The organism is Streptomyces sp. NPDC046887 (genome assembly GCF_040644755.1).
Taxonomy (GTDB): domain Bacteria; phylum Actinomycetota; class Actinomycetes; order Streptomycetales; family Streptomycetaceae; genus Streptomyces; species Streptomyces lichenis.
This window is the reverse complement of sequence record NZ_JBEYXH010000002.1, coordinates 226,108-283,492: the sequence shown is the minus strand read 5'-3', so window position 1 is coordinate 283,492 and position 57,385 is coordinate 226,108. Positions and strand designations below refer to the sequence as shown.

Below are 57,385 nucleotides of genomic sequence, written 5' to 3'. Positions count from 1 at the left end.
GTATGGGCCCGCTCGGCTCGCCGCTCTCCGCGATCGGGGTCGAGATCACCGACTCCGCCTACGTCGCCGTCGCCATGCGCACCATGACCCGGATGGGACAGCCGGTCCTGGACGAGCTCGGCGAGGACGGCTTCTTCGTCAAGGCCGTGCACACCCTCGGCGCCCCGCTGGAGGCCGGCGAGCAGGACGTGCCCTGGCCGTGCAACTCCACCAAGTACATCTCGCACTTCCCGGAGAGCCGGGAGATCTGGTCCTACGGCTCCGGCTACGGCGGCAACGCCCTGCTCGGCAAGAAGTGCTACGCCCTGCGCATCGCCTCCGTCATGGCCCGCGACGAGGGCTGGCTGGCCGAGCACATGCTCATCCTCAAGCTGACCCCGCCCCGCGGTGAGTCGAAGTACGTGGCCGCCGCCTTCCCCTCCGCCTGCGGCAAGACCAACCTCGCCATGCTGGAGCCCACCATCTCCGGCTGGACGGTGGAGACCATCGGCGACGACATCGCCTGGATGCGGTTCGGCGAGGACGGCCGGCTGTACGCGATCAACCCGGAGGCGGGCTTCTTCGGCGTCGCGCCCGGCACCGGCGAGCACACCAACGCCAACGCCATGAAGACCCTCTGGGGCAACGCGGTCTTCACCAATGTCGCGCTCACCGACGACGGTGACGTGTGGTGGGAGGGCATGACCGAGCAGGAGCCCGCGCACCTGACGGACTGGAAGGGCAACGACTGGACCCCGGAGTCCGGGACCCCGGCCGCCCACCCCAACGCCCGCTTCACCGTCCCGGCCTCCCAGTGCCCGATCATCGCGCCGGAGTGGGAGGACCCCAAGGGGGTGCCGATCTCGGCCATCCTCTTCGGCGGCCGCCGCGCCACCGCCGTCCCGCTGGTCACCGAGTCCTTCGACTGGCAGCACGGTGTCTTCCTGGGTGCCAACGTGGCCTCCGAGAAGACCGCCGCCGCCGAGGGCAAGGTCGGCGAGCTGCGCCGCGACCCGTTCGCCATGCTGCCGTTCTGCGGCTACAACATGGGCGACTACATGAAGCACTGGGTCGATGTGGCCAAGGACAAGGACCAGTCCAAGCTGCCGAAGATCTACTACGTCAACTGGTTCCGCAAGAACGAGGCCGGGAAGTTCGTCTGGCCGGGCTTCGGCGAGAACAGCCGGGTGCTCAAGTGGATCGTGGAGCGGCTGGACGGCAGCGCCGAGGGCGTGGAGACCGCGATCGGGATCCTGCCGGCCAAGGGCTCGCTGGACACCGAGGGCCTGGACCTGCCCGAGGAGGACCTCGACTACCTGCTGAAGGTGGACGCGGAGGTCTGGCGCGAGGAGGCGGCGCTGGTGCCCGAGCACCTCAACACCTTCGGTGACCACACCCCCAAGGAGATGTGGGACGAGTACCGCGCGCTGGTGGCCCGACTGGGCTGACCCGCCGCCGGGCGGTCCCGTACCGCCCCCTCACACCCCGCGTGCCGAGACGGCCACAACCGCCCTGACCTGTGGATCACGGACGGCTCGGCACGCGGAACGGCCCCCGAAGCCCCCTCAGGCTCCGGGGGCCGCAAACATCTCCGCCCTCGGTGGGTGGCACCCGGTCCGCGGCCTCCCCGGTCGCGAACCGGGGCCGTCAGTGGGCGCCGACCGTGCGGCGCTCGTCCAGGGGTGCCGCCTCCAGCGCGGCGGTGTGCGCGTCCATCCGCTCGGCGGCCAGGATCGCGGCGGCGGTGTCGGCCCGGGAGGCGGCGACCACCAGGGCGCGGCCGGCCAGCGCGTGCGCCCGGCGGTGCAGCTCGGTCCGGTCGGCGCCGGAGAGCCCGGCGTGCCGGGCCGGCGGGGCGCCGCGCAGCCGCGCCACCTGCTCGGCGATGCGCTCGGCGGCGGTCTCGTCGCCCAGCTCGTCGGTCACCGCGAGCAGCGCGGAGAGATGGCCGGCGAGCTGGATGCGCAGCTCCTCGTCGCGGGTGCGGTGCGGGAACTGGTCATCATCGTCGGCCATCCGATGGACCGACTTGGTGCGGATCGGCTCGTACATGGGGATGGCCTCCTGCCCTTCAACAGGAGTCCATCCTACATTGGAATCAGTCTAAAGTTGAGCCCGTTCGCTGTATGTGTACCGGTGGGATACGGGCGGTTCGCGGTCTTATGGGGTGGTTACGGCTGCCCGTACCCGTCCAGGAAGTTCCCGATCCTGGTCACCGCGTCGGTGAGGTCGGCGGCGGCCGGCAGGGTGACGATCCGGAAGTGGTCCGGCTCGTGCCAGTTGAACCCGGTGCCGTGCACCACCATGATCTTCTCGGCCCGCAGCAGGTCCAGCACCATCTGCCGGTCGTCCTTGATCTTGTAGACGGCCGGGTCCAGGCGCGGGAACAGATACAGCGCGCCCTTCGGCTTCACACAGCTGACGCCCGGGATCTGCACCAGCAAGTCGTACGCCGCATCCCGCTGCTCCAGCAGCCGCCCGCCGGGCTTCACCAGCGCCTCTATGGACTGCCGCCCCTGCAGGGCGGCGGCGATGGCGTGCTGGGCCGGCATATTGGCGCACAGCCGCATATTGGCGAGGATCGTCAGCCCCTCGATATACGAGGAGGCGTGCGCCTTCGGCCCGCACACCGCCAGCCAGCCGCTGCGGTAGCCGGCCACCCGGTAGTTCTTCGACATCCCGTTGAACGTCAGCACCATCAGATCCGGCGCGATGGCGGCCGTAGGCGTATGGGTGGCCCCGTCGTACAGAATCTTGTCGTAGATCTCATCCGAGCAGACCACCAGATTGTGCCGGCGGGCGATCTCGGTCAGCTCGCGCAGCATCGCGTCGTCGTACACCGCACCCGTCGGGTTGTTCGGGTTGATGATGACGATCGCCTTGGTGCGGTCGGTGACCTTCCGCTCGATGTCGGCGAGGTCCGGCATCCAGTCCGCCTGCTCGTCGCACCGGTAGTGCACCGCCGTACCGCCGGACAGCGACACCGCCGCCGTCCACAGCGGGTAGTCCGGCGCCGGTACGAGGACCTCGTCGCCGTCGTCCAGCAGTGCCTGCATGGCCATCTGGATCAGCTCGGAGACGCCGTTGCCCAGGTACACGTCCTCGACCGAGAGGGGGATGCCCTTGGTCTCGTAGTGGCTCATCACCGCCCGGCGTGCCGCCAGCAGCCCCTTGGCGTCCCCGTAGCCATGCGAGCCGCTGAGGTTGCGGAGCATGTCCTCCAGGATCGCCGGCGGGCACTCGAAGCCGAAGGCGGCCGGGTTGCCGGTGTTGAGCTTGAGGATGCGATGTCCGGCTGCTTCCAGCCGCATCGCCTCGTCGAGAACCGGTCCCCGGATCTCGTAACAGACGTTCGCGAGCTTCGTCGACTGGGTCACCTGCATGCACGCGAGCTTACGGCCGCCCCACCCGAGCCGCCCGACCTTTGTGACCCAGGTCACTCCGCCCCGCCCCGGCTCTGTCAGGTCACCCCACCGAACAGTGACGAACCGGTCCATACCCCCGTACGAGTGAACCCGGGCTCTGGCCCCGTACATGCCCCTCGGGTGATCATCGCCGGATGGACGCAGACGCGAAGGCAGGGCGGCAGGGGCAGGCGGACGGGTACGGGCTGGGGCGGTTTCGGGGGTACGGGGCGCTGGTGACCGGGGGCGGGCGGGGGATCGGGGCGGCCACCGTGCGGCGGCTGGCCGCCGAGGGGGCGCGGGTGCTGGTGGCGGACGTGGACGAGGACGCCGCCCGGGAGACGGCGGACGCGGTGGAGGGGGCCGTGGCGCTGCGGTGCGATGCGGCCGACACGGCCAGTGTGGAGGCCGCCGTGGCGTATGCCGTCGAGACCTTCGGCACGCTGGATGTGCTGGTCGGCAACGCCCTCGGCCCCACCGGGGACGTCCCCTCCGTCACCGGCCTCACCGACGAGCTCTGGCACCGCGCCCTGGACGTCACCCTCACCGGGGCGCTGCGCTGCGCCCGGGCCGCGCTGCCGCAGCTGGCCGCCTCCGGGCGCGGCGCCATCGTGCACATCGGCTCGATCAACGCGGACCAGTCCTTCGGCGGCCACGCCTACAGCGCCGCCAAGGGGGCGCTCGCCTCGCTGACCCGCACCCTCGCCGACGAGGCCGCCGCCCATGGTGTACGCGTCAACCAGATCAACCCCGGCACCATCCGCACCCGGGCCTGGGCGGGCCGCGAGGACGCCCTGAAGGAGCTGGCCGAGCACGCCTATCCGCTGGGCCGGGTCGGCGAGCCGGAGGACGTCGCGGCCGCCGTCGCCTTCCTGGCCTCCGCGGACGCCGCCTGGATCACCGGCACCACGCTCCGGGTCGACGGCGGGATCACCGCCGTCAACACCTCCTTCACCCGGGCCGGCGGCCGCACCGCCTCCCCGGGCGTCTCCGGGTAGCCCCTGCTCCCGGGCGGCCCCGGCACCCGGGATAGGTTGGCCGGTCATGTGGGCACGGGCACGGAGCGCCACCGGATCGCGGTGGCTGGGATTCGCGGGGGCGGTCGCGATGGCGGCCGGCGGCTGGACCGCCGGCACCCTGCCGGCGCGCGACCCCTGGGGCCTGTGGACATCGCACGGCACCGGGGCCGAGCTCGCCGGCGCCCTCCTCGCCTACGCCGGGCTCACCGTGCTGCTCGCCGCCTGGTGGGCGTACGGCCGCTCCGGCGCCACCGTCCGGCACACCCTGGCCACCCTCGGCTGCTGGACCGCCCCGCTCGCCCTCACCCCGCCGCTGTACAGCGCGGACGTCTACAGCTACATCGCTCAAGGCGCCATGGTGCTGGAGGGCCACGATGTGTACGAGGCCGGGCCCTCGGTGCTCGACCCGGCCGGGCCCGGCGGGGACGCCGCCGCGAGCGTCGGCGGTAATTGGCGGGACACACCGGCCCCGTACGGCCCCTTCTTCCTGCTGCTCGCCAAGGCGGTGGCCGCGGCGACCGGCGGCACCCTCGTCCCGGCGGTGCTCGCCCTGCGGCTGCTCGCGCTGGCCGCGCTGCTGCTGACGGTGTGGGCGGTGCGGCGGCTGGCGAATCCCGAGGTGGGTGCTTCGGGAGACGAACGCCGGGAGGCCGGGGGCCGGGGGGCCGAGGGCCGGGAGGCCGGGGGCCGGGGGGCCGAGGGCCGGGAGGCCGGGGCGCTCTGGCTCGGGGTGCTGAACCCGCTGCTGCTGATGCATGTCGTCGGCGGTATCCACAACGACGGTCTGATGATCGCACTGATGCTCACCGGGGTGGTGCTGGCCCGGCGCGGCCGCTGGGTGCTGGGCAGCGCGGCCGTGGGGCTGGCGATGATGGTCAAGTCGCCGGCCGCGCTGGCGCTGCTGTTCATCGGCGTCCTGGTCGGCCGCGCCGCCATCGGCCGCCCGACCGCCGTCCGGGTCGCCAAGGGTCTCCTCGCGCCCGGGCTGGTCGCCGCCGCCGTGGTGGCGGGCGCCTCGCTGGCGGCCGGCACCGGCTTCGGCTGGCTGCGCACCCAGAGCGTCGCCGGCTCCATCCACACCGCCCTGTCGGTCACCAGCGACCTCGGGCTGGCCCTGGGGGAGGGGCTGCGCCTCCTGGCCGGCCTGGACGCGGGCGCGGCCGACTCGGTGAAGTCCGCCGTGCAGACCGCCGGACTGCTGGCCGCGCTCGTCCTGGTCGCCCTGTTCGCGCTGCGCTCGGCGCGCGGCCGACTGGACCCGGTGTACGGCCTCGGGCTGGCGCTCACCGCGCTGGTGGTGCTCTCCCCGATGGTGCAGCCCTGGTATCTGCTCTGGGGGCTGGGCGCGGTCGCCGCCGCCGCATGGGACGGCCGCGCAGGCCGGGCGCTCGCCGTGCTCACGGCGGCCCTCACCTATGAGACCCACCCCTCGGGCGCCACCCCCTGGTACGGCTTCGTCCTCGCGGCGCTCGCCGCCCTCGCCGGATGGTGGCTGCTACGCGCCGAGGCGGGTCGGACGGGCGGCTCCCGGTCGTTCCCCGAGCAGCGGTGCGAGGCGGAGGACGCACCTATCTGACCCCCTCTCACCTGCGGTTCCTGGTACGGAGGAGGGCGTTGTCAGTGGCGGCGGTTACGGTCTGTGATGACGACAGCCGGGTCGTCCCCGCCCCTCAGGAGTGGTGCCATGCAGCCCCCTTCTTCCTCATCCGCCGCTACGTGGGCGGGGGGCCCGCCGTGGCCGGTGGAGATCGACGCCGCCGCCCCCTTCGGTCGGCGGTTCGCGCTGGTCGACGCGGCCGGGCGGCTGGTCCGGGAGCCTGATCTGACGGCGGTCGGCGCCTTCGCCAGGGACGGGCCGCACGGCCCGATAGCCCCGGCCGCCGACACCGAGGGCCGGTGGGGGTACGTGGACCAGGCCGGAAGCTGGGTGGCCCCGCCGATATGGCGGTACGCGCACCCGCTGGACGCCCATGGGCTCGGGCGGTTCCAGGGCGGCGAGGGCGACGGGGACGGGCGCTGGGGCTATGTGGACGGGTCCGGTACGCCGGTGGTGGCGCCCCGGTTCCTGGAGGCGGCCGAGTTCCGGCACGGGTCGGCGGTGGTCCGCACCGAGGACGGCCCCGGCTGGATCGACCCCACCGGTGCGCGGGTGCTCTCCGGGCCGTACAAGGCGGTGGGCCCATTCAGCGCCTGCGGGCTCGCCGGGGCCCGGCTGGCCGAGGGCGGCCGGTGCGGCTATGTCGACCGGTCCGGCGAGCTGGTGATCCCCGACCGCTTCGACGGCGCCCGGCCGTTCGGCCCGGACGGGCTGGCCGGGGTGCGGGTCGGCGAGAAGTGGGGGCTGATCGACCGGACCGGGAAGTGGGCGGTGGAGCCCCGCTACCAGCGGCTGGAGCCCTACAACACCCACGGGTTGGCCTACTTCATCGAGTTCGACGAGGGGCGGCGGTACCGGGAGGGCTATCTGGACGGCCGGGGCCGCCCGGTGCTGGAGGCCGAGGGCCGGGACGTGGCCGAGGTGACGGCCCAGGGGCTGGTCCGGATGCGCAACGACCTGCTCTACGGCTTCGCCGACACCACCGGCGCCATGGTGATCGCCCCTCAGTACACCTACGCCGACCACTTCGACGCCTGCGGTGCGGCCGTGGTGCGCAGGGAGTGGCAGGGGCAGTGGGGAGTGCTCCGCCCGGACGGCGCCTTTCTGCCGATGCCCTACCGGGAGCCGGTCACCGACGGCGACGGCTGGCCGGTGGGCTTCGACCACGGCCTGGGTACCGCCCCCTTCCTGGACCACGACGGCTCCGTGGTGCGGGTCGACCCGGACGGCCGGGAAGTGTGCCGACTGGAGGTCGCGGCGCCGGACGGCGGCTCGGTGCTCCGGATACGGGCCGCCTCGGGTGCCGTCGTCTGGGAGGGCACGGCCCCGCCCGGCACCTTCGAGTCACCGACGCCGTTCCTGGCGCCCGGGCGGGAGGAGTTGGTCGACCACCCGGAGGCCTTCGACGGCGATGTCGGCGAGGTGGCTGCCCGGCTGCTCGCCCAGGAGCCCCGGCTCTTCCTGGCCCGCTCGCTGGTCTTCGACAGCGAGGACGACCCTTATGAGCTGTCCGAGGAGGACGACGACGACCTGCGGGAGCACAGCTGGTACGGCGGAATGCTGACGCTCGCCAGTCGGTATGTGTCCGAAGAGCACTGGGGCGCCTACGACTTCCTCTCGGAGGTGGTCTCGGACGGGATCCACGAGCTGGCCGGTGAGCTGAGGCAACGGCTCACCGCCCGGTTCGGCACCCCGGAGGAGGACTGGCGGTATCTGCGGTACGGGGACGGCAGCCGCTCCTGGGAGTGGCGGGTGGACGGCCGGATACTGCTGCTCCAGTGCCACTGGCAGTGCGGCGACGGCGACTTCGCGTACCAGATATGGCTGGCGGCGCTGGACCTGCCGGAGGAGGTGTGAGCGCTTCACCCGTCGGTTAGCGTTGCCTAACTTGTATGGGGTCGGGCTTGCGATCCGCCTCGCCGCCTCGCCGGAAGGGGAGTTGCCGTGTCTCAGGAGCACAGCCAGGGGGCCGGCCGGACGGCCCGGACCCGGGACGGCCGGGAGCTGTTCTACCGGGAGCTGCCCGGGCCGGGGAACGTCTCCTCCACCGATCCGGCCGCCTCCTCCGGTGATCCGGCCGCCGGCCCCTCCACCGATCCCTCCGCCGCCCCGGTGACCGTGGTCTTCGAGGGGGGACTCGCGGCCGGTCTGTCCTACTGGGCGCCGGTGCAGCGGGCGGTGGCCAAGGCCGCCCGGGCGGTGGTTTATGACCGCAGCGGTCTCGGCCGCAGCCCCGCCGATCCGGCGCCCCGGCCGCTGAGCAGGCTCGCCGAGGACCTGGGCGAGCTGCTGGACCACCTCGGCCCCGGGCCGTATCTGCTGGTCGGCCACAGTTGGGGCGGGCCGGTGGTGCGGCTGGCGGCGGGGGCGCGGCCGGAGCGGATCGCCGGTCTGGTGCTGGTGGACCCCACCGACGAGGACTGCGAGCTGGTGTACGCCCCGGCCACCCGGCGGGCGGAGAGGGTGGGGCAGCTGGCCAGCAGTTGGCTGGCCCGGCTCGGGCTGCTGGCCTTCGCCTACCGGGGGGTGCTCGCGGCGCTGCCGCCCGACGCGGCCGCCGATATGCGGGCCGAGGGGTTCACGGTCGCCGCGATGCGCACCCGGGCCGCCGAGCTGGGGTCGGTGGTGCCGGATCTGCGGGCGATGCAGGCCGCGCCGCCGGAGCTGGGCAATCTGCCGGTGACGGTGATCTCGGCGGGCCGCACCTCGCCCGGGATGGGGCCGCGGGTGCGGGTGGCGGTCACCGCCGCCAACGCCGAGCGAGCCGCCCGCTCCCCGCGCGGCCGGCATGTGGTCGCGGAGGAGGCCGACCATATGGTGCCGATCGGCGCCCCGGAGCTGGTCGCCGCCGAGGTGCTGCGGCTGCTGGAGACGGCAGCGGGCGCCGGGAAGGCAGTGGGCGCCGGGGAGGCAGTGGGCGCCGAGGAGGGAGACATAGGGGCGTGACGGGCGGCCCTCACACCGGCGTACGCCGTACCGCGCGGCCCGCCAGCACGTCGGTGCGGCGGCCGTCCTCGATGGTGAACCGGCCGTCGATCAGTACATACGGGATGCCGGTCGGCAGGGTGCGGGGCCGCTCGAAGGTGGAGCCGGCGGCGACCGTCTCCGGGTCGAAGAGGACCAGGTCGGCCCGGTAGCCCTCGCGGACCAGGCCCCGGTCGGGCAGCCGGAGCCGGGCGGCGGGCCGGGAGGTGAGGTGGGCGACCGCCTCCGGCAGGGACAGCACGCCCAGCTCGCGGGCGTAGTGGCCCAGATAGTGCGGGAAGGTGCCATAGGCGCGCGGATGCGGCTTGGCGCCCTGGAGGATGCCGTCCGAGCCGCCGGTGTGCACCCGGTGGCGCATGATCGCCTGGACGTTCTCCTCATGGCCCACATGCTGGAGGATCGTCGTGCCCAGCCGGTCGCCGATCAGCAGCCGGCGGGCCGTGGTCCACGGCGCCTCGCCGCGCGCCTCGGCGGCCGCCCGCACGGTGGTGCCCACGTACGCGGCGAACGCCGGATCGGACACCCCGGAGATCTCGATCGTCTCCCAGTCGATCGGCACCCCGTGGCAGCCGTCCGAGCCCAGCTCCTCCAGATGGCGGCGGATCTCCCCGGCCACGGCCTCGTCCGCCAGCCGGGCCAGCACCGCGTCCGGGCCGCCCTCGCCCGCCCAACTGGGCAGCATCGCCACCAGGGTGGTGCAGCCCGGGGTGTACGGGTAGCTGTCCAGGGTGATGTCGGCGCCCTCGGCGAGCGCCCCGTCCAGGAGGGCCAGCAGCTCCCCGGCCCGCCCCTGGTTGACGCCGAAGTTCATGGTGGCGTGGGCCAGATGCAGGGCGCAGCCCGCACGCCGGGTCAGGGCCACCATCTCCGCGTACGCCTCCAGCGCCCCGGCGCCGTAGCTGCGGTGGTGCGGGCAGTAGTAGCCGCCGTAGGTGGCCACCACCCGGCACAGCTCGGTCAGTTCGGCGTCGTCCGCGTACATCCCGGGGGTGTAGGTCAGCCCGGAGGACAGCCCGACCGCGCCCTGCTCCAGCCCCTCGGCGACCAGCCGCCGCATGGTCTCCAGCTCGCCCGGGGAGGGCGGGCGGTCCTCCCACCCCATGGCGAGCATCCGCACCGTGCCCTGGGGGACCAGGTACGCGGCGTTGACCGCGATGCCCTGGCCGTCGAAGCCCCGGTCCAGCCGGTCCAGATAGCCGCCGACCGTGCGCCAGTCGAAGTCGACGTCGGAGCCGTCGCCGTTCCAGCCGGTGATGGCGGAGCGCACCTGGGCCAGGGTGCGGTCGTCCACCGGGGCGTAGGACAGCCCGTCCTGGCCGAGGACTTCCAGGGTGACGCCCTGGGCGGCCTTGGCGCTGTGGTCGGGGTCGCGCAGCAGCGCCAGATCGCTGTGGGCGTGCATGTCGATGAAGCCGGGGGCGAGCGCCAGCCCGTGCGCGTCCAGCACCCGCCGCCCGCTCAGCGAGGGCTCGCCCTCCCGGCGCAGGGCGGCGATCCTGCCGCCGCTGATCCCGGCGTCGGCGCGGTAGGGGGCCCCGCCGCCGCCGTCGACCACCGTCACATCCCGTATCACCAGGTCCATGGCCTGCCCTGACTCCTAGAAAAAGGTGCGGATGTAGTCGGTGACGGTGCCGTCGGCCTCGACCAGCGGGATGAGCTGCCACTTGTCGAAGGCCGTGCAGGGGTGGGACAGCCCCAGGCCCACCCAGTCGCCGACCTCCAGCTCCACGCCCTCCGCCGTGGTCAGCCAGCCGTGCTGGTCGGACAGCCCGGTGACGGTGATCCCCTCGGCCGGGCGGATGGAGCCGTCCCGCGCCGAGCGGACCACCTGGGCCTCGGGCAGATGCAGATCGTGGGCGGCGTCCCGCTTGCCCGCGTTGACGAAGGCCTGCCCGGGCGTGGGCCGGGAGATTACCTGGGCCCAGAGCCGGAAGGCCGGCTGGAGCGCGCCCTCCTGGGGCACCCGGTTGAACGGGGTGAGTTGGCGGTAGTGGCCGTCGTCGTGGGAGACATACGCCCCGGAGCGCAGCAGCTTCAGCACCGGTCGGGAAAGGTCGGGCAGCTCGGCGAAGACCTCGGCCACCGTGTCGAACCAGGCGCTGCCGCCCGCGCTCACCACGATCCGCTCCACCTCCGGGCCGAACCGCCCGGCCCGGTCGAAGTCGGCGGCCAGTCCGGTGAGCCGGTGCAGCCAGGCGCGTACCCGCTCCTCGGTGGCGTCCGGCACCTCGCCCTCGTACCCGGCGACCCCCACCAGCCGCAGCGTGGGCGCGGCGGCGACCGCGTCGGCCACGGCGGCGCAGTCGGCCTCGGTACGTGCCCCGGTCCGGGCGCCCGTACCGGCACCGAGCTCCACCACCACCTCCACCGGCCGCACCGCCCCGGCCGCCGCGAGGGCCTGGTCCATCAGCTCCACCCCGCGTACCGAGTCCACATACGCGATGAAGCCGAACTCCGGGTCGGCGTCCAGCTCACCGGCCAGCCAGCGCAGCGCGGCGGCGTCCACCAGCTCGTTGGCGAGGAAGATCCGCCGCACCCCGAACGCCCGGTACACCCGGGCCTGGTGCGGTACGGCGGCGGTGATCCCCCAGGCCCCGTAGCTCAGTTGGCGGTCGAAGAGCTGTGGGGCCATCGAGGTCTTGCCATGCGGGGCGAAGGCGAGCCCATGCCGCTCGGCGTAGGTCTCAAGGAGTCGCAGATTGTGCTCCACCGACTCGGCGGAGAGGGCGAGCACCGGGGTGGTGAACCCGCCGCTGAACAGGTTGCGGCGCTCGGCGGCCAGCTCGCCGACGGTCAGCCCCTCGGCGTCCGGCGGAAGCGCCTTGAAACGGTGGTCGACGCGCTCGGTGTGCGGATGATCGGCGGCCACGGTGCCCTCCGGTGCGGTACGAGGTGGTGTTGCATTTACTGCAACGGTCATTGCGTAGAACGCTCACCGCTGTCTAGCATCCGGCTCATCGCCCGGTCAACGGACCCGGCCACCCCGCACACCCTCCCCCCATCCCCGCCATCCCACTCCCCATCCCGCCCCCGACCAGCATCCGCCGTGAGGAGCCCCTCGACGTGACCGCACCCGGCACCGGAGCAGCCACCGCCGAGCCGACGACCGGCACCGGAGCGCCGGCGTCCGCCGCTGCCCCGACGACCGGCCCCGGAGCGCCGGCGTCCGCCGCTGCCCCGACGACCGGCCCCGGAGCGCCGGCGTCCGCCGCTGCCCCGACGACCGGCCCCGGAGCGTCGGCGTCCGCCGCTGCCCCGACGGCCGCCGCCTCGGAGGTCGGCACCGTACCCGGCACCGGAGCAGCCGCCGCGGGCTCCCCGCCTCCGTACGGCACCGACGTCGTCTGCCTCGGCGAGTCCATGGTCACCTTCCTGCCCTCCCGCCCCGGCCGCCTCGCCGAGGTGCCCTCCTTCACCCGCACCATCGGCGGCGCCGAGTCCAATGTCGCCTGCGCCCTGGCCGCCGCCGGGCACCGCACCCGCTGGGTCAGCCGGGTCGGCGCGGACGGCTTCGGCGACCATCTGGTGGCCGCGATCGCCGCGTACGGGGTGGACACCTCCGCCGTACGCCGCGACCCGGTCCGCCCCACCGGCATCTACTTCCGCACCGCCACCGACCGGGCCAGCGGCACCCACGAGGTGCTGTACTACCGCACCGGGTCCGCCGCCTCCGCGATGTCCCCGGACACCCTGCGCCCCGCCGACCTCGCCGACACGCGCGTGCTGCACCTCTCCGGGATCACCGCCGCCCTCTCGTCCGGCTGCCTCGCCCTCACCCGGGCGCTCACCGCCCGCCGCCCCGGCCGCCCCCTGGTCTCCTTCGACGTCAACCACCGCCCCGGACTGTGGCCCGAGCCCACCCGCGCCGGAGTCCTGCTCGACCTGGCGCGCGGCGCCGACCTGGTGTTCGTCGGCGAGGACGAGGCCGCCGACGCCTTCGCACTGCACGGCCCCGGCGCCATCCGCGCCGCCCTCCCCGAACCGGAGGTGCTGGTGGTCAAGCGGGGCGCGGACGGGGCCGTGGTGTACGCGGTCGGCGCCGACCCGGTGGAGGTGCCCGCGCCCCGGGTGGACGTGGTCGCGCCGGTCGGCGCCGGGGACGCCTTCGCCGCCGGGTTCCTCTCCGCCACCCTGCGCGGACTGCCGCTGCGGGCCCGGGTCCGGCACGGCCATCTGGCCGCCGCCGCCGCCCTCACCGTCCCCGGCGACCTCGCCCCGCCGCCGCCCCGCGACCGCGCCGACCGGCTGGCCGACCTGGACGATGCCGCCTGGGGGAGACTGCACCTCGGCCCCGGCTGGACGGGGGAGGACCAGGAGGTAGCCACACCATGAGCCAGACCGTCGACCGGGCGCTGAGCATCCTGCCGCTGCTCGCCCGCGGCCCCGCCGACCTCGGGCAGGTCGCCGCCGCCCTCGGCGTGCACAAGTCCACCGCCCTGCGACTGCTGCGCACCCTGCACGAGCACGGCCTGGTCTACCGCCAGGACGACCAGCGCTACCGCCTCGGCGCCCGCCTCTTCGCCCTCGCCCAGGAGGCCGTGGAGAACCTCGACGTCCGCGAGGTCGCCCACCCCCACCTCGTACGCCTCGGCGAGCAGACCGGGCACACCGTGCACCTCGCGGTGTACGAGGAGGGCGAGGTGCTGTACATCGACAAGGTCGACAGCCGCTACCCGGTACGGATGTACTCCCGCATCGGCAAGCCGGTCGCCATCACTGTCGCCGCCGTCGCCAAGCTGCTCCTCGCCGACCTCCCCGAGCCCGAGCGCCGCGCCCTCGCCGCCAAGCTCGACTACCCCATGTACACGGCCCGTTCGATCCCGCACGCCGCCGCCTTCCTCAAGGAGCTGGCGACCGTACGCGAACAGGGCTGGGCCACCGACCTCGGCGGCCACGAGGAGTCCATCAACTGCGTCGCGGCCCCTGTGCGCGGCGCCGACGGCCGAGTCGCCGCCGCCATGTCGGTGTCCGCGCCCAATGTGGTCGTCACCGCCGAGGAACTCCTCACCCTGCTCCCGCTGGTGCGCCGCACCGCCGACGCCATCAGCCGGGACTACTCCGGCAGCACCCCCACCACAGCCGGCCAGGAGCCCGGCAAGGAAGAGGCACCATGACCACCCCCCAGCAGTCCCACGCCCAGACCGCCCTCACCCCGCCCACCCACACCACCCCGCCGGCGAAGTTCTCGCACGGCGTGCGCAAGGGCAACATCCTCCAGGTCGCCGGCCAGGTCGGCTTCCTGCCCGCCACCCCGGGCCAGGCCCCGACCCCCGCCGGGCCCGGCCTGCGCGAGCAGACCCTGCAGACCTTCGCCAACGTCGAGGCGATCCTGAAGGAGGGCGGCGCGAGCTGGGAGGACGCGGTGATGATCCGCGTCTACCTCACCGACACCGCGCACTTCGCCGAGATGAACGAGATCTACAACGAGTACTTCAAGGATCTCGCCGGCCCGCCCGCCGCCCGCACCACCGTCTATGTGGGCCTCCCGGCCGGTCTCCTGATCGAGATCGACGCCCTCGCCGTCCTCGGCTGACCCCCACTCCGCACTCCCGCACTCCTCAGAAGGACCCCGCCCCGGCACGGCGCCGCATTCCCCGGCGCCGTGCCGCGCCCCACCCATGCCGAAAACGCCCCGCCGCCCCACCGCAAGGACCGGTAACCGTGGACCTCCTCGCCGCTGACGCACCCCCACCGCCCACCCCGCACACCGGCGGGCTGCTCACCCTGATCGACGGCACCGCCGGGCTGCTCACCGTGGCCGCCCTGGGCATAGCCCTGCTCCTCTTCCTGATTATCAGAGCCCGGCTCCAGCCGTTCGTCGCGCTGCTCGCCGTCTCCATAGCCGTCGGCCTCGCCGCCGGGCTCTCGGTCACCGAACTCTTCGGCACCGTCCAGAAGTCGGCCGCCACCTCGGTCATCGAGACCGGCATGGGCGGCATCCTCGGCCATGTGGCCATCATCATCGGCCTGGGCACCATGCTCGGCGCGATCCTGGAGGTCTCCGGCGGCGCCGAGGTGCTCTCCCACCGGCTGCTGCACCTCTTCGGCGAGCGGCGCGCCCCGCTCGCCATGGGGCTGACCGGCCTGATCTTCGGCATACCCGTCTTCTTCGACGTGGGCATCTTCGTCCTCGCGCCGATCGTCTACGCCGCCGCCCGCCGATCCGGCAAGTCCATCCTCCTCTACGCGATGCCGCTGCTCGCCGGGCTGTCGATGACCCACGCCTTCCTGCCCCCGCACCCCGGCCCGGTGGCCGCCGCCGGACTGCTGAAGGTCTCGCTCGGCTGGGTGATCGTGATGGGCGTGGCCGTCGGCATCCCCGCCGTGCTGGCCGCCTGGGTCTACGCCGCGTGGATCGGCAAGCGGGTCTTCGTCCCCGTACCGCAGGACATGGTGGAGGCCGCCGAGGACGCCAAGGCCGCGGTCGCCGCCGACCGCGAGGGCACCGACGAGGCCCCCGTCTCCCTCATCACCGTCCTCACCATCATCGGCACCCCGCTGGTCCTCATCCTGGCCGCCACCTTCTCCTCCATCACCCTCGCTCCCTCCCCCCTCCGCTCGGTGATCGAGTTCTTCGGCAACCCCTTCACCGCCCTCACCATCGCCCTGCTCCTCGCCTACTACCTCCTCGGCATCCGCCGCGGCTGGACCCGCAAGTCCCTGGAGTCGGTCTCCACCGCCTCCCTCAAGCCGGTCGGCAACATCCTGCTGGTGGTCGGCGCGGGCGGGATCTTCGGCGCGGTCCTCAAGGCCAGCGGCGTGGCCCAGGCCCTCTCCGACACCTTCCACGGCATCGGCCTGCCGGTCATCGTCCTGGCCTACCTCATCTCCCTCGTCCTGCGCGTCGCCCAGGGCTCGGCCACCGTCGCCATCGTCACCACCGCCGGCATCGTCCTCCCCCTCCTGGACGGCTCCGACCACTCCCAGCCCTTCCTGGCCCTGGTCATCATGGCCATCTCGGCCGGCTCGATCTTCGCCTCACATGTCAACGACGGCGGCTTCTGGATGGTCGCCAAGTACTTCGGCATCTCCGAACGCGACACCCTCAAGTCCTGGACCGTCCTGGAATCCGTCCTCTCCCTCGCCGGCTTCGCCGTCGCGGCGGCGCTCAGCCTGGTGGTGTGAGCCCCGGGCACACGAAAGCGGCCCCGCCGGAGTTTGATCTCCGGCGGGGCCGCTCGTCGTGCTGAGAGGGCCGTCAGCGGGTGGGGGAGCAGTACTGCTGCTCCTTGCCGATGGAGCGGTACATGCAGTCGGCGTTCTCGACCAGTTGCAGGACGGCGTCGCGGTTGCGGGAGGTCTCGCGCTCGATGACCTCGTCGGGCGGGTAGAAGCCGCCGCCGGAGGCGGAGCGGGGGTACATCTCGAAGGTGTAGCCGAAGATCTTGTGCGCGCCCCAGAGGTAGTCGTCGATCGACCCGTCGGTGACGTAGAGGTCGCTGGACTGCTGGGGGGTGTAGCCGTTGCTGGCGGCCATCTTGCGGCCGACGGTGGCGAAGGCGTCGCGGTCGTCCTGGGTCAGGCCCGGGGCGGTGTCGTTGTAGGTGTAGCCGTAGGGCCAGAGCACCAGTTCGCTGTAGGTGTGGAAGTCGATGGCGGCCTTGATCTGCTGCTTGCCGCCCACGGTGCGGGAGCGGACGAAGTCGGCGACGACCTTCACCTCGGGGGCCGACTCGGCGGCGCGGCCGCGGTAGGTCTCGGAGGAGGTGGAGCCGGAGGAGCCGTTGCAGCAGCCCCACTTGAAGTTCCAGTTGCGGTTCATGTCGGTGCCGACGTAGGAGGAACCGGAGTTGGGCTGCCGGTTCTTGCGCCAGCTGCGGTAGGAGCCGGTGGCGATGTCGTACTCGCCGCCGTCCGGGTTGAGGTCGGGGACGATCCAGATCTCACGGTTGTTGACCGCGTTGGTGATCCGGGAGTCGCTGCCGTAGCCCGCGCCGAACTCGCGGAGCAGATAGAGGGCCATCTCCACGGTCAGGTGCTCGCGGGCGTGCTGGTGGTGGGTGAAGAGGATTTCCGGCTCGTTCTCGTCGGTGGCCACGTTGTCGCTGATCTTGATGGCGACGATGTCCCGGCCCTCGTAGGACTTGCCGATCACCCGGCGGCTCATGATGTTCGGGTACTGCTGGAGCCGCTGGTTGATCTCGGCGTTCATCTCCGCGTAGTTGTGGTAGCGGGAGTCGGCCGAGGGGAAGTCGAAGGGCTGGGCGGCGGCGGTGGCACCACGGCGCGCGGGCGGCGCGGGCAGAGCCTCCAGCCGGTGGCCCCGGGCGCGTAGCCGGGCGGCCTGCTCGGCGTTGGCGCTGACCACGACGGCATGGCCGCTCGCCTCGTCGATCGAGACACCGGTGGCGGCGATGGCGGTGCGCTCGGCGGGGGTGGACGGGCCGTGGATCTCGTACTGCCGGATCACCTCCTCGCCGGCGGAGGCGGGGGCCACCGGTATCGAGGACGATCCGGTGTCGCCGGTGGTGGCGGTCGCGGTGAGGGGGGCGGCGAGGGCGAGGGTGAGCAGCGCGGTGAGGGCGAGGGGCCGTCTGCCGCGCCGGCCGCCCGGGACGGCCGAGGTGCCGGCCGCGCGCCTGCCGCGGATGCGAAGTCGCATGGATGTCTCCTGCGGTGGGGGGTACGGGGCGGGTGACCCCGTGGCAGGCATGGTCCGCTGATGGCATGGACCCGTCAAGGTGGCATCTCGGCCGGGAGTCGCCGCGGACATGAGTGCGAGAGCCCTGGCCGCTGGGTACGGACCGGATACCGAGCAGAGCGATCACCCGGGGCATCGGTCCGGAGGGAAGGCGGCGCGAGATGGACGGCGGCAGTGGCGGCGGGGGTGCGGTGGGGCGGGCGGACGCGGAGGCTTCCGGCGCGCGGGACACCCGTATGCGCAAGGCGAGTTGGCGGTCGATCGGGCCCGGGATCGTGGTCGCGGCGACCGGGGTCGGCGCGGGTGACCTGGTCGCCACCCTGATCGCGGGCAGCAAGTTCGGCTACACCCTGCTGTGGGCTGCCGTGATCGGCTGCCTGGTGAAGATCTCGCTCGCCGAGGCGGCCGGCCGCTGGCATCTGGCCACCGGGCGTACCCTGTTCGACGGCTGGCGCAGCCTCGGCGCCTGGACCACCGGCTACTTCGCGGTCTACGTGGCGGTGTGGGGCTTCGTCTACGGGGCGGCCGCGATGTCCTCCAGCGCGCTACCGCTCCAGGCGCTGTTCCCGGAGGTGATGGACCTGAAGTGGTGGGCCGTGCTCTGCGGGGTCGGCGGACTGGTCTTCGTCTGGTTCAACCGGTACGCGGTCTTCGAGAAGGTCATGACGGTGCTGGTGGGCGTGATGTTCGTGGTCACCGTCTATCTGGCGGTCCGGGTCACCCCGCACCTCGGCGAGGCGTTCGCCGGGCTGGCCCCGGTCCTCCCGGACGGCTCGCTGATCTACACCCTGGGCCTGATCGGCGGCGTCGGCGGCACCATCACGCTCGCCGCCTACGGCTACTGGGTCAACGCCAAGGGCTGGACCGACACCTCCTGGATGAAGGTGATGCGGCTGGACAACCGGGTCGCCTATGTCACCACCGGCATTTTTGTGATCGCCATGCTGTTCGTGGGCGCGGAGCTGCTGCACTCCTCGGGTGTGGCGCTGGCGACCGGCGACAAGGGGCTGCTGGACCTCGGGGACGTGCTCGCCGACCGGTACGGCACCGCCACCGCCAAGCTGTTCCTGATCGGCTTCTTCGCCACCTCCATCACCTCGCTGATCGGGGTGTGGCACGGCGTCTCGCTGATGTTCGCCGACTTCACCGCGCAGATGAAGGCCCGGAAGGCGGCGGCCGGGCCGGACGGCGCCACCAAGGAGGTGGCGAGTGGGGCGCGGGAGAAGTCGGTGGCCTTCCGGGGGTATCTGCTGTGGCTGACCTTCCCGCCGATGGCGCTGCTCTTCCTGGACCAGCCGTTCGGACTGGTGATCGTCTACGGGGTGATCGGCGCCTTCTTCATGCCGTTCCTGGCGCTCACCCTGGTCTGGCTGCTCAACTCCTCCCGTACGCCCGCCGAATGGCGCAACGGCTGGCTGAGCAACGGCATGCTGACGGCCGCGGGCCTGCTGTTCGTGGTGCTCTGCGTCCAGCAGGTCCGCGACCTTCCCTGGTGACTCCCGAGGGATCTTTACGGCAGGTTGTGCACGTGCGGGCCCACCGCGTTCGACCAGGCGTTGCCCGCGGTGGCGTCCCAGTTGGTGGACCAGGTCATCGCGCCGCGCAGCCCCGGGTAGGTCTTCGACGGCTTGAACTGGCCGCAGCCCGTGCCCCGGGTCAGGCAGTCCAGGGCGTTGTTGACGATGGCGGGGGAGACATAGCCGCTGCCCGCGCCGCGGGTGGAGGCGGGCACACCGAGCCCCACCTGCGAGGGGGCCAGGCCGCCCTCCAGCTGGATGCAGGCCAGCGCGGTGAGGAAGTCCACCGAGCCCTGCGAGTACACCTTGCCGTCGCAGCCCAGCATGGAACCGCTGTTGTAGTACTGCATGTTGACCACGGTCAGGATGTCCTTCACGGCCAGCGCGGTCTTGAAGTACTCGGTGCCGGTGCTCTGCATGTCGATGGTCTGCGGGGCCATCGTCAGCACCATCCCCGGGCCCGCCTTCGCCGAGAGCTGGCGCAGCGCCTTGGTGAGGAAGGTGGAGTTGATGCCGTGCTCCAGGTCGATGTCCACCCCGCTGAAGCCGTACTCCTGCATGAGGGCATAAGCGCTGTTGGCGAACGCCGTGGCCGAGGCGTCGCTGTTGATGGTGACGTTGCCCTTCTCGCCGCCCACCGAGATGATCACCGATTTGCCGGCCTGCTTCTTGGCCGCGATGTCCGCCTTGAACTCGGCCACCGAGGAGTAGCGCAGCGCCGGGTCCAGGTTGAACACGATCTGACCGGGCGTGGTGGTGGAGTCGGCGAAGGAGACCGCGATGATGTCGTACTGCGCCTGCACGTCCCGCAGCTTCTGCACGGTGGCGCCGTTGTCGAAGTTCTGCCAGTAGCCGGTCAGCGCGTGCTTGGGCACCGAGGGGTTGGGGTCCGGGTCCTGGCCGCCCGGCTTGGCGGTACGCGCGGTCACGGTGGCCGAACGCGCCGACTCGCCCGCCGTGTTGGCGGCGGTCACCTGGAAGCCGTACGAGGTGTCGGCGGCCAGCCCGGTCACGGTGGCCGAGGTCCCGCTCACCGACTGGACCTTCGTACCGTCCCGGTAGACGTGGTAGCCGGTGGCGCCGGAGACGGCGTTCCAGCTCAGGGCGACGGAGCTGGTGGTGGTGGCCCCGGTGGTCAGCCCGGCCGGGGTGGCCGGGACGCCGGGCTCCGGGTCGGTGCCCCCGCCGCCGTCCGGGCCGAGCACGGAGACATCGTCCACCAGATAGGCGGACTGGCCGTACCAGCCGTGGGTGTAGACCGTAACGGTGGTGGTGTTGGCGCCGGTGGTGAAGCGGGTGGACAGCTGCTTCCAGCCGGTGGAGTCGGGCGTCCAGGTGGAGACGTCGGTGGTGCCGGTGCCGGTCGCGCCCAGATAGGCGTAGCCGCCCTGCACCCAGGCACTCAGCGTGTAGGTGGAGCCCGGCTTGACCTTCACCTGCTGTGAACAGCGGGCGTTGTCCTGCCCGCCGGGGGCCGCACGCAGGGCGGCGGTACCGGAGCGCACCGGCGAGGAGACGGCGGACCCGCTCCCGGCCGAGCAGCTCCAGTTGGCGAGCCCGGACTCGAAGCCGGGGTTCTTGGCGACGTTGATGTCGGCGGCCTGGGCGGTGCCGGCGATCGGGCCGACGAGGGCGAACCCGGCGCCGACGGCGAGGGCCAGCCCGCTGCCGAGCAGCCGTCGGCGGCGTGGGGGTATGGGGGTGTGATCGGTGCGGTCGGTGCGGTCGTCCACGGGGGAGCCTTTCGTGGGGGAGGGGCCCCTGGGGGCGGGGAGGAGCCCGTCGGGACCTACGGAGAAGGGTGGGGATGGCGGAGGAAGAGAAGGTGGGGATGGCCGGGGGAGAGAAGGTGGGGATGGCGTTAAGTTGGTCCAGACCAATGTGATTGTCAAGGCCTCTGACAGGGACGGAAGTTGGTACGGGAGTCAACTCCTGACGGCTTCGTCCGCATTGGTCACCACCGGGGATCACCGCTCCTCCTCAGCCGGCGATCGAAAGCTGTTCTCCGGCCACGGAGACGTGGTTAGAGTGCATGACGTGTATGACCCGCAGTGAGCAGGAAGAAGCAGGGAGAGACAGGCCGCCATGGCCCGCCACAGGCCGCAACAGGCCCAGAGCCCGGGTGCAGTTGTCTGCGGGGCCACCGGCATGCCGGTGGACCGGAGCTGAACGGGGAACCACCGTGCCGACCGCCATCGCCGTCACCAGCGCCGATCTGGTGCTGCCGCCGACCGACCACCAGACGCCGACCGCCGCCCTGTTCCCGCCGCCGGACGCCCAGCCGCTGGACGCCGCGGTGGCCGACGCACAGGTGCTGGTCGAGCAGCACGGCCATCTCCTGGTGCTCTACCCGTCCTCCCTGCTGGCCGCCCACGAGCGCCGGCTGCACACCGTCCGCTCGCTGCTGGAGAGCGACCGCATCGCCCTGCTGAAGAGCGATCTGCCACCGCTAGGGCTGGCCGTACTGGTGCGCCAGCTGCGCCAGTTGTCGGTCTGCGACGTCAGCCCCGGGGTGCTGGCCTCCGCCGCCCGCTTACTCTCGCACTATGTGTACGCGGGCGCCCTGCTGCACTCGGTGGCCCGGCTGGACCGGCTGCCGGTGGACCTCGGCTCGCACGCCCGCTCCTGGATGCCCGGCGCCCAGTTCGCCGTGCTGGCCAACCCCACGCCGAGGCTGGTGCGGATCGGCGGCGCGGACGCGGAGCTGCCGGGACCGCAGTTCGCCACCTCGCTGCTGGTGGCCCGCGGGCAGTCGACGGCCACCTGGGTCACCGACGCCCTCGCCCCGGCCTGGCGGGTCGGCGAGGTGGCCGAAGCCGGGCCGCCGGAGAGCTCGCCCGGATGGTGGGGGACGCCGAAGCTGGTCGAGTTCGCCGCGTATCTGCCCGATCTGTCGATGCTCTACCGGCTGGTCGCCTCGGTACGCCGGGAGGTCTGCTCCTGGTGCGGGGCGGACCTGATAGGGGACCGCTGCGGCTTCTGCGCGGCCCCGGTACCGGGCGCCGCCGAGGAGGACCCCCGGCGCACCCCGGCCCCCGCCGCCTCCGGGGCCCGGCTGGTGCCCGCGCCCGGGCGGCGGGCGCTCACCCGCGGCGTACGGCAGGGCCCCGGATGACCCCGACGAGCCCGCCCGCCGCCACCCGCCGTGCCGCCGACCCACTCCCTCCGAGGTTGCCCCGCCCATGAACTCACGTCAGCGCCGTGGCGTCGTCCTGCTGGTCCTCTCGGTGGTCTGCGCGCTGGCCGCGTTCGCCGGGGTGGTCTGGGTCGTCAGCGACGTCAACTCCAAGGTGGGGCCGGAGGTCCGCGCGTACCGGGTGAAGGCCGACATCCCGGCGTACACCCCGCTCACCGCCGACCGGTTCGAGCGGATCAGCATGCCCGAGCGCTGGCTCTCCGACAGCGCGGTGACCGATCTGCGCGCGCTGAACGGCAAGATCGCCGTCTCTGACCTCAAGGAGGGCTCGCTGCTCCAGCGGGACATGGCCGCCGACCGCCCCGCCCTGGCATCCGGCCAGCAGGAGATCGCCATCATGATCGACGCCGCCACCGGAGTCGCCGGGAAGATCACCGCCGGCGCCTCGGTGAACATCTTCGCCACCTTCGACGACGAGGGGCGCGGCGACAAGGCGGTGGCCGAGTCCCGGCTGATCGTGGCCGGCGCCCGGGTCATCGACGTCGGCAAGCTCACCCCGATCGACGCCCGCCGGGACGGCAACCGCACCGTCGGGCAGAGCGAGGCCGTCCCCATCACCTTCGCCCTCAGCACCGCCGACGCCCAGCGCGTCGCCTACGCCGAGTCCTTCGCCGAACACGTCCGCCTCGCCCTGCTGCCCAAGGACGGCCCGCCCGCCGTGGCCGCCGGCGAACGCACCTACACCCTCGACGAAGACAAGAACAAGTGAGGGCCGGATGACCACACGCATCCTCCCGGCCGTCGGGGACGCCGACGCCGCCCGCTCCGTCACCACCCTGCTCAGCCAGCTCCCGGACGCCGAACCCGTCGGCCCGGTCGGCGACTCGACCTCCCTCATCGACACCCTCGCCCGGCTCGCCGCCGAGTCCCTGGACGAGCTGCCCGAGGTGGTCCTGGTCCACGAGCGGATCGGCCCCGTCCCGGCCCTGGAGCTGATCCGCGAGGTTGCCCTGCGCTTCCCGGCGGTCGGGGTCGTCCTGGTCACCGGCGACACCAGCCCCGGGCTGTACTCGGCCGCCATGGACTCCGGCGCCCGCGGCCTGGTCGGGCTCCCGCTCTCGTACGAGGAACTGGCCCAGCGCGTCCAGTCGGCGGCCGGCTGGTCCAGCGGGGTACGCCGCCACCTCGGGCACGGCGGGGAGTCACCCACCGGGCCCGGCGGCACCGTCGTCGCCGTCACCGGGGCCAAGGGCGGCGTCGGCACCACCGTCACCGCCGTCCAACTCGCCCTGGCCGCCCGCGCCTCCGGGCACAGCACCGCCCTGGCCGACCTCGACCTCCAGTCCGGCGACGTGGCCTCCTACCTCGACGTGCGGTTCCGCCGCTCGGTGGTGGACCTCGCCACCATCCAGGACATCTCGCCCCGGGTCCTCCAGGACGCCATGTTCGCCCACCCCTCCGGGCTCGCCCTGCTGCTCGCCCCCGCCGACGGCGAGCGCGGCGAGGAGGTCACCGACCGCTCCGTACGGCAGATACTCAGCGCCCTGCGCACCCGCTACGAGGTGGTCGTCGTGGACTGCGGCACCCATATGGACACCGCCAACGCCGCCGCCGTCGAGATGGCCGACACCGCGCTGCTGGTGGTCACCCCCGACGTGGTCGCGGTGCGCGCCGCCAAGCGGATGGTCCGGCTCTGGGACCGGCTCCAGATCCGCAAGGCGGAGGAGACGCTCACCGTGGTCAACCGGCAGGTGCGGTCCACGGAGATCCAGCCGCCGCTGGTGCAGAAGGTCACCGGCACCCGGGTGGCCCGCACCACCGTCCCGGCCCACTTCAAGGAACTCCAGTCGGTGGTGGACGCGGGCCGGATGCACGACCTGGACGCCAAGTCCACGGTGAAGCAGGCACTCTGGGCCCTCGCCGCCGAACTCGGCCTGGTGCGGGCCCCGGACGCCGAGCCCCGCGCCGCCACCCGCTTCCGCGGCGACCGCGGCTCGGTGGGGCTGCGACGGGGGCGGCACCGGTGAGGGCGATGGGGGCGGTACGGGGAGGGGGGCGCCCTTCCCGTGTGGCGCGGGTGCTCCGGGGGGCCGGCGGCCACGCGGCTGGTGTGGCCGAACCCGGCGGCCCGGACGTCCGCCTTCCGCGCCGCGTGCTCCGGGGCGGCCGAGGGCCCGGCCTCCCGCCCGCCCGCCGTCTCCGCCGCGTCCTCCGGGGCGACCGGGGCCAGGTCGCCGTGGAGTTCACCGGAATGGTGCCGATCGTCCTCGGCACCATCGCCCTGCTCTGGCAGACCGCCCTGGTCGGCTACACCTTCGCACTGGCCGGCAACGCCGCCGACGAGGCGGCCCGGGCCGGGGCGGTGTCCGGCGCGGGTGCCTGCCAGGCGGCGGCCGCCCGTACCGTCAACGGCTCCTGGAGCGCCAGCGCCGCCTGCGGCGAGAGCGGCGACCTCTACACCGCCACCGTCACCATGAACATGCCGGTCCTGTTCCCCGGCTTCGACGTCCCGGTGCCGGTCAACGGCACGGCGGCGGTGGCCTCCGAGGAGGTGGACATCCCGTGAGCCGCGAGACCGCGAAACAGTGCCCGGGCCGGGACTCCGGGCAGGCCGCGCTGGAGTTCGCCGGCTGGATCGCCGTACTGCTGATCGCCGCGCTGGCCGCCCTCCAGCTCGGCATCGCCGCGTACGCCATGCAGCAGGCCGGCACCGCGGCCCGGGCGGCTGCCAGGGTGGCCTCCCAGGGCGGCGACGGCCAAGCCGCCGGACAGGCCGCCGTCAGCGGCTGGCTGGACCCCCAGGTGAGCGCCCCCGCCGGCGCCGGCGCCGACCAGGTGACGGCCACCGCCACCGTACCCATCCCGGCCGTCCTGCCGCTGTTCACGCTGCCCAGCGCCGTACGCACCACCACCATGCCCGTCACCGCCCCCGACCCGGACGAGTGACGATGCCCCCCACCGTCCACCGAGCCGCACCGGCCACCATCCACCGGCCGGGACCGCCCCCCGTCCACCGGGCCGCACCGCCCACCACCCACCGACCGGGACCGCCGACCACCCACAGGGAGCGGACATGAGCCTGCGCGCACGTCTTGCCGCGCCGCCCGAGCCCGCCGGCGGGAGCCGGGGCGAGGAGAACCACCTGGTCGGCGTCTACCGGGTCAAGTTGCTGGAGGAGATCGACCTCGCCGAGATGTCCGCGCTCGCCGCGGCCGAACGGCGGGCCCGGCTCGAACGCGTCCTCGGGCACATCATCAGCCGCGAGGGCCCCGTCCTGTCCTCCGCCGAGCGCTCCCAGCTGATCCGCCGGGTGGTGGACGAGGCCCTGGGCCTCGGCATCCTCGAACCGCTCCTCGAAGACGCCTCCATCAGCGAGATCATGGTCAACGGGCCGGAGCAGGTGTATGTGGAGCGGCGCGGGCGGCTGGAGCAGCTGCCGATGCGGTTCTCCTCCACCGAGCAGCTGATGCAGACCATCGAGCGGATCGTCTCCACCGTCAACCGCCGGGTGGACGAGTCCAATCCGATGGTGGACGCCCGGCTGCCGTCCGGGGAGCGGGTCAACGTCATCATCCCGCCGCTCTCCCTCAGCGGGCCGATCCTCACCATCCGCCGCTTCCCGCGCGCCTTCTCGCTCCAGGAGCTGGTCGGTCTCGGCACCCTGGACGAGCACATGGTGATGCTGCTCGCCGGACTGGTCCGGGCCAAGTTCAACGTGATCGTCTCCGGGGCCACCGGCACCGGCAAGACGACCCTGCTCAACTCCCTCTCCGGGCTCATCCCGGAGGGCGAGCGGATCGTCACCATCGAGGACTCCGCCGAACTCCAGCTCCAGCAGTCCCATGTGATCACCCTGGAGGCCCGCCCGCCCAATGTGGAGGGCAAGGGCCGGGTCACCATCCGCGACCTGGTCCGCAACTCGCTGCGTATGCGGCCGGACCGGATCATCGTCGGCGAGGTCCGCGGCGGGGAGACCCTGGACATGCTCCAGGCCATGTCCACCGGCCATGACGGCTCGCTCGCCACCGTGCACGCCAACAGCGCCGAGGACGCGCTGATGCGGTTGCAGACCCTCGGCTCGATGTCGGAGGTGGAGGTGCCGTTCGCCGCGATCAAGGACCAGATCAACAGCGCGGTCGATGTCATCGTCCAGCTCACCCGGCACGCCGACGGCGCCCGCAAGATCACCGAGGTGGCGATCGTGGACTCGCACGGCCGCGAGGACTACCGCATCGCCACCGTCTGCCACTTCGCCGCCGAGCCGATGACCGCCGACGGCCGGGTGCACGGCCGGTTCACCTACCACCCGCTGCCCCGCCGGATCGCCGAACGCCTCTATCTCAAGGGCGAGGTCATCCCCGCGGCCTTCGGCGTCGCCCACACCGACGCCCAACTCGCCCTGCGCCGCCCGCCGCCCCCGTCCCTCCTCTGACCCCATCGCTCGGGAATCTCCGCCTCTGACCGCACCGCTCCGGGAACCCTCCGCCATGAACCTTCCGCTGCTGACCCTCGGCGTCACTGTCCTCGCCTGCCTGCTGGGCGTGGTCGGTGTGCACGTCTACGCGTCCGGCGCCGCCCAGCGCCAGGCCCTGGTCGACCGGATGTCCCAGACCGCCCTGCCCGGACCCGCGGGCCGCCGCCGGCGCTTCACCCGCCTGGACCGCCGGCTGCGCACCACCCGCTACGGGCGCCGCCTCGAACGCCGGATCGCCGCCACCGGACTCGACCTCACCCCCGGCGAGTACACCGCCTACGCGCTCATCGCGCTGCTCGGCGTCTACCTAGCGATGAGCGCCGTGTTCGCCCCGTTCTTCGGTGTGCTGGCCGCCCTCGCGGGCATCTGGGGCGCCACCGCCTTCCTCGCCTGGCAGCGCCGCAAGCGCACCGAGGCGTTCATCAACCAACTCCCCGAGCTGACCCGTGTCCTGGCCAACGCCACCCAGGCCGGACTGGCGCTGCGCACCGCCATCGCCATGGCCGCCGACGAGCTGGACGACCCGGCCGGCGAGGAACTGCGCAAGGTCGCCGACCAACTCGCCCTCGGGCACAGCCTGGACGACGCCCTCGGCGACCTCGCCGACCGGCTGCCCTCCCGCGAACTCATGGTCCTGGTCTCCACCCTGGTGCTCTCCAACCGGGCCGGCGGCCAGGTCGTCTCCTCACTGCGCAACCTCACCACCACCCTGGAGGAGCGCAAGGAGACCCGGCGAGAGGTCACCACCCTGCTCTCCCAGGTCCGGGTCTCCGCCGTGGCGCTGCCGCTGCTGGGCCTGGGCTTTCTGCTGCTGATCAACCGGATGCAGCCCGGCGCCCTGGAGAAGATGACCGGCTCGGCCGCCGGGCAGATCGGCTGCGTCCTCGCCTTCGCCCTCTACGCCCTCGGCTACGCCGTCATCGCCCGCCTCTCCCGCGTCCGCGTCTGACCCGCCTTTTGAGGGAAAGGAGTCCGTCGTGGGACTGCTGCTCGCCGCCGTCGCCGCCCTGTCTGTGTACGGGGCGTTCGCGGGCGTCCGGATGTACCGGGCCGACGCCAAACTCCCCGGAGACCTGGTCCTCGCCCTGGAGGTCGGCGCCACCCGCACCACCGCCGTCGGCTCCGGCGTGGACCGGCTCGGTATGCGCTGGGCGCCGGCCGTGCTCGGGCTGATGGGGCCCAAGCGGGTCGACGCGCTGCGCCGCCGGATCGACATGGCGGGCAACCCCGGCGGGATGACCGTGGACCGCTACGCCGCCCGCCGCGCCGTCTACGGCACCCTCGGCGTCCTGGCCTGCCTGGCGCTCCTCCTCCGCGGCCAGTGGGCCACCGCCGTCATCGTCCTCCTCTACGGCCTCACCTGGACCGACGTGCTGCTCCGGATCGCCATCCGGCGCCGCCGGGACGACATCGAACGCACCCTGCCCGACTTCCTGGACGTCCTCGCCGTCGTGGTCTCCGCCGGACTCGGCTTCCGCCAGGCGCTGGACCGGGTCGCCGACAAGTACGCCGGGCCGTGGGCCGACGAGATCCGCGTCACCCTGCGCCAGATGGACATGGGCGTCAGCCGCCGGGAGGCCTTCGACCAACTGCGCCGGCGCAACTCCTCCGACCAGGTCTCGATGTTCGTCACCGCGCTCCAGCAGGGGGAGGAGCTGGGCGCGCCGATCGTGGACACCCTCATCCAGATCGCCAACGACATGCGCCGCACCGACGCCCAGAACGCCCGCCGCACCGCGGCCAAGGCGGTGCCGAAGACCACACTCGTGGTGACGCTGGTGATGCTCCCCGCCACAATGATCCTGATCGCGCTCAGCTTCTACTACGGCTCCGGTGTCGACTTCACCGAGCTGCTCGGCGGCTGAGCACCGTGTACGGCGGCCCGCCGGCCAAGGACGGAGGTGACCCCCCGATGCTCCCCCTGGGATCCGGGTCGCGCCCCGCCCCTCAGCCCTCTGTGGAGGTTTCCCTCCAGCTGAACGCCCTCCAGGCGCTCTGCCGCCAGGTGTTCGGCTTCCGGCTGGCGATGATCGTGCTGGCCGTCCCGTTCGCCCTGGACGGCGCCGCGCCCGGGCTGGGCCAGTGGCTGGTGGGCGCCGCGGTGCTGGTCACCTTCATGGTGTCCTATGTGGTGCTACGGGACTGGGAGCGGTTCGGCCGGATACTGCTGCGCCACCCGGCGGTGCTCGCCGCCGACGCCCTGTTCGGGGCGCTGCTGCTGGCCACCGCCTCCCCGGAGTCCGTACTCGCCTATGTCACCCTCTGCACCCCGTTCCTGGCCGGGCTCCTCTACGGCTGGCGGGGCGCCGCCTTCTTCGCCGTCCTCCAGTCGCTGCTGCTCCTGCTCGCCTACGGGGTCAACCGCGAGGTCGCCCTCGAACCCTCCTCCCTCCTGTTCCCCGGGCTGTGCGTGATCGCGGGCGCGGGCGGCTCCACCCTGCGCGGTCTCATCCTGGACTTCGGCGCGGCGAGCCAGGCGCTCACCGAGGCCCGGGCCCGGCTGGCCGCCCATGGCGCGGTCGAGGCCGAACGGGCCCGGCTGGCCCGGGAGATGCACGACTCGGTCGCCAAGACCCTGCACGGTCTGGCGCTGGCGGCGGACGGTCTCGCGGCCACCGCCGACCGGGGGGAGCCGCCCGCGCTGCGCCGGCAGGCCGAACTGGTCGCCCGCTCGGCCCGCCGCGCCGCCGCCGAGTCCCGCGAACTCCTGGACGACCTGCGGCGTGAGGCCGGGCTGGACGGGCGGGTCGATCTGGCCGCGGAACTCTCCGCCCGGGCGGCCGACTTCGGCACCCGGCACACCGTCACCGCCGCCTACCGCCCACCGGCCCCACCACTCACCGGCCCGCCCCGGGTGCCCCCGTCCGTCGCCCGCCAGCTGGTCGCCGTCGCCGCCGAGGCCATGGAGAACGCCCACCGCCACGCCCGCCCCAGCTATATCGCCGTCACGGCCGGCGTCGACGGCGGCATCCTCCGGATGAGCGTCTACGACGACGGCACCGGGCTGCCCGCCGGCACCACCCTGGACGGCCTGCGCCGCTCGGGGCACTTCGGGGTGGTCGGCATGGTGGAACGCGCCGCGTCCATCGGCGCCCGTATCCGTATCGGCCGCGGCCAGGCGGCCAAGGGCACCGAGGTGCGCCTCGAACTCCCCGTCCACTCCCTCACCGCCGCTTCTCCCCCCAGGAGGCCGCACCATGTCTGACGACCCCCTCCGGGTGGTGATCGCCGACGACAACCCGGTGGTCCGGGCCGGGCTGACCGCGCTGCTCTCGGCCCATCCCGACTTCGTGGTGGCCGGGCAGGCGGCCGACGGCCGCGAGGCACACGAGGAGGCCCGGCGCCACCGCCCCGACGTCATCCTGCTGGACGTCCGGATGCCCCGCGTCGACGGCCTGACCGCGCTGCCCCACCTCGTCCCGCTGGCCCCGGTCCTGATGACCACCTACAGCGGGGAGATCGACATCGTCCATGAGGCCCTGCGGCTCGGCGCCAGCGGCTACCTCGTACACGGCGAGTTCACCGCGGAGCAACTCCTCGCCGCCGTACGGGACGCCAGCGTGGGCCGCGCCCATCTCACCCCCACCGCCTCCACCGCCCTGCTGACCGCCGTCCGCGCCACCCCCGCCCCCGCCGGCACCCCTTCCTGTGCTTCTGCAACGAATCCCACCTCCACTCCCGGCGAACTCCCCTCCACCGCCCACCACTTCCCCCAAACCCCTTCGCAAGCGCAAGCAGTTGTGGCACATTCATTACTGAGCCAACGGGAGGTGGAGGTGATGGAGTTGATCGCGTCGGGCATGACCAACCAGCAGATCGCCACCACCTGCTTCATCAGCCAGAAGACGGTCAAGAACCACATCAACCGCATCTTCGCCAAGCTGAACGCCGACAACCGCGGCCAGGCCATCGCCCTCTGGCACGCCTTCGGGAAGGCCGCAGCCCATGGCTGACCTCCGCGCCTTCCTCGCTCTCCGCGCCCTCCGTGCTTGGGCCCACCCTTGGGCCCCCGGACCCATGCCCACCCCCCGTCCCCGGCCATACGGTGCTCCCGCCGCCGGCCCGCCCGGCGCCGACGACCGGCACCGACCCGGAGGCGACCACCATGCCGAACCCCATCCTGAGGGCCACCACCCGAGCCCGACTCCACCTGTCCACCTGGGCCGACACCACGACCACCGCCCTGCGCCGCAGGGGGGACCGGGGGCAGGGGGCGGTGGAGTACGTGGGGATCATCATCCTGGTGGGGATCATCATCGCGGCGTTGGTGGGGTCGGGGGTGGGGAACACCATCGCCACGGGTCTGGTCACCAAGGTCAACAAGATCATCAACGGTTGATCGCCCACACCAGGTCGCCGTCCGAGAACGGGCAGGCTTCGCCCCTCTACATCTTCGTGGTGGCGAGCCTGCTCTTTCTCGCGCTCGGCTTCTTCGTGGTGGGCCATGCCGGTGCCGTACGCAACGGAGCCCAGTCGGCCGCTGACGCCGCGGCGCTGGCGGCGGCCCGTCAGTCCCGCGACGACGTCGAGCTCACGGCCGCCAATCTGCGCGATGTCCTCCTCGGCGTCCCGGTCGGAAGCAGGGGTGACGGTTGCGGCGCCGCGCCGGGTTTCGCCGCCCAGAACCAGGCGACCGTCACCGGATGCGCGGCGTTGGCCGATGGCAGATGGGGGAGTTCCGTCGAGGTGCAATCCTCGGAGTCGGTGCGAGGCCTGGTCGTTCCCGCGGCGGAGGGCAAGAAGGCCGTGGCCGGCGCAACGGCCGTGGTCGAGCCCCGCTGCAATTTTGACGGGGACGACGGTGAGGGCCCGCTACCCGAGAAGCTGGAATGCGACGACGGGACTCTCGACCTGGACCCCGCCGACCTTCCGACGATGTCAGACCTATTCGACGTCCGGCTTTCCGAGGGATGACCGGGACAGACTGTGAAGGATGCCCATCTGATGGCTGGTCGGTACCGACTGGTGGCGCGCAAGGTGACCATGAGGACGGCGGTTGCCGTGCTGGCCCTCCTGATGTCCGCGTGCGGGGAGAGCGGTGGCTCCGACGGCGCCCCGGAAGCGCCTCGGCAGACCAACACCGGAAACTCCGTGCCGAGCGGACAGCCGACGCCGGAGAAGCCGGACGACGCCGCACCGCCTGACACCAGCCGGACCCTCGCCTCCATCGAAGGCGCAAACGGGTTCTCCGTGACCCTTCACACGGCGCAAAGGGACGCGGGAGGATTTCTCACCGTCACCGGGACCCTGAAGAACACCACCTCCGAAGACCTGATCGCTCCCATCAACTGGAGTGGCGAGGAGGTGGACGTCAAGAAGACCGGTCCGTCTCTCGCCGGCGCCACCCTCGTCGACAAGACGGAGAAGAAGCGCTACTACGTACTGCGCGACACCGAGGGGTATCCGCTGACCACCACCGGTATCAGCGCCGTCAGACCTGGCGAGAGCGTCAGCATCTTCGCCCAGTTCCCCGCGCCCCCCGCGTCCACCACCCAGGTCGACTTCCAGATGCCCCTCATGCCCCCCGCCACCATCGAGCTCTCATGACCCCCAGACCCGCCCCCCTCCTCGCGGCCCTGCTCCTCGTCACCGCCGTCCAACTCACCGCCGCCCCCACCGCCTCCGCCGACGACCCCGTCACCCCGCCCATCGGGGCCCAGGCCACCGTCACGCCACCACCCGGCGCGGATCCCATGGGACCACCGCCCGGGACGGAGTCGAACGTGGCGCCGCCCGAGGTGGACGGCAACTCGCCCGGGCTCAAGATGCGCGACGGCGCCACCCTCGCCACGGCCAAGGTGCTGCCGCTCATCTCCATCGTGGAGTCCGAGGGCGGCGAGGAGCGCCGCGAGGAGACCAGCACCAACCTCAAGTTCGCCCTCCAGGCCGAGGTGCTCTTCGGCAAGAACAGCGCCAATCTCAACCGCGAGGCCAACGCCCGTATCTCCGCCATCGCGCAGGAGATCAGAACGCAGGGCGCCACCAAGGTCCGCGTCTTCGGCTTCACCGACAACCTGGGCTCGTCCACCTCCGGCGACGTGCTCTCCAAGAAGCGGGCCGACGCCGTGCACGGGGTGCTCGCCCCGCAGCTCGCCTCCGAGCAGGTCTCCTACGAGATCCGGGGCTACGGCGAGCAGTATCCGATCGCCGACAACAGCACCGAGGAAGGCCGCAAGAAGAACCGCCGGGTCGAGGTCTCCTTCCCCCGCGATTGAGCCGCGCCTCGCGACTGAGTCGCCCCCCGGCGACAGCCACGCGGCCGGGGCGAGCAGCCGCCGCGAAGGCGCGAGCAGCCGGCCCCGGCCCCCGGCCCCAAGCCCCCGCCGCCATCGGCGCGATTTCGAACGCCCGCCCGCCCGTGCCCATAATCGACCGCATGCCCCCGCCCACCACCACCGCCCCCTCCGCCCCTGCCACCCCCGTCAGCAGCACCGCCCCCGGCGCCCTCCGCGCCGCCGCCCCCGCGCTGCTCGGTTACGCCGCGGCCCGGGTGGTCGGGCTCGTGGTGCTGGCGGTGGCCTCGGCGGGGACCGGGAAGGACGGGCTGCACCGGCTCAGCGGCCGCTGGGACTCGATCTGGTACGCCAGGATCGCCGAGCACGGGTACGGCTACCAGGCGGTGCTGCCGGACGGCACCGTCCACCCGGACCTGGCCTTCTTCCCCCTGCTGCCGGCCCTGGAGCGCGCCCTCACCACCGTGCTGCCGCTCGACGCAGGCACCGCCGGGCTCGCCGTCGCCTGGACGGCCTCGCTCCTCGCCGCCTGGGGGATCTACGCGGTCGGCGCCGAGGTGGCCGGGCGGCGGGCCGGGGTGCTGCTGGCCGTGCTGTGGGGGGTGTACCCCACCGCGTTCGTCCAGTCCATGGCGTACACCGAGACCCTGTTCACCGCGGCCGCCGCCTGGTCGCTGTACGCGGTGCTGCGCGGCCACTGGATCCGGGCCGGCCTGCTCTGTGCCCTGGCCGGACTGACCCGCCCCTCCGCCGCCGCCCTCATCGCCGCCATCGGCATCACCGCCCTCGTCACCGTCATCCGGGAACGCCGGCTGCCGCCGCGCCTGGCCGTCGGCCTGGCCATCGCACCACTGGGCTGGCTCGGCTATGTCCTCTACGTCGCCGTCCGCGAGGGGAGACCGACCGCCTACTTCGACATCCAGGCGGCCTGGGGCAACAGCATCGACGGCGGCAGGGCACTGGCCCGCTTCGTCTGGGCCAACCTCACCGGCCCCACCCCCCTCGCCGGCATCGGACTGCTCGCCGCGCTCGCCCTGCTCGGCTGGGTGGTCTGGCTCTGCCTCCGCGTGCGCCCGAGGCTCCCGCTCCCGGTCCTGGCGTACACGCTCGGCATCGTCGCCGTCTCACTCGTCGGCGCCGCCTACTTCGGCTCCCGCCCCCGTCTGATCATGCCCGCGTTCCCGCTGCTCCTGCCCGCCGCTCTCGCGCTCGCCCGGCTCCGGGACCGCACCACCGTCCTCGTCATGTCCGGGCTGGCCTTGGCCTCCGCGGCGTACGGGGCCTTCACCCTGCTGGGCCCAGGCCCTCCGTAACAGAGAGCCGCACCCCTGGACCGACCCCCCACCCCGCCAGCGCCCCCGCCTCCGCCTCCAGCACATGCCGGGCCCGCAGCCGGGGCCTCCCCAGCCGCCCGGGCGCCATGGTGACCACGTCCAGCACCCGCAGCCCCCGGTCCAGATAGGCGACGTCGATCGCGAACCCCATCCCGAAGGTGTGCACACTCCCGCACGGGGTGAGCAGCATCGCCGCCCCCTCGATCCCGTCCCGGCCGAGCAGTCCGCGCCGTCTGCTCCGGTACGAGGCGGCGATCACCGTCCGCACCGGGTCCTCCCGCCCCGGGACCGCGAGCAGCCCGGTACCGTCCCGCCACTTCCGCCGCCCACCACCGGTGCCACCGCCGCCAGCCATGAGCGTGACCGTAGCGCGGGTCCGGGCGGCGGGGGAGTGGGCCCCCGGGCCCAAGACCGCCCGCCCGCATCGGAACTAGGGTCGGCCGGGTGTACGCCACGCTGATCGCCGCCGCCCTCCTCTGGGGCGCCGCCACCGGCCTGCTGGTCCCCCGCGCCGCGTACCGCCTCTCCGTCGCGCCGGGCGCACCCTGGCGCACCGCCTGCCCCACCGGGCACCCCCTCACCGGCCCGGCCCGCGGCTGGCTCTCACCCACCCCCTGCCCCACCTGCCGGACCCAGGGCACCCACCGCACCCGCCGGACGGCACAGCCCGTCCCCGCCGGACCGGCGAGCACATCGGAGCCCGTCCCCACACCGACCCCGCCCCTCATCCCCATCCCTATCCCCATCCCCCTCCCCGCCCTCGCCTCCGCCCTCCTCTCCGGGCTGCTCGCCGCCGCCACCGGCCCACGGCCCGAGCTGGTGGCCTGGCTGGCGGCGGTCCCGGTCGCGGTGCTGCTGGCCTCGGTCGACCTGGCCGTCCACCGGTTGCCGGACCGCCTCACCCTCCCCCTGGCGGCCGGGCTCGCCGCCCTGCTCGGCGGCGCGGCCCTGCTCCCCGGGCACGGGGGCTCCTGGCCCGGGGCGCTGCTCGGCGGGCTGGTGCTGGGCGCCGGGTACGCCGTGCTCTTCCTCCTCAACCCATCCGGTCTCGGCTTCGGTGACGTCAAGCTGGCGCTCGCCCTCGGCACCGCGCTCGGCTGGTACGGCTGGCCGGTGCTGTTCGCCGGCGCCTTCGCGGGCTTCCTGCTCGGCGCGGTGTACGGCCTCACGCTCATCGCCCTGCGCCGGGCGAACCGGAAGAGCGCCATCCCGTTCGGCCCCTTCATGCTGGGCGGCGCACTGCTGGGCCTGCTCCTCGGAGCGCTCGCCGCCCACCCCTGACACGGCACCGGCCCGGCACCGGCTCGGCTCCCGGAACGGCGGGGAACCCCCACCTAGCATGCGGGCCTATGCGGACATCCACGGACGAGATCCCCCCGGCAGCCGTCACCGCACCCAGCACACCCAGCACACCCGCCGCCCCCACCACACCCGCGAAGGCGACCGCCCCCTGGGTGCCCTGGGCCTGGGCCGCCGCCCTCGGGGCGCTCTACGCCACCGTCGCCGTCCGCCGGCACCTGCTCCTCCGCACCACCGGCTACGACCTGGGCATCTTCGAGCAGGCCGTCCGGGCCTACGCGGAGCTGCGCGCCCCCGTGGTCCCCCTGCGCGGCGAGGGCTTCAACCTGCTCGGCGACCACTTCCACCCGCTGGTCGCCGCCCTCGCCCCACTCTACCGCCTCTGGCCCTCCCCGCTCTGCCTGCTGGTCGCCCAGTCCGCGCTGCTCGCCCTCGCCGTCGTCCCGCTCACCCGCTGGGCCGGCCGCGCGCTCGGCCCCGGCGCCGCCCACACCGTCGCCGCCGGGTACGGGCTGAGCTGGGGCATCTCCTCGGCGGCCGCGTTCGACTTCCACGAGGTGGCCCTCGCCGTACCGCTGCTCGCCTTCGCCCTGGAGGCACTGGGGCGGCGGCGCTGGCGGGCGGCCGTGGCCTGGGCGGCGCCGCTGCTCCTGGTCAAGGAGGACCTCGGGCTCACCCTCGCCGCGATCGGCGGGTACATCGCCTGGAAGGGCCCCCGCGGACTCGGCCTGCTCACCGCGGCCGCCGGGGTGCTCGGCTCGGCCGTGGAGATCGCCGTACTCCTCCCGGCGTTCCACCCGGCCGGCGGCTACGCGCACGGGGGCAACCTGGACGAGAGCGCCTACGGCTCGCTGCTCTCCACCCTCGCCCACGCCCCGCTCGACCTGCTCCGCCCCGACACCAAGGCCACCACCCTGGTCATGGTGTTCGCACCGTCCGCGCTGCTGGCACTCCGCTCCCCGCTGGCCCTGATCGCGGTGCCCACCCTCGCCTGGCGGCTGCTGTCGGACAACGGCTTCCACTGGGGGACGGCCTTCCACTACAGCGCCGTACTGATGCCGGTGGTCTTCGCCGGGCTGATCGACGCCCTCACCCCGACGCGGCGGGAGAAGCACCCCGGGGCCGCCGGGCCCGACGGGCTCCCGTCCCCCGACCGGCCCGACGGGCTCCCGTCCACCCGCCACCTCCGGGCCCCGCTCGCCACGGTGCTCGCCGTCACCGCCGTCCTGCTGCCGTCCTTCCCGCTGGCCCAGCTCGCCCAGCGGGCCACCTGGCGCACCACCCCGCACATCAGCGCCGCCCGCGAGCTGCTCGCCCGCATCCCGGACGGGGCGTCGGTCGCCGCCTCCAACCGGCTGGTGCCGCAGCTCACCTCCCGCTGCACGGTGGTGGTCTTCCCCACCTTCCCGGTGGAGGGGCGGCTGTACGAGTACCGGCCCGGGCGGCTGCCGCGGCCGACCGCCGAGTGGATCGCCTTCGACCGCCGCGCCCCCGAGGCCTGGCCGTACCGGACGGGCCACTGGCCCTATCCGATCCAGCGGCAGGAGGCCGAGCTGACCGCCGCGAAGAAGCGGTACGGCTACCGCGAGGTCGCCACCCGGGACGGCATCACCCTGCTGCGGGCCGCTCCCCGCCCCACCGGGGCCGTCAACGGTGCGCCGCGTTGACCGGGTCACTCCTGCGGCGGACGGACGTCCTCCCGCCCCCAGCCGTGATCCAGGCCGGCACCGCGTCCGGACGCGGCCCCACCCCCGCTGTCTCCCGATTTCGGAGCGTAGTCGCGGCGGGTCGTGGCACGCAGCATCACTTACGAAGGGTTATGGTGGAAACCCCCCCTCGGGCCGGTCCGTATCCCCCCCACGGACCGGCCCGTTCTCTGTCTCCCCCACTCTTCCTCCCCGGCGGCTCAGCTCCGGGCCGCCCAGATGTTCGTCCCCTCGGTGTCCACCGCGTAGGAGTCGATCTCCGCCAGCTCCTCCGCCGTCAGCGGGGCGGCCGACAGCGCGCCGAGGTTCTCCTCCAGCTGCCGCACGCTGGACGCGCCGATCAGCGCGGAGGTCATCCGCTCGTCGCGCAGCACCCAGTTCAGCGCCAGCTGGTTGAGCGACTGGCCGCGCCGCTCGGCGATGGCGGCCAGGCCGCGCAGCCGCCGGACGACCTCCTCGGAGAGCAGGTTCGGGTCCAGGGACTTGCCCTGGGTGGCGCGGGAGCCCTCCGGGATGCCGGTGAGGTACTTGTTCGTCAGCAGGCCCTGGGCCAGCGGGGCGAAGGAGATGCAGCCCATCCCGGCCGCCTCCAGGGTGTCCAGCAGCCCGTCCTCCTCGGTCCACCGGTTGATCATCGAGTAGGACGGCTGGTGGATCAGCGCCGGGACGCCCATCTCGCGCAGCAGCCGGGCCGCCTCGGCGGTCTGCTCGCTGCTGTACGAGGAGACGCCCACGTACAGCGCCTTGCCCTGCCGGACCGCGGACGCCAGCGCGCCCATGGTCTCCTCCAGCGGGGTGTCCTTGTCGAAGCGGTGCGAGTAGAAGATGTCGACGTACTCCACGCCCATCCGCTGCAGCGAGGCGTCCAGCGAGGAGAGCAGGTACTTGCGGGAGCCCCACTCGCCGTACGGCCCGGGGTGCATCAGATACCCGGCCTTGGTCGAGAGGACCAGTTCGTCCCGGTACGGGCGGAAGTCCTGGGCGAAGAGCTTGCCGAAGTTCAGCTCCGCGGACCCGGGCGGCGGCCCGTAGTTGTTGGCCAGGTCGAAGTGGGTCACCCCGAGGTCGAAGGCGCGGCGCAGGATGGCCCGCTGGGAGGAGAGGGTGCGGTCGTCGCCGAAGTTGTGCCAGAGGCCGAGGGAGATGGCGGGCAGCTTCAGACCGCTGCGCCCGGTGCGGCGGTACTCCATCGTCTCGTAGCGGTCGGCGGAGGGCAGGTGTACGGGGGTGTCTGTCACGTCTTTCTGCCTATCACGACCCTCCCCGGCCGATCACGCTCGGCCGGGGACATGGGCGCCCCTCGCCCAAACTGCTCATTTCCTCTGACCAACCCCTTATCGCAGGATTGTGACCGGCCGGGTTGGGCCGCCGCCCATCCCGCGCAGTAATGTGGCGGCTTCGGGGACGGCCGCGGCGCCGCCGGATCGCGCGGGCCTTGCGACCTCGGGCCGTTTCCCCTGTTCTCCCCGGGTCGACGCCAGAGCGGACCCGTAGGCAACCGGAAGGTGAGATCGGGTGAACTTTCGCGACCTGGTGTACAGGCTCTACGCACGCCGGGTGGAGGGCCGCCTCGATCATGCCCAGGTGCCCAAGCACATCGGCGTCATCCTGGACGGCAACCGCCGCTGGGCCAAGGCCTCCGGCGGCACGCCCGAGCAGGGGCACCAGGCCGGGGCCAGCAAGATCCAGGAACTGCTCGGCTGGTGCGACGAGACCGACGTCGAGGTCGTCACCCTCTGGATGCTCTCCACCGACAACCTGAACCGCCCCGAGAAGCAGCTGGTCCCGCTGCTCGGCATCATCGAGGGGGCGGTGCGGGCGCTCGCCGCCGACGGCCGCTGGCGGGTGCACCACGTGGGCACCATGGACCTGCTGCCCGCCCGCACCCAGAAGGTGCTCAAGGAGGCCGAGGAGGCCACCCGCGAGCACACCGGCATACTCGTCAACGTCGCCGTGGGCTACGGCGGCCGCCAGGAGATCGCCGACGCCGTCCGCTCGCTGCTGCTGGACCACGCCGACCGCGGCACCTCCTTCGAGGAGCTGGCCGAGGTGGTGGACATCGACCTCATCTCCGAGCACCTCTACACCCGCGGCCAGCCCGACCCCGACCTGGTCATCCGCACCAGCGGCGAGCAGCGGCTGTCCGGCTTCATGCTCTGGCAGAGCGCCCATTCGGAGTACTACTTCTGCGAGGTGCACTGGCCGGCCTTCCGCAAGGTCGACTTCCTGCGCGCGCTGCGCGACTACGCGGCCCGCCACCGCCGCTACGGCACCTGAGCCCACCCCCGAGGACTCCCCGGTCACGTACCCCCGGCTCCGGTCACCCTCCGTTCACCGACGCGTCGTCATATGCCATGGCATGGCGTAGCGCCGAGGAGGGAATATCCCCTCCAGTGTGAGCGGGACTCAAGACCGCTCACCCGGGAGGCCCTTTGCACCGGTTGCACGCACCGCATCCGCCGCGCCCGTCGCGTCCGCCGCACCCGGACGGCCGAGCCGGAGGGAGCGTGTCCCGCGCCCTCCCGGTACCGGTCGCCCCGCAGGCGGCGGTCCGGCGGCCCGGCGGCGGCACCGGCAGCCGGTCCACACCCCGTACCCGGTCCGCGCCCTCCGCACCGCCCGCACCCCGCGGACGGCCGGAAACACGCGCCCCGGGGCCGGTAGGGGCCCATCCCGAGGCCGTCGCGGTCCCACCGCGACCTCACCGGTCTACAAGAGCCTCTATAAGAGGGGGTCTGTCCTCACCGTGGTGAAAAGCACCAAGCGCCGCTTCGACGACCGGCGCACCTACGTACTCGACACCAGCGTCCTGCTGGCCGACCCCAACGCGGTGACCCGCTTCGAGGAGCACGAGGTCGTGCTCCCCGTCGTCGTGGTCACGGAGCTGGAGGCCAAGAGGCACCACCCGGAACTGGGCTACTTCGCCCGGCAGGCACTGCGCCTGCTGGACGATATGAGGGTCCGGCACGGACGGCTCGACGCCCCGCTGCCCATCGGCGAGCTCGGCGGCACCCTGCGGGTGGAGCTGAACCACTCCGACCCCGGCGTCCTGCCGGCCGGCTACCGCCTTGGCGACAACGACTCCCGCATCCTGGCCGTCGCCCGCAACCTGCAGGCCGAGGGGTACGACGTCACCGTCGTCTCCAAGGACCTGCCGCTGCGGATCAAGGCGTCCTCGGTCGGGCTGCTCGCCGAGGAGTACCGGGCGGAGCTGGCCATCACCGACTCCGGCTGGACCGGGATGGCCGAGCTGCCGCTGACGGCCGAACAGGTGGACCTGCTGTACGGGGAGGAGACCCTCTACGTCCCGGAGGCGGCCGCCATGCCGGTGCACACCGGGCTGGTGCTCCAGTCCGAGCGCGGCAAGGCGCTGGGCCGGGTCGGCACGGACGGCTCGGTACGGCTGGTGCGCGGGGACCGCGAGGCCTTCGGCATCCGCGGCCGCAGCGCCGAGCAGCGGGTCGCCCTGGACCTGCTGCTCGACCCGGAGGTGGGGATCGTCTCGCTGGGCGGCCGGGCCGGCACCGGCAAGTCGGCGCTGGCGCTCTGCGCGGGCCTGGAGGCCGTACTGGAGAGAAGACAGCACCAGAAGGTGATGGTCTTCCGCCCGCTGTACGCCGTCGGCGGCCAGGAGCTGGGCTATCTGCCGGGCACCGAGGCCGAGAAGATGAGCCCCTGGGCGCAGGCGGTGTTCGACACCCTGTCCGCGGTGGCGGGCCGGGAGGTCATCGAGGAGGTGCTCGGCCGCGGCATGCTGGAGGTGCTGCCGCTCACCCACATCCGGGGCCGCTCGCTGCACGACGCGTTCGTCATCGTGGACGAGGCCCAGTCGCTGGAGCGGAACGTCCTGCTGACGGTGCTGTCCCGGATCGGCGCCGGGTCGCGGGTGGTGCTCACCCATGATGTGGCCCAGCGGGACAACCTGCGGGTCGGCCGGTACGACGGAGTCGTCGCCGTGGTCGAGAAACTGAAGGGGCATCCGCTCTTCGCGCATATCACCCTCACCCGCTCCGAGCGGTCGCAGATCGCCGCCCTGGTGACCGAGATGCTGGAGGACGGACAGATCTGACCGTTTCCCTCCCCTCCGGACCGATTCGATGTCATTTCCGCCTGATATGGCGGGAACTGGCCATCGGCGAGGGAAGTGAGGGGAAGTGCGAGGGGTGCCGCCCGGCAAAGCGGAAGAGCTTAGCCGGGCGGCACCGCCATGTGCGGCCGAACGCCCAAAACTCCTGTGACGCAAGGGGTGTGAGCTTTCCCACGCAACGGGGAATTGCCTTGCGGTGTCATGGTCGGGCAAAGTCTTGCTTCCGTCAGGCCCCGCATACGGCACCTCGTGACAACTCAACAGCCGCTCGCCGTATGCCGCCCGCAGCACCACGCGGCGCTCCCGCCACGGGAGTCGCCCACCGGGTCCGCGTCCCCCGTGACACAGCAGTTCGGGGACCAGCGCCAGGGGCACGATCGCGCCCGCGAGGTCACCGCAGCGGGCGACGCTGGAAGGAAACCGTGTGAGCCGGATCTCGGTCCGGGGATTCGCAGTGGCTTCGGCCACCGCGGTCACCACTGTGGGCGCCGTCGTCGGAGTGGCCTCGGGCGGCACCGCCCAGCCCGTGAGCGACAACCTTGAGGCCGCCGCCGCGGACACGACGCTTCTGGCGGAGATCCCCGCCGGCCAGCAGGCCCAGGTCCAGGTGGCGTCCCTGACGCAGCAGGCGGAGGCGCAGGCCGCCGAGGCCGACTCCACCGCGCAGAAGTCCGCCGAAGAGGCCGCCCGGGTGCAGGCCGCCAAGGACGCGCACACCAAGAAGGCCGCCGCCGACAAGGAGGAGGCCGAAGCCAAGGCGAAGGCCAAGGCCGAGGCGGAGAAGGAAGCCAAGGAGAAGGCCGAGCGCGAGGATGCGAAGGAGCGCTCCAGCCGGAGCGAGATCCGCTCCTCGTCCTCCTTCGCCCCGCAGTCCTCCTACTCGGTCTCCGAGGTCCAGGCGATGGCGCGGCAGATGGTCCCGGGCGACCAGTTCCAGTGCTTCAGCAACATCGTGGACCACGAGTCCACCTGGAACTACAAGGCGTCCAACCCGTCCTCGGGCGCCTACGGCCTGGTCCAGGCGCTGCCCGGTTCCAAGATGGCCTCCGCCGGCGCCGACTGGCAGACCAACCCGGCCACCCAGATCAAGTGGGGCCTGGGCTACATGAACGAGCGCTACGGCAGCCCCTGCGGCGCCTGGTCGTTCTGGCAGGCCAACAACTGGTACTAGAGCCTTCCGGCTTCTCCCCGGAGCCCCTCGCCACCCGGCACGTGTCCGGCGGCGGGGGGCTCCGTGCGTGTACGGTCGGTGCGTACTTTTCGGGGGACGCGCGGGGGGAAGAGAGTAGGTCATGTCGAAAGTGCCAGGGTGGCTCGGCCGGACGGGCGCCGGGTTGACCCGGATGGGGAAGCGGCTGGAAGAGCGCAGAGCCGCCGCGCACGGCGAGGATCCGCACGGCGACGAGCCGCGCACCGACGATCCCTCCGCCGCACCGGGCAACGTCCCCGCCCCACCCTCCTACGCTCCCGCCGTCGCCGCCCCGCCCGAGCCGGTGGACGCCATCCCCTGGGGGATGCGGGTCGCCGCCGAGGCCGGCTGGCGGCTGCTCGTCCTGGCCGGCACCCTCTGGGTGCTGATGCGCGTGATCAGCGCGATCCAGCTGGTGGTGCTGGCCTTCGTGGCCGCGCTGCTGTTCACCGCGCTGCTCCAGCCGACCGTCGCCCGGCTGGTCCGGCGCGGGCTGCCGCGCGGGGTGGCCACCGCGGTCACCGCCATCCTCGGCTTCGTCTTCATCGGGCTGATCGGCTGGTTCGTCGTCTGGCAGGTGCTGGACAACATCGGCGACCTCTCCGCCCGGGTGACCGACGGCATCGACGAGCTCAAGGCATGGCTGCTGGACAGCCCGTTCCATGTCACCGAGGCGCAGATCAACGACATCGCCGCCAACCTCCAGGACACCATCGGCACCAACACCGAGGAGATCACCTCGGCCGGCCTCCAGGGTGTGACGGTCCTGGTGGAGTTCCTCACCGGCATGCTGCTGGCCTTCTTCTCCACCCTCTTCCTGCTCTACGACGGCAGGAAGGTGTGGCAGTGGGTGCTGCGGCTGGTCCCGGCCCGGGCCCGCACCGGGGTGGCCGGCGCCGGACCGCGCGCCTGGACCACGCTCACCGCCTATGTCCGCGGCACGGTGATCGTCGCCATGATCGACGCCATCTTCATCGGTCTGGGCGTCTACTTCCTCGATGTGCCGCTGGCCGTCCCGCTCGGCGTGATCGTCTTCCTGGGCGCCTTCATCCCGCTGGTCGGCGCGGTCGTCTCGGGCGCCCTGGCGGTGGTCGTCGCCCTGGTCACCCAGGGCGTGTTCACCGCGCTGATGGCGCTGCTGGTGGTGCTGGCGGTGCAGCAGATCGAGGGCCATGTGCTCCAGCCCTTCATCCTGGGCCGGGCCGTGCGGGTGCATCCGCTCGGGGTGGTGCTGGCGGTCGCGGCCGGCGGACTGGTCGCCGGGATCGGCGGCGCGGTGGTGGCGGTGCCGCTGGTGGCGGTCACCAACACGGTCGTCGGCTATCTGCGCAAGTGGAGCAACGAGCAGGCCATGCGCCGGGTGCCCCCGGACGTGGCGGCGGGCCCCCCGGTGGCACCCGAGGCCCCGCCCCCCGGGGTCTGAACAGGACACGTACGACGAGAGGGCCCGCCAGCATGCCGCCGGCGGGCCTCTCGTCGATTCTCCCCTTTACACCCCGGTCCCTACGGTCCGCGGTCCGGGACGACCGGGGTACTACTCGGCCAGGACGGCCTCGGCGTCCAGCACCGCGCCGACCGCCTGGAGCACGGAGGCGATCTTCACGGCCTCCTGGACGGTCTCCCGCTCCACACCGGCCTTGCGCAGCACCTGCTCGTGCGAGTCCAGGCACATACCGCAGCCGTTGATCGCGGAGACGGCGAGCGACCACAGCTCGAAGTCGACCTTCTCCACGCCCGGGTTGCCGATGACGTTCATCCGCAGACCGGCGCGCAGGTTGCCGTACTCCGGGTCGGAGAGCAGATGGCGCGTCCGGTAGAAGACGTTGTTCATCCCCATGATCGCCGCGGCCGACTTGGCGGCCGTGTACGCCTCGGGCGACAGGTTGGCCTTGGCCTCCGGCTCCAGCTCACGCAGCACCCGCGGCGAGCGCGAGGCGATCGCGCAGGCCAGCACGGTGCCCCACAGCTGCTGCTGCGGGAGGTCGCTGTTGCCGATGACCGAGCCGAGGTTCAGCTTCAGGTCCTTGGCGTAGTCCGGTACGGCGGACTTCAGCTCGTCGAGGGCCATGGGTCACTCACCGGCCAGCAGCTTGACCGGGTCGAGGGTCTCCTCGCCCGACTTCCAGTTGCACGGGCACAGCTCGTCGGTCTGCAGGGCGTCGAGGACCCGCAGGACCTCCTTGGGGTTACGGCCCACGGAACCGGCGGTCACCATGGTGAACTGGATCTCGTTGTTCGGGTCGACGATGAACACGGCACGCTGCGCGAAGCCGTCCTCGCCCTCGACACCGCAGTCCCGCATCAGCTCGTGCTTGGAGTCGGCGAGCATCGGGAAGGGCAGGTCACGCAGGTCGGCGTGGTCCTTGCGCCAGGCGTGGTGGACGAACTCCGAGTCACCGGAGGCACCGAGAATCTGCGCGTCGCGGTCGGCGAACTCCTCGTTCAGCTTGCCGAACGCGGCGATCTCGGTGGGGCAGACGAAGGTGAAGTCCTTCGGCCAGAAGAACACCACGCGCCACTTGCCCTCGTAGGACTTGTGGTCGATCTGCTCGAACTCCTTGCCGCTCTCCAGCGACACGCAGGCGGTCAGGTCGTACGTGGGGAACTGGTCACCGACAGTGAGCACACGCTCTCCTTGCAGCTGGGAAGCCCCTGGGCAGGACTTCCGGGGTTGGACGGAGCCCCAGCATGGCACGCGGTGCATTGATCAGTGAAATAGCCGGACTGGCTTGTGTTGATCGGACCTCCTTATGAGTTTGGTGTGCGGTGCACGGGTACGTGGGGTGGATTGCGCGGCTGGTCGGAGGGGCGGTCGGCCGCCGTACGAGGCGAGGGTGCGACCGACGGACCCACCTGCCGGGGGTGGCCCGCTCCCGCCGGTCAGGCGGGCCGGACAGCCGTACGCCACTCGAAAGGGCACCCGGTGCCCGACCGCCTCACCTTGCGCCCGCGAATGATCGGCCCTATGGGTAAACTCGTTCGGGTTGATCGACGGCGGTTATCAGTGAGGCGCCCGGACGGCGTCCGCAGTGAGGCAGCGGAAGTACGTGCAGAAGAGCAAGCAGCCCAGCCTGGCCCAGCTGCGGGCGTTCGCCGCGGTCGCCGAGCACCTCCACTTCCGGGACGCCGCCGCGGCCATCGGGATGAGCCAGCCCGCGCTCTCCGGTGCCGTCTCCGCCCTGGAGGACGCCCTCGGGGTGCAGTTGCTGGAGCGAACCACCCGCAAGGTGCTGCTGTCACCCGCCGGCGAACGGCTCGCCACCCGGGCCAAGGCGGTGCTGGACGCGGTGGCCGAGCTGATGGAGGAGGCCGAGGCCGCGCAGGCGCCGTTCACCGGGATGCTGCGGCTCGGGGTGATCCCGACCGTCGCCCCCTATCTGCTGCCCACCGTCCTCCACCTGGTGCACCAGCGGTATCCGCGCCTCGACCTCCAGGTCCACGAGGAGCAGACCTCCTCGCTGCTGGACGGGCTGGCCGCCGGGCGGCTCGACCTGCTGCTGCTCGCCGTACCGCTCGGCGTCCCGGGCATCACCGAACTGCCCCTCTTCGACGAGGACTTCGTGCTGGTCACCCCCGAGGGGCACGAGCTGGGCGGCCAGACCGGCATCCCGCGCGAGGCGCTGGCCGAGCTGCGGCTGCTGCTGCTGGACGAGGGCCACTGCCTACGCGACCAGGCGCTGGACGTCTGCCGGGAGGCGGGCCGCTCCGACGCCCCGGTCACCACCACCGCGGCCGGGCTGGCCACCCTGGTCCAGCTGGTGGCCGGTGGCCTCGGGGTGACCCTGCTGCCGCGCACCGCGGTGGCCGTCGAGGCCGGCCGGAACGAGCGGCTGCGCACCGGCTCCTTCGCCGAGCCTGCCCCGACCCGCCGGATCGCCCTGGCCATGCGGTCGGGCGCCGCCCGGCAGGGCGAGTTCGAGGAGCTGGCCGCCGCCCTGCGGGAGGCGATGTCCACGCTGCCGGTACGGATGCTGGGCCCCGAGGGCTGAGCCCCGTACCCCGTACCTTCGCAGCCACCGGCACCCGACCCGTACCGCCCCCGACCCCGGCACTCGACCCCGTACCGCCGAAGGCGCGCGGCCGACCGGCACCCGGCCTCACTCCGTACGCAGACCGTCCGGCCGCATCTGGCGCCAGAGCGCGGGCAGGCTCAGCAGGGTCACCGCGGCGACCAGGGCCGCGCCCACCGCGGCCACCGGCCAGGCCACCAGCAACTCGGCGCCGGTCACCGACCGGTCGATCAGCCGGAGCACCAGGGCGCCCAGCCCCGTACCGGCCGCGACGGCCAAGGCCATCCCCAGCGCCACCGGCAGCGCGGTCTGCCACAGCACCGAGCAGACCAGGGTCCGGCGCGGGGTGCCGAAGGCCACCAGCGAGGAGAGCAGCCGCCGCCGGTCGCGCAACTGCTCCACGGTGGCGACCAGCAGAGAGAGGGCGACCACCGCCATGGTGAGCGCCGCCGCCACCAGCACCCCCCGGCGCAGCGAGGTGAACTGCCGGTCGCGGGCCAGGTCCTGCACGGTGTCCACCCGGATCAGCGGACTGACCCGGGCCACCGCGTTCCGCGCCCGCTCGGCGGCGTCCGGGACCGACCGGTCCAGGAAGACCGCGGCGGACAGGCCCGGCTCGGGCAGTGCGGCCGGGTCGAGCGCCCCCGGTGTGGCCAGCACACCGAAGGTCATACGCCCCAGGGGATCACGCCGCCCCTCCACCGTCCGCGCCGTGGCGGGGATACCCCAGGAGGAGGCCCCGTGCCCCACATCCACCCACCCCCCGGGCCGGGCGGTCTCGGCCAGGTAGTCGTCATCCGGGCCCTCCACCCCGTGCACCCGGGCCAGGAACACATCCCCGTCGGCGCACGAGGGCAGCCGGGCCAGCTCCCGCAGTGAGGCGCAGTCGGCGACGGTGAGCGCGGTGGTCGGGGCGAAGGACTCGCCCGGCTCCAGCGGTCCCGGTCGTCGCACCGAGCCGGTCAGCGCGGCACTGGCCCCGGTGACCCCCTCGGTCGCCGACAGCTCCTCCAGCAGCCGCCGGGGCTCCTCAGGATGGTCCGTCCGCAGCGAGAACAGCCCGAGTTGGGCGCGGGCGGTGTGCAGCTGGGTGGGGCGCATGAAGTCGCTCTGCACCGCGCCGAACAGCATCAGCAGGGCGATCGCCCCGGCCGCCGCCACCACGACCCCGCTCACCGCCCGGGCCGCCCGCCCGCCGTCCACGCGCAACCGGCGCACCGCCAACTGCCAGGAGACCGGACCACCGCCCAGCCGCCGGGCCACCGCCTCGATCAGCCAGGGCAGCAGCGCCGCCACCCCGGCCAGCGTCAGCAGCGCGCCCGCCGCCACCGCCGCCGCGTCCCAGGCGGACACCGGACCGGTGCGGCCGGGCACCACCAGCACCACCAGCCCGGCGGCGATCGGGACCAGCCGCCACCAAAGCCGCCGCCGAACCGGCCCCGTACCCCGGACCACGCCCAGCGGCTCCACCGCCACCCCGCGCAGCGCCGTCTGCGAGGCCGCCACCGCGCACAGCGGTACCGCCACCAGCACGGCGGCCGCCAGGGCCGGATGCGGGGCGAGATCGGCCGGGAAGGCGTTGACATCCCAGACCGTGAACCACCCGGCCGCCTCGCGGACCAGCGCGAACAGCGCGGCCCCCGCGACCAGCCCGGGCAGCGCCCCGGCCAGCGACTCACCCGCCGTCATACGCCGCACCATCGCCGGATCGGCACCGACCAGCCGTACCGCCGCCAGCCGCCGGTCCCGCCGCTCCCCACCGAACCGGGCCGCCGCGGCGGTGAACACCAGCACCGGAAGGAGCAGCACCACCAGCGCCACCGTGGTCAGCGGCAGCAGCACCGCGCTGGACGGCCGATCGGCGCCCATGTTGTGCCCGAAGGAGTCGGCGCGCCCGTCCGCGGTCCGCTCGCCGAGCCCGGAGCCGTAGGCGTAGTACGCCAGCTCGGCCGGTCCCACCAGCCCGGCACCGCCGATCCGGGCCACCGTCCGGTACGGCAGCCGCTCCCGCAGCAGCCGCCCCTCCGGCGCCGCCAGCAGCCGGCCCAGCGCGGGGGAGACCGCCATCTCCCCGGGCCCGGGCAGGGCGTCCAGACCCGGCGGTACCGGAGCACGCGGCCCGTCCGGGCGCAGCAGCGTCCCCCGCACCGGCGTGCCGCCGAAGAGAGTGGAGGCGTCCGCGTACAGAAACGACCCCGGCGAACGGGGCGCCGACTCGCTGACGGTGACCTCCCGGCCCTGGTGGCGGCCGTCCCGCCCGGCCAGCACGCTGGGCACCGAGGCGGCGATGAGCAGCAGCACCACGGCCGCCCCGGTGCCCAGCGCGGTCATCAGGGTGCGGGCCCAGGCGGACCGCCCACCCGCGACCGCGAACCGCACTCCGAGCACCAGCTCGCTCAGCGCGCTCATGCCAGGGCCGCCGGGTCGTGCACCGCCCCGTCCCGGACGGTGATCTCCCGGTCGGAGTAGGCGGCCACCCGGATGTCATGGGTGACCAGCAGCACCGCGGCGCCGGTGTCCCGGGCCGCCTCGCCGAGCAGCCGCATCACCCGCTCACCGCCCAGCGAGTCCAGCGCCCCGGTCGGCTCGTCGGCGAAGACGATCCGCGGCCCGGTCACCAGCGCCCGCGCCACCGCCACCCTCTGCGCCTGCCCACCGGACAGCGCCCCCGGCAGCTGCCTCGCCAGCTCGGCCGCCTCCAGCCGCTCCAGCCACTCGGCGGCCCGGGCCTCGGCCGCCCGCTTCCGCTTCCCGCCCAGCCGCAGCGGCAGCGCGACGTTCTCCAGACAGCTCAACTCGGGTACCAACTGCCCGAACTGAAAGACAAAGCCGAAGTCACCGCGGCGCAGGGCGCTGCGCTCGGCGTCGGAGAGGGCGGTCAGCTCCCGGCCGTCGTAGACGACGCTCCCGGAGTCCGGCCGCACGATCCCGGCCAGGCAGTGCAGCAGGGTGGACTTGCCCGATCCGGAGGGCCCCATCACGGCGACCACCTCACCGGCCCGGACGGTGACCTCGGCGCCCCGCAGCGCGGCCGTCGGCCCGTACGCCTTGGTCAGCCCCCGCGCCGTGAGCAGCGGAGGAGCGCTCATCCCCCCTCGCCCCCGCGTACCGCCCCCGCAAGCTCGTCCAGCCGGGCCGCGGTCAGCTCCAGCCAGCGCAGATCGGCCTCCAGATGGAACAGGGCGTGATCGCAGATCAGCTGGTCGGCCAGGTCCCCGTCCTGCTTGCGACGGGTCAGCTCCCGCATCAGCCGCAGATGCTCGGCCCGCTGGGTGTCCAGCAGCCCGGCCGCGGGGCGCCCGGTCAGCAGGGCGAGGACGACCTTGGTGTACAGGGTGGACTGGAGGTACGGCTCCGGCTTCTCCGGCTGCTCCAGCCAGCGGGCCACATCGGTGATCCCGGCGTCGGTGATCGCGTACCGCTTGCGCTCCGGCCCCTCGCCGGGCTCGATGCCCTCCACCTCCACCAGGCCGTTCTTCAGCAGCCGGGACATGGTCGCGTAGACCTGCCCGTAGTGCAGGGAGCGGCCCTGGCCGAAGGCGGAGTCGAAGGCGCGCTTGAGGTCGTACCCGTGCCGGGGGCCGGATTCGAGCAGGCCGAGCAGGGCGTGGCCGATGGACATGCGGTCACTCTACGACCTGCGTATACACCCACTGCATACGAGGCGGAGGCGCCCGTTCCTCTTGGGCGCCTCCGCTCCGTACCTCAAGCTCATTCGTCAGTGGCCGGCGGCTCCGGCCGCTTCGGCGGGCGCCCGCGCCGGGCGATCGGGGCGGGCGAGTCCGGCAGTCTGCCGGCCTCCGCGAGCGCCCGGCGCAGCAGGAACTCGATCTGCGCGTTGGCGCTGCGGAGATCGTCCGCCGCCCACCGGGCCAGCGCGTCGTACACCTTCGGGTCGAGGCGGAGGAGTACCTGCTTGCGCTGCTGCCGGTCCGGGGTCACTGGTACAGCGAGCCCGCGTTCAGCACCGGCTGGGCGGCGCGGTCACCGCAGAGCACCACCATCAGGTTGGACACCATGGCGGCCTTGCGCTCGGAGTCCAGCTCCACGATGTCCCGCTCGGTGAGCCGGTCCAGCGCCGCCTCGACCATGCCGACCGCGCCGTCCACGATCTGCCGCCGGGCCGCGACCACCGCGCCCGCCTGCTGGCGCTGGAGCATCGCGGAGGCGATCTCCGGGGCGTACGCGAGGTGGGTGAAGCGGGACTCGATGATGTGGACGCCGGCCGCCTCGACCCGGGCGTGCAGCTCCACCGCGAGCTTCTCGGTGATCTCCTCCGCGTTGCCGCGCAGCGAGAGACCCGCCTCGTCATGCGCGTCGTACGGGTACTCGATGGCGATGTGCCGCACCGCGGCCTCGGTCTGGGTGGAGACGAACTCCAGGAAGTCGTCCACCTCGAACAGGGCCTGCGCGGTGTCCTCCACCTTCCAGACCACCACCGCGGCCAGCTCGATCGGGTTGCCGTAGGCGTCGTTGACCTTCAGCACCGCCGTCTCGTGGTTGCGCACCCGGGTGGAGATCTTCGCCCGCGAGGTGAACGGGTTCACCCAGCGCAGCCCGTCGGTGCGGATGGTCCCCCGGTAGCGGCCGAAGAGCTGGACCACCCGGGCCTCGCCGGGGGCGACCATGTTCAGCCCGCACATGGCGAGGAAGGCCGCCAGGGCGACCAGGATGCCCCCGGTGATCAGCCCCGCCTTGGCGCCGTTGCCGAGGTCCGCCGAGGCCCCGGCGATCACCATCAGCACCCCGCCGGCCAGCCCGGCCAGCCCGAGCAGCAGGGCGAGCCCGCCCCCGATCGACCGCGCCGCGAACTCCCGCACCCGCGGCTCCGGCATCTCCGGAACATCCCCCACCAGCGCGTCCGCCCTGCCCGGCGCCTTGTTCTTGTCTCCCATGGACACAACCGTCCCCCGCTTCCCGTTCCGACGATCACTAGCACCGACTTATCAATCTGATAGCACTTTAACAGTGAATCCCCTCCGGCGCGCAACCCCGAAGCCCCTTGAGGAGTCGGTTCCACTGGAAGCGGTGCTGATTCTCACGTCCGGAAAAGACCGGATGCGTCGACCTTTGACGTCTTCCCTGGTGTTAGTTTGCTGAGCTGATCCGCTGCGGATCCGCGGCGCGGGGCGCGGCGGCCGGCGAGGCGGCACCGGGTGCGGGGGGCACCACCGGACATCCACCGGCCGCACGACGGCCGGCACACCGGCACACAGGACCAGGCGCCGCCGAGCGCTGAGCAGGAACCGAGCAGAGCGGAGCAACGGAGCGATGGGTGCAGCGAGTGCGGAGACCGGGGGCGCGGCCAAACGCAAGCGCCGCTTCTTCACCTGGCGGCGGCTGCTGGGCACCTTCCTCGGGCTCTGCCTGCTGGCGATGGCGGCCTTCTACGTGGTCTACCTGCTCGTCCCGGTGCCCAGCGCCAACGCCGACGCGATACGCCAGTCCAACGTCTACAAGTACAGCAACGGCAAGGTCTTCGCCCGCACCGGCAAGGTCAACCGCGAGATAGTCGACCTCACCAAGATCCCCGACAACGTCGAGAAGGCGTTCGTCGCCGCGGAGAACAAGTCCTTCTACGAGGACTCCGGCGTCGATATCAAGGGCACCGCCCGCGGTCTGCTGAACACCGTGACCGGCCAGGGCAAGCAGGGCGGCTCGACCATCACCCAGCAGTACGTGAAGAACTACTACCTGAACCAGGACCAGACGGCGACCCGCAAGCTCAAGGAACTGGTGATCTCCCTCAAGGTCGACCAGCGGATGAGCAAGGAGGAGATCCTCGCCGGCTACCTGAACACCAGCTACTACGGCCGCAACGCCTACGGCATCCAGGCCGCCGCCCAGGCCTACTACCGGGTCGACGCCGACGAGCTGACCGTGGAGCAGGGCGCCTACCTCGCCTCGCTGCTCCAGGCCCCCAGCCAGTACGACTGGGCGGTGGCCGGCGAGAACGGCCGCACCCAGGTCAAGCAGCGCTGGAACTACGTACTGAACAACATGGTCGAGGAGAACTGGCTCACCTCCACCGAGCGCGCCGGGATGACCTTCCCGGTGCCGAAGCAGCCCAAGGCCCCCCTCGGCATGGAGGGCCAGCGCGGCTACATCGTGGAGGCCGCCAACAAGGAGCTGGTCGAGCAGGGCGGCATCACCGAGGCCGAGCTGAAGGCCGGCGGCTGGACCATCACCCTCAACATCGACGAGAAGCGCCAGAAGCAGCTGGAGAAGGCGGTCAAGCGGAAGCTGGAGGACAACCTCGACCGCAAGGGCAGCAAGGTCGACGCCACCGTCCAGGCCGGCGCCACCTCCGTGGACCCGAAGACCGGCGGCGTGGTCGCCCTCTACGGCGGTGTCGGCGCCACCGAGCACTGGACGTCCAACGCCACCCGCCGCGACTACCAGCCCGCCTCCACCTTCAAGCCCCTGGTCTTCGCCTCCGCCCTGGAGAACGGCTCGGAGACCCAGGACGGCCGGCCCATCGGCCTGGAGACCGTCTACGACGGCACCAGCCGCCGCCCGGTGGTCGGCAGCGACATCCCCTTCAATCCGCAGAACGACCTGGGCGTCAGCTACGACAACCCCTCGGTCCGCACCGGCCTGGCCCGCTCCATCAACTCGGTGTTCGCCCAGATGATCGTGGACGTCGGCCCGGGCCTGGTGAAGAAGACCGCGCTCGACCTCGGCGTGCCCGACGGCGAGGCCTTCGCGAAGACGCCCGCCATGTCCCTGGGCACCATGGGCGCCTCCACCTGGGACATGGCCGGGGTCTACGCCACCCTGAACAACCACGGCAAGAAGGTCACCCCGTCCATCGTGCGGTCCGCCGAACACAAGGACCGCACCTTCGACCGGAAGACCGACCCCGTCGGCAAACAGGTGGTCAGCCGCCAGACCGCCGACACCGTCACCGAGGGCCTGACCGGCGTGGTGGACAACGGCTCGGGCTTCGAGGCGAACACCCAGGCCTACGACGCGGCCGGAAAGACCGGCACCTCCGAGAACAACAAGTCGGCCTGGTTCGCCGGCTACACACCCGAACTGACCACCGTGGTCGCCCTCTTCGGCGAGAAGCCGGACGGCACCGGGCAGGTCTCGCTCACCGGCACCGCCCAGTCCGGCCGCGCCAACGGCGGCGGCTTCCCCGCCCGTATCTGGGCCGACTACACCCTCGGCGCCCTCGGCGGCGGCTCCGACGCCCGCTTCGACCTGGACGTCGCCGACACCGTCAACCCCGGCCCGCCCACCCCCACCGACACTCCGAGCGACGACCCGTCCCCCTCGGACACCCCGAGCGACGACCCCTCGCCCTCCGACACTCCGAGCGACGACCCGTCCCCCTCGGACACCCCCAGCGACGACCCCTCGCCCTCCGACACCCCCAGCGACGACCCGTCCCCCTCGGACACCCCCAGCGACGAGCCCACCGACGACGGCACCGGCGACCCGGGCGACCCCGGCGGCACCACCGACGGCACCACCGGCGACCCGGGCAACGGCGACATCACCCTGGACCCGGTCGAGCCCTGAACCACCCGATGGGCCCCGTAACGCACGGGGCCCATCAACCGTCCGGGGGTATCAGCCACGGCGAAACGGGTCAGCCGCCCACCGGCCGGGTGGGGGTACGCAGGGTCGCGCGCGGTGGGGGTACCCCCTGGACGAAGTCCTTGGGGGAGAGCCCACCCAGCAGCGGGCAGGCCCGGACACCGGCGGCGAAGCCCGCCCTACGTGGACAGCTCGAACCACACCACCTTCCCCGTCGACAGCCGCGTCGCCCCCCACCTCCGCGCCAACCGGTTCACCAGGAACAGCCCGCGCCCACCCTCGTCGGTGTCCCGCGCCCGCCGCTGCCGCGGCAACTGCGGCGAGTCGTCGCCGACCTCGCACCGCAGCACATCCGTCCGCAGCAGCCGCAACGTCACCGGCCGTTCCGCGTACCGCACCGCGTTGGTGACCACCTCGCTGACCAGCAGCTCCACCTGGTCCGACAACTCCTCCAGGTCCCAACGGGCCAGCGCCCGGCGGGCCAGCCGACGAGCACGGCCCGGAGCCGCGTCCTCCGGTTCCAGGAACCAGTACGCCACGTCACTCGGCGCGATCCCGTCGAACCGGGCCGCCAGCAGCGCGATGTCATCGTCCCGGTCGCCCGGCCCCAGCATGTCCAGCACGTCGTCGCAGAGCGCCTCCAGCGGCGGCGAGTGATCCGGCCCGGTCAACTGGGCCGTGGTCGCCAGCCGCTCCCGCAGCTGCTCGATCCCCGCCCAGACGTCCCGCATCCGGGACTCCACCAGCCCGTCGGTGTACAGCAGCAGGGTCGCCCCGGCCGGTGCGTCCAGCTCCACCGCCTCGAAGTCCACCCCGCCCACGCCGATCGGCGCCCCCGGCGGCACCCGCAGCACCTCGGCCCGGCCGCCCAGATGCAGCAGCACCGGCGGCGGATGGCCCGCGTTGGCGATGGTGATCCGGTGCGCGACCGGGTCGTACACCGCGTAGAGACACGTTGCCATCCGGTTCTCGCCGAGCCGCTGCGCCTGCTCGTCCAGGTGGTGCAGCACCTCCTGCGGCGGCAGGTCGAGCCCGGCCAGGGTCTGCGCGGTGGTGCGCAGCTGGCCCATGATGGCCGCCGAGGTCATCGAGTGGCCCATCACATCGCCGACGACCAGCGCCACCCGGCTGCCCGGCAGCGGGATCGCGTCGTACCAGTCGCCACCCACCCGCGCGGTCTCCGCCGCCGGCAGATACCGCGAGGCCAGCCGCACACCCGTCGGCTGCGGCAGGTTCTCCGGCAGCATGGTGCGCTGGAGCTCGTCCGCGATATACGCCTCCCGGCCGTACAGCACCGCCTTGTCGATGCCCAGCGCGGTGTGCGTGGCGAGCTGCGCGGCCACCAGCAGGTCGCCCGGCTCGAACGGCGAGCGGTCCGGGCGGCGCAGGAAGACGGCCGCGCCGATCACCCGGCGCCGCCCCCGCAGCGGCGCGAGGATGGCCCGGTGACCGGTCGGCACGCACCGGTTGTCGCCCAGCAGCTCCGGGAAGGCGGCACGGGCGGCGGCGGAGTCGCCGAACACCGGCCGCACCCCGCGCAGCACCTCGGCCAGCGCCCCGCCGGTGCGCACCTCGCACAGCTCGGACGCCGGACCGAGGTCCAGCTCGTCGTCGGGGTCGGCCGCGGTCAGCGACAACTCCCCGCCGTCTTCGGTTAAACGCAGCCGGTCCGTGCGCCGCAGCCGCAGCACGAACGGGTCCACCGGCCGGTCGTCGCCGACCGGCAGCGGGTCGCGCAGATAGACCAGGATCGCGTCGGAGAAGGTCGGCACGGTGGCCCGGCACAGCCCGAGCACGATCTCGTCCAGGTCGATGCCCCGGGCGATCCGCCGGGTGGCGGCACCGACGAACCGCAGCCGGTCGGCCTCCCGCCGTACCGCGCCCGCCGGGTCCAGCAGGCTGTCCCCACCCTCCGCCCCGCCGTCCGGCACCGCACCACCACCGCCCACCGACACACCACCCGACCCAGCACCGCCACCACCGGCCACCGACACACCACCCGACGCCGTACCCACACCACCGCCACCACCAGCCGCAGGCGCACCACCCGACGCCGCCGCCACACCGCCACCACCAGCCGCCGCCCCCGCCGCAGCACCGCCCCCACCCCGCTGACCGCGACCGACCGTCCCGGAACCCTCCTCGGCCCCCGCTCCCGCCCCCGAATCCGCCCGCGGCAGGCTCGCGGCGGCGGCCCGGGCCACCGCGGGGGCGCCGGCGCCCTCCCCGGCGGCCGGCTCACCTATCGCCTCACCGGGGGCCGACGGCTGCGCGGGCACTCCGGCGGCCCGAGGCGGCGTCTGCGGCCGCGGCCGGGTGCGTTCCTGCGGCCGGGCAGCACGGGGCTGGCGGCCTTCATGGGAGGTGGGCTGCTCCGTCACGCGTGCGATTCCGTCCGTCCGGGCCGGTAGTGCGGTGCGATCGCTCTGTCAGGCGCTGTACCAGGCGCTATACCCGCTCTGAACGCGGCGTCGACAGAAGGGGACGGTTCCGGGCACGGATAGGACACGATCCACCCCCTCTTGAATGACTTCTGAATGACTTACGGTCAGTTCCTGCACTCTGCTCAGTCGTTACTGCGCTACAACATCGCGGAAGGCGATCCTACGTTTGCACCCCAGGGGCGCATCAAGGGTCTCATGGCGCCGTGTGCGCCGGGGCGTGATCCGGGGCATGATCCCAGTCCGCGGGCAGCCGCGGTACCGGCCAGGCCGGATCGGGCCGCCAGTCCTCCCAGCCGTCCGCGAACGGCGACCCCCAGGCCCGTACGGTCTCCAGCGCCGCCGCGCCGCCCGCCCGCACCCGCCGGGCCTGCTCCGGGCCCATCAGCCCGCTGCGCTGCGCCTGCTCGAACTCGTCCTCGTCGCGCCAGAGCCAGCTGCGGTCCGGATAGACCGAGATGTCCAGGAAATGGTCCTCGGAGTCCACCCCGCGCGACCACCGGGTGCGCGGCTCCTCCAGGTTGACGTACCAGCTGCGGAACAGCCAGCCCTGCTCCCAGAACAGCCACACCGACCACGGCTCGTCCGGGCGGGCCAGCTTCAGCACCCCGGCCCCGGCCCAGCGGGCCCGGGCGGTGGTGCGCGCGGCGGTGTAGCGGGTGGCCAGCGGCTCCTCGTACACCGGGCGGCCGTCGGCGAGCACCGGCTTGACGCACTCGGTGCCCGGCGCCATCCAGACCGCCAGCAACTCCTCGGTGTCCTGGACGACGGTGACCGGGCGGCAGATGT

At 72.9% G+C, this 57,385-nt stretch carries 50 protein-coding genes (2 of these 50 running past the window's edge); 33 read left to right on the top strand and 17 right to left on the bottom strand.

What is annotated here, in order from left to right; genetic code table 11:
• Window positions 1–1,427, top strand: the 3' portion of a protein-coding gene (locus ABZ945_RS04330; protein ID WP_361263605.1) for a phosphoenolpyruvate carboxykinase (GTP). 397 nt of this gene lie to the left of the window's left edge; only the last 1,427 of its 1,824 coding nucleotides appear in the window; its start codon lies off the left edge, out of view; its stop codon occupies window positions 1,425–1,427.
• Between the two features lie 199 nt (window positions 1,428–1,626).
• Here ABZ945_RS04330 and ABZ945_RS04325 read toward each other — a convergent pair whose 3' ends face one another.
• Both ABZ945_RS04325 and ABZ945_RS04320 read right to left on the bottom strand, forming a co-directional pair.
• The gene (locus ABZ945_RS04325; RefSeq protein WP_361263602.1) at window positions 1,627–2,031 is read right to left on the bottom strand and encodes a hypothetical protein; all 405 of its coding nucleotides are present in this window, start codon (window positions 2,029–2,031) and stop codon (window positions 1,627–1,629) included.
• A 119-nt stretch (window positions 2,032–2,150) separates the two neighbouring features.
• A complete protein-coding gene (locus ABZ945_RS04320; RefSeq protein ID WP_361263599.1) occupies window positions 2,151–3,362 on the bottom strand; it encodes a pyridoxal phosphate-dependent aminotransferase in 1,212 nt (403 codons plus the stop codon).
• 176 nt (window positions 3,363–3,538) lie between these two features.
• On the opposite strand from ABZ945_RS04320, the gene ABZ945_RS04315 reads away from it, so the two are divergent.
• The 4 genes from ABZ945_RS04315 to ABZ945_RS04300 all read left to right on the top strand — a co-directional run bounded on the left by ABZ945_RS04315 (window position 3,539) and on the right by ABZ945_RS04300 (window position 8,945).
• Window positions 3,539–4,381: an SDR family oxidoreductase gene (locus ABZ945_RS04315; RefSeq protein WP_361263596.1), complete on the top strand. Its 843-nt coding sequence runs from the start codon at window positions 3,539–3,541 to the stop codon at window positions 4,379–4,381.
• Window positions 4,382–4,427: 46 nt separating this feature from the next.
• A complete protein-coding gene (gene mptB / locus ABZ945_RS04310; protein WP_361263593.1) occupies window positions 4,428–5,978 on the top strand; it encodes a polyprenol phosphomannose-dependent alpha 1,6 mannosyltransferase MptB in 1,551 nt (516 codons plus the stop codon).
• 165 nt (window positions 5,979–6,143) lie between these two features.
• Entirely contained in the window at window positions 6,144–7,856 is a 1,713-nt protein-coding gene (locus tag ABZ945_RS04305; RefSeq protein WP_361263590.1) for a WG repeat-containing protein, read from the top strand.
• A gap of 87 nt (window positions 7,857–7,943) precedes the next feature.
• Window positions 7,944–8,945, top strand: coding sequence for an alpha/beta hydrolase (locus ABZ945_RS04300; RefSeq protein ID WP_361263587.1), 1,002 nt, complete (start codon window positions 7,944–7,946; stop codon window positions 8,943–8,945).
• A gap of 10 nt (window positions 8,946–8,955) precedes the next feature.
• Here the strand turns inward: ABZ945_RS04300 and ABZ945_RS04295 are convergent, their stop codons facing one another.
• Both ABZ945_RS04295 and ABZ945_RS04290 read right to left on the bottom strand, forming a co-directional pair.
• Entirely contained in the window at window positions 8,956–10,566 is a 1,611-nt protein-coding gene (locus tag ABZ945_RS04295) for a D-aminoacylase (RefSeq protein WP_361263584.1), read from the bottom strand.
• A 15-nt stretch (window positions 10,567–10,581) separates the two neighbouring features.
• Window positions 10,582–11,853, bottom strand: a complete 1,272-nt coding sequence (locus ABZ945_RS04290) for an alanine racemase (protein ID WP_361263582.1) — start codon at window positions 11,851–11,853, stop codon at window positions 10,582–10,584.
• 194 nt (window positions 11,854–12,047) lie between these two features.
• Between ABZ945_RS04290 and ABZ945_RS04285 the strand changes: the two genes are divergently transcribed.
• The 4 genes from ABZ945_RS04285 (at window position 12,048) to ABZ945_RS04270 (ending at window position 16,109) form a co-directional block, all read left to right on the top strand.
• Window positions 12,048–13,316 carry a sugar kinase gene (locus ABZ945_RS04285; protein WP_361263579.1) on the top strand — a complete coding sequence of 423 codons (1,269 nt, stop codon included), beginning with the start codon at window positions 12,048–12,050 and terminating at the stop codon, window positions 13,314–13,316.
• Window positions 13,313–14,098 carry an IclR family transcriptional regulator gene (locus tag ABZ945_RS04280; RefSeq protein ID WP_361263576.1) on the top strand — a complete coding sequence of 262 codons (786 nt, stop codon included), beginning with the start codon at window positions 13,313–13,315 and terminating at the stop codon, window positions 14,096–14,098. The genes ABZ945_RS04285 and ABZ945_RS04280 overlap by 4 nt, the downstream gene beginning before the upstream one ends.
• Window positions 14,095–14,517, top strand: a complete 423-nt coding sequence (locus ABZ945_RS04275; RefSeq protein WP_361263573.1) for a RidA family protein — start codon at window positions 14,095–14,097, stop codon at window positions 14,515–14,517. Before ABZ945_RS04280 ends, ABZ945_RS04275 begins: the two co-directional genes overlap by 4 nt.
• Before the next feature lie 128 nt (window positions 14,518–14,645).
• Window positions 14,646–16,109: a gluconate:H+ symporter gene (locus tag ABZ945_RS04270; RefSeq protein WP_361263570.1), complete on the top strand. Its 1,464-nt coding sequence runs from the start codon at window positions 14,646–14,648 to the stop codon at window positions 16,107–16,109.
• A gap of 73 nt (window positions 16,110–16,182) precedes the next feature.
• On the opposite strand, the gene ABZ945_RS04265 is transcribed toward ABZ945_RS04270, so the two are convergent.
• On the bottom strand, window positions 16,183–17,586 hold the full coding sequence (locus ABZ945_RS04265; RefSeq protein ID WP_361263567.1) for a M14 family metallopeptidase: 1,404 nt from the start codon (window positions 17,584–17,586) through the stop codon (window positions 16,183–16,185).
• Window positions 17,587–17,861: 275 nt separating this feature from the next.
• Here ABZ945_RS04265 and ABZ945_RS04260 point away from each other — a divergent pair, with 275 nt between their 5' ends.
• On the top strand, window positions 17,862–19,121 hold the full coding sequence (locus tag ABZ945_RS04260) for an Nramp family divalent metal transporter (protein WP_361263860.1): 1,260 nt from the start codon (window positions 17,862–17,864) through the stop codon (window positions 19,119–19,121).
• Window positions 19,122–19,135: 14 nt separating this feature from the next.
• Here ABZ945_RS04260 and ABZ945_RS04255 read toward each other — a convergent pair whose 3' ends face one another.
• Window positions 19,136–20,818, bottom strand: coding sequence for a glycoside hydrolase family 18 protein (locus tag ABZ945_RS04255; RefSeq protein ID WP_361263857.1), 1,683 nt, complete (start codon window positions 20,816–20,818; stop codon window positions 19,136–19,138).
• Between the two features lie 506 nt (window positions 20,819–21,324).
• On the opposite strand from ABZ945_RS04255, the gene ABZ945_RS04250 reads away from it, so the two are divergent.
• The 15 genes from ABZ945_RS04250 to ABZ945_RS04180 all read left to right on the top strand — a co-directional run bounded on the left by ABZ945_RS04250 (window position 21,325) and on the right by ABZ945_RS04180 (window position 34,298).
• Window positions 21,325–22,257 (top strand): hypothetical protein, encoded by a 933-nt coding sequence (locus ABZ945_RS04250; protein WP_361263564.1) that lies wholly within the window; start codon window positions 21,325–21,327, stop codon window positions 22,255–22,257.
• Between the two features lie 67 nt (window positions 22,258–22,324).
• Window positions 22,325–23,047 carry a Flp pilus assembly protein CpaB gene (gene cpaB / locus ABZ945_RS04245; RefSeq protein ID WP_361263561.1) on the top strand — a complete coding sequence of 241 codons (723 nt, stop codon included), beginning with the start codon at window positions 22,325–22,327 and terminating at the stop codon, window positions 23,045–23,047.
• 7 nt (window positions 23,048–23,054) lie between these two features.
• Window positions 23,055–24,305 carry an AAA family ATPase gene (locus tag ABZ945_RS04240; RefSeq protein ID WP_361263558.1) on the top strand — a complete coding sequence of 417 codons (1,251 nt, stop codon included), beginning with the start codon at window positions 23,055–23,057 and terminating at the stop codon, window positions 24,303–24,305.
• Between the two features lie 209 nt (window positions 24,306–24,514).
• Entirely contained in the window at window positions 24,515–24,844 is a 330-nt protein-coding gene (locus tag ABZ945_RS04235; protein WP_361263555.1) for a pilus assembly protein, read from the top strand.
• Window positions 24,841–25,224: a TadE/TadG family type IV pilus assembly protein gene (locus ABZ945_RS04230; protein WP_361263552.1), complete on the top strand. Its 384-nt coding sequence runs from the start codon at window positions 24,841–24,843 to the stop codon at window positions 25,222–25,224. The genes ABZ945_RS04235 and ABZ945_RS04230 overlap by 4 nt, the downstream gene beginning before the upstream one ends.
• A 127-nt stretch (window positions 25,225–25,351) precedes the next feature.
• Complete coding sequence (locus tag ABZ945_RS04225) at window positions 25,352–26,710, top strand: CpaF family protein (RefSeq protein WP_361263549.1); 1,359 nt, start codon at window positions 25,352–25,354, stop codon at window positions 26,708–26,710.
• Window positions 26,711–26,765: 55 nt separating this feature from the next.
• Window positions 26,766–27,701, top strand: a complete 936-nt coding sequence (locus tag ABZ945_RS04220; protein WP_361263546.1) for a type II secretion system F family protein — start codon at window positions 26,766–26,768, stop codon at window positions 27,699–27,701.
• A gap of 28 nt (window positions 27,702–27,729) precedes the next feature.
• The gene (locus tag ABZ945_RS04215; protein WP_361263543.1) at window positions 27,730–28,617 is read left to right on the top strand and encodes a DUF5936 domain-containing protein; all 888 of its coding nucleotides are present in this window, start codon (window positions 27,730–27,732) and stop codon (window positions 28,615–28,617) included.
• Window positions 28,618–28,664: 47 nt separating this feature from the next.
• Window positions 28,665–29,957: a histidine kinase gene (locus ABZ945_RS04210; RefSeq protein WP_361263540.1), complete on the top strand. Its 1,293-nt coding sequence runs from the start codon at window positions 28,665–28,667 to the stop codon at window positions 29,955–29,957.
• Complete coding sequence (locus ABZ945_RS04205) at window positions 29,950–30,705, top strand: response regulator transcription factor (protein ID WP_361263537.1); 756 nt, start codon at window positions 29,950–29,952, stop codon at window positions 30,703–30,705. Before ABZ945_RS04210 ends, ABZ945_RS04205 begins: the two co-directional genes overlap by 8 nt.
• Window positions 30,706–30,857: 152 nt before the next feature.
• The gene (locus ABZ945_RS04200) at window positions 30,858–31,091 is read left to right on the top strand and encodes a hypothetical protein (RefSeq protein ID WP_361263534.1); all 234 of its coding nucleotides are present in this window, start codon (window positions 30,858–30,860) and stop codon (window positions 31,089–31,091) included.
• Window positions 31,088–31,666, top strand: coding sequence for a pilus assembly protein TadG-related protein (locus ABZ945_RS04195; protein ID WP_361263531.1), 579 nt, complete (start codon window positions 31,088–31,090; stop codon window positions 31,664–31,666). The genes ABZ945_RS04200 and ABZ945_RS04195 overlap by 4 nt, the downstream gene beginning before the upstream one ends.
• A 30-nt stretch (window positions 31,667–31,696) precedes the next feature.
• Window positions 31,697–32,299, top strand: coding sequence for a hypothetical protein (locus ABZ945_RS04190; protein ID WP_361263528.1), 603 nt, complete (start codon window positions 31,697–31,699; stop codon window positions 32,297–32,299).
• The gene (locus ABZ945_RS04185) at window positions 32,296–32,967 is read left to right on the top strand and encodes an OmpA family protein (protein ID WP_361263525.1); all 672 of its coding nucleotides are present in this window, start codon (window positions 32,296–32,298) and stop codon (window positions 32,965–32,967) included. Before ABZ945_RS04190 ends, ABZ945_RS04185 begins: the two co-directional genes overlap by 4 nt.
• Window positions 32,968–33,128: 161 nt before the next feature.
• Window positions 33,129–34,298, top strand: a complete 1,170-nt coding sequence (locus ABZ945_RS04180; protein ID WP_361263522.1) for a hypothetical protein — start codon at window positions 33,129–33,131, stop codon at window positions 34,296–34,298.
• Here ABZ945_RS04180 and ABZ945_RS04175 read toward each other — a convergent pair.
• Window positions 34,270–34,674, bottom strand: coding sequence for a DUF192 domain-containing protein (locus tag ABZ945_RS04175; protein ID WP_361263519.1), 405 nt, complete (start codon window positions 34,672–34,674; stop codon window positions 34,270–34,272). The genes ABZ945_RS04180 and ABZ945_RS04175 overlap by 29 nt on opposite strands.
• A gap of 89 nt (window positions 34,675–34,763) precedes the next feature.
• Between ABZ945_RS04175 and ABZ945_RS04170 the strand changes: the two genes are divergently transcribed.
• The gene (locus ABZ945_RS04170; RefSeq protein ID WP_361263516.1) at window positions 34,764–35,600 is read left to right on the top strand and encodes a prepilin peptidase; all 837 of its coding nucleotides are present in this window, start codon (window positions 34,764–34,766) and stop codon (window positions 35,598–35,600) included.
• Between the two features lie 68 nt (window positions 35,601–35,668).
• The gene (locus tag ABZ945_RS04165; protein WP_361263514.1) at window positions 35,669–37,285 is read left to right on the top strand and encodes a DUF2079 domain-containing protein; all 1,617 of its coding nucleotides are present in this window, start codon (window positions 35,669–35,671) and stop codon (window positions 37,283–37,285) included.
• Window positions 37,286–37,524: 239 nt separating this feature from the next.
• On the opposite strand, the gene mgrA is transcribed toward ABZ945_RS04165, so the two are convergent.
• Window positions 37,525–38,562 carry an L-glyceraldehyde 3-phosphate reductase gene (gene mgrA, locus ABZ945_RS04160; RefSeq protein ID WP_361263512.1) on the bottom strand — a complete coding sequence of 346 codons (1,038 nt, stop codon included), beginning with the start codon at window positions 38,560–38,562 and terminating at the stop codon, window positions 37,525–37,527.
• Between the two features lie 277 nt (window positions 38,563–38,839).
• Here mgrA and ABZ945_RS04155 point away from each other — a divergent pair, with 277 nt between their 5' ends.
• From ABZ945_RS04155 to ABZ945_RS04140, 4 genes are all read left to right on the top strand, one after another.
• On the top strand, window positions 38,840–39,601 hold the full coding sequence (locus ABZ945_RS04155) for an isoprenyl transferase (RefSeq protein WP_361263509.1): 762 nt from the start codon (window positions 38,840–38,842) through the stop codon (window positions 39,599–39,601).
• Between the two features lie 469 nt (window positions 39,602–40,070).
• On the top strand, window positions 40,071–41,393 hold the full coding sequence (locus tag ABZ945_RS04150; protein ID WP_361263506.1) for a PhoH family protein: 1,323 nt from the start codon (window positions 40,071–40,073) through the stop codon (window positions 41,391–41,393).
• A gap of 442 nt (window positions 41,394–41,835) precedes the next feature.
• Complete coding sequence (locus ABZ945_RS04145) at window positions 41,836–42,582, top strand: lytic transglycosylase domain-containing protein (RefSeq protein WP_361263503.1); 747 nt, start codon at window positions 41,836–41,838, stop codon at window positions 42,580–42,582.
• Window positions 42,583–42,703: 121 nt separating this feature from the next.
• Complete coding sequence (locus ABZ945_RS04140; RefSeq protein WP_361263500.1) at window positions 42,704–44,023, top strand: AI-2E family transporter; 1,320 nt, start codon at window positions 42,704–42,706, stop codon at window positions 44,021–44,023.
• A gap of 111 nt (window positions 44,024–44,134) precedes the next feature.
• On the opposite strand, the gene ABZ945_RS04135 is transcribed toward ABZ945_RS04140, so the two are convergent.
• Together ABZ945_RS04135 and ABZ945_RS04130 are read right to left on the bottom strand one after the other, a co-directional pair.
• Window positions 44,135–44,668 carry an alkyl hydroperoxide reductase gene (locus ABZ945_RS04135; protein ID WP_248637416.1) on the bottom strand — a complete coding sequence of 178 codons (534 nt, stop codon included), beginning with the start codon at window positions 44,666–44,668 and terminating at the stop codon, window positions 44,135–44,137.
• Between the two features lie 3 nt (window positions 44,669–44,671).
• Window positions 44,672–45,226, bottom strand: coding sequence for a peroxiredoxin (locus ABZ945_RS04130; protein ID WP_361263497.1), 555 nt, complete (start codon window positions 45,224–45,226; stop codon window positions 44,672–44,674).
• Window positions 45,227–45,629: 403 nt separating this feature from the next.
• On the opposite strand from ABZ945_RS04130, the gene ABZ945_RS04125 reads away from it, so the two are divergent.
• On the top strand, window positions 45,630–46,589 hold the full coding sequence (locus ABZ945_RS04125; protein ID WP_361263494.1) for a hydrogen peroxide-inducible genes activator: 960 nt from the start codon (window positions 45,630–45,632) through the stop codon (window positions 46,587–46,589).
• A gap of 108 nt (window positions 46,590–46,697) precedes the next feature.
• Here ABZ945_RS04125 and ABZ945_RS04120 read toward each other — a convergent pair whose 3' ends face one another.
• The 5 genes from ABZ945_RS04120 to ABZ945_RS04100 form a co-directional block, all read right to left on the bottom strand.
• A complete protein-coding gene (locus ABZ945_RS04120; RefSeq protein WP_361263491.1) occupies window positions 46,698–49,019 on the bottom strand; it encodes an FtsX-like permease family protein in 2,322 nt (773 codons plus the stop codon).
• Window positions 49,016–49,699 carry an ABC transporter ATP-binding protein gene (locus ABZ945_RS04115; protein WP_361263488.1) on the bottom strand — a complete coding sequence of 228 codons (684 nt, stop codon included), beginning with the start codon at window positions 49,697–49,699 and terminating at the stop codon, window positions 49,016–49,018. The genes ABZ945_RS04120 and ABZ945_RS04115 overlap by 4 nt, the downstream gene beginning before the upstream one ends.
• Window positions 49,696–50,232 (bottom strand): PadR family transcriptional regulator, encoded by a 537-nt coding sequence (locus tag ABZ945_RS04110; RefSeq protein ID WP_361263485.1) that lies wholly within the window; start codon window positions 50,230–50,232, stop codon window positions 49,696–49,698. Before ABZ945_RS04110 ends, ABZ945_RS04115 begins: the two co-directional genes overlap by 4 nt.
• A gap of 89 nt (window positions 50,233–50,321) precedes the next feature.
• Window positions 50,322–50,552, bottom strand: coding sequence for a hypothetical protein (locus ABZ945_RS04105; protein ID WP_361263483.1), 231 nt, complete (start codon window positions 50,550–50,552; stop codon window positions 50,322–50,324).
• Window positions 50,549–51,505: an SPFH domain-containing protein gene (locus tag ABZ945_RS04100; RefSeq protein ID WP_361263480.1), complete on the bottom strand. Its 957-nt coding sequence runs from the start codon at window positions 51,503–51,505 to the stop codon at window positions 50,549–50,551. The genes ABZ945_RS04105 and ABZ945_RS04100 overlap by 4 nt, the downstream gene beginning before the upstream one ends.
• Window positions 51,506–51,881: 376 nt before the next feature.
• Here ABZ945_RS04100 and ABZ945_RS04095 point away from each other — a divergent pair, with 376 nt between their 5' ends.
• Window positions 51,882–54,137 carry a transglycosylase domain-containing protein gene (locus ABZ945_RS04095; RefSeq protein ID WP_361263477.1) on the top strand — a complete coding sequence of 752 codons (2,256 nt, stop codon included), beginning with the start codon at window positions 51,882–51,884 and terminating at the stop codon, window positions 54,135–54,137.
• 197 nt (window positions 54,138–54,334) lie between these two features.
• On the opposite strand, the gene ABZ945_RS04090 is transcribed toward ABZ945_RS04095, so the two are convergent.
• Both ABZ945_RS04090 and ABZ945_RS04085 read right to left on the bottom strand, forming a co-directional pair.
• A complete protein-coding gene (locus tag ABZ945_RS04090) occupies window positions 54,335–56,536 on the bottom strand; it encodes a SpoIIE family protein phosphatase (RefSeq protein ID WP_361263474.1) in 2,202 nt (733 codons plus the stop codon).
• A gap of 256 nt (window positions 56,537–56,792) precedes the next feature.
• Window positions 56,793–57,385 carry the 3' portion of a DUF402 domain-containing protein gene (locus ABZ945_RS04085; RefSeq protein WP_361263471.1) on the bottom strand. It continues 172 nt past the right edge of the window, so the window shows 593 of its 765 coding nt (coding positions 173–765); its start codon lies off the right edge, out of view — the gene reads right to left on this strand; it ends in the stop codon at window positions 56,793–56,795.

Bases quoted from the DNA above. Each gene is read 5' to 3' on its own strand.
- ABZ945_RS04280 (WP_361263576.1), top strand. From the start codon at position 13,313: ATGAGCCAGACCGTCGACCGGGCGCTGAGCATCCTGCCGCTGCTCGCC.
- ABZ945_RS04225 (WP_361263549.1), top strand. From the start codon at position 25,352: ATGAGCCTGCGCGCACGTCTTGCCGCGCCGCCCGAGCCCGCCGGCGGG.
- ABZ945_RS04325 (WP_361263602.1), bottom strand. From the start codon at position 2,031: ATGTACGAGCCGATCCGCACCAAGTCGGTCCATCGGATGGCCGACGAT.
- ABZ945_RS04260 (WP_361263860.1), top strand. From the start codon at position 17,862: ATGCGCAAGGCGAGTTGGCGGTCGATCGGGCCCGGGATCGTGGTCGCG.
- ABZ945_RS04095 (WP_361263477.1), top strand. From the start codon at position 51,882: ATGGGTGCAGCGAGTGCGGAGACCGGGGGCGCGGCCAAACGCAAGCGC.
- ABZ945_RS04115 (WP_361263488.1), bottom strand. From the start codon at position 49,699: ATGAGCGCTCCTCCGCTGCTCACGGCGCGGGGGCTGACCAAGGCGTAC.
- ABZ945_RS04100 (WP_361263480.1), bottom strand. From the start codon at position 51,505: ATGGGAGACAAGAACAAGGCGCCGGGCAGGGCGGACGCGCTGGTGGGG.
- ABZ945_RS04165 (WP_361263514.1), top strand. From the start codon at position 35,669: ATGCGGACATCCACGGACGAGATCCCCCCGGCAGCCGTCACCGCACCC.
- ABZ945_RS04220 (WP_361263546.1), top strand. From the start codon at position 26,766: ATGAACCTTCCGCTGCTGACCCTCGGCGTCACTGTCCTCGCCTGCCTG.
- ABZ945_RS04175 (WP_361263519.1), bottom strand. From the start codon at position 34,674: ATGGCTGGCGGCGGTGGCACCGGTGGTGGGCGGCGGAAGTGGCGGGAC.
- mptB (WP_361263593.1), top strand. From the start codon at position 4,428: ATGTGGGCACGGGCACGGAGCGCCACCGGATCGCGGTGGCTGGGATTC.
- ABZ945_RS04140 (WP_361263500.1), top strand. From the start codon at position 42,704: ATGTCGAAAGTGCCAGGGTGGCTCGGCCGGACGGGCGCCGGGTTGACC.
- ABZ945_RS04320 (WP_361263599.1), bottom strand. From the start codon at position 3,362: ATGCAGGTGACCCAGTCGACGAAGCTCGCGAACGTCTGTTACGAGATC.
- ABZ945_RS04240 (WP_361263558.1), top strand. From the start codon at position 23,055: ATGACCACACGCATCCTCCCGGCCGTCGGGGACGCCGACGCCGCCCGC.
- ABZ945_RS04200 (WP_361263534.1), top strand. From the start codon at position 30,858: ATGCCGAACCCCATCCTGAGGGCCACCACCCGAGCCCGACTCCACCTG.
- ABZ945_RS04185 (WP_361263525.1), top strand. From the start codon at position 32,296: ATGACCCCCAGACCCGCCCCCCTCCTCGCGGCCCTGCTCCTCGTCACC.
- ABZ945_RS04315 (WP_361263596.1), top strand. From the start codon at position 3,539: ATGGACGCAGACGCGAAGGCAGGGCGGCAGGGGCAGGCGGACGGGTAC.
- cpaB (WP_361263561.1), top strand. From the start codon at position 22,325: ATGAACTCACGTCAGCGCCGTGGCGTCGTCCTGCTGGTCCTCTCGGTG.
- ABZ945_RS04205 (WP_361263537.1), top strand. From the start codon at position 29,950: ATGTCTGACGACCCCCTCCGGGTGGTGATCGCCGACGACAACCCGGTG.
- ABZ945_RS04180 (WP_361263522.1), top strand. From the start codon at position 33,129: ATGCCCCCGCCCACCACCACCGCCCCCTCCGCCCCTGCCACCCCCGTC.
- ABZ945_RS04120 (WP_361263491.1), bottom strand. From the start codon at position 49,019: ATGAGCGCGCTGAGCGAGCTGGTGCTCGGAGTGCGGTTCGCGGTCGCG.
- ABZ945_RS04275 (WP_361263573.1), top strand. From the start codon at position 14,095: ATGACCACCCCCCAGCAGTCCCACGCCCAGACCGCCCTCACCCCGCCC.
- ABZ945_RS04210 (WP_361263540.1), top strand. From the start codon at position 28,665: ATGCTCCCCCTGGGATCCGGGTCGCGCCCCGCCCCTCAGCCCTCTGTG.
- ABZ945_RS04295 (WP_361263584.1), bottom strand. From the start codon at position 10,566: ATGGACCTGGTGATACGGGATGTGACGGTGGTCGACGGCGGCGGCGGG.
- ABZ945_RS04265 (WP_361263567.1), bottom strand. From the start codon at position 17,586: ATGCGACTTCGCATCCGCGGCAGGCGCGCGGCCGGCACCTCGGCCGTC.
- ABZ945_RS04190 (WP_361263528.1), top strand. From the start codon at position 31,697: ATGGCTGGTCGGTACCGACTGGTGGCGCGCAAGGTGACCATGAGGACG.
- ABZ945_RS04135 (WP_248637416.1), bottom strand. From the start codon at position 44,668: ATGGCCCTCGACGAGCTGAAGTCCGCCGTACCGGACTACGCCAAGGAC.
- ABZ945_RS04110 (WP_361263485.1), bottom strand. From the start codon at position 50,232: ATGTCCATCGGCCACGCCCTGCTCGGCCTGCTCGAATCCGGCCCCCGG.